Below are 55925 nucleotides of genomic sequence, written 5' to 3' on the forward strand. Positions count from 1 at the left end.
CGCCCACGCGGGAACCGAGCGGACCGGCGGGCGGGGCCGACGCGGGCACCGTCGAGCTCATCCCGTTCATCAGATCTTGCAGGCGCGCCTTCGCGGCGTTGACGATGTCGGCGGCTTCCTTCGCGTACTTCGCCGACATCCCGGCGATCACCGCCCGCGCCTGCAACTCGGCACCGGGATCGCGGCTGTTCGCGGCGGCGTCGACGAGCGTGCGGGCGTCGGCGTCGAACTCCGTCACCAGCGCCTGGCACCGCTGCTGGGCGTCCTTGACCAGGCTCGTCGCGTCCCCGATGGTCTGCGCTGTGTGCGAAGCCCAGGTCGCCGCGTCGTCGAGGGCCTGCGTGTGCTCTTTTGCTTTGACACCGAACAGATCGCCGCGGTCACCGACCCAGTTTCCCTGCAGGCTGGTGGCTTCCGCCCGGTGCCGGGTGCCGTATTCGGTGAGCTGCTGGGACAACGCGGCCAGGTCCGTCTGTGCCTTGTCCGCCGCGCCGGTGTCCCCTTCGAGCTTGTCCGCGGCCTCCTTGATCGGCGCCTCGTAAGGCGCGAGGTCGATCGCCACCCGCGCCCCCTCAGCCCAGTATCCGGCGGAAGGTGTCGCCGAACACCTGCTCGTCGTGTTCGTAGTCGCCCTTCGCGGTGTGCACGGACTGGCCGAGATCGTGCACGCCGCCCGCAACCGAGTGCACGTGAGTGTGCATGCGGTCGAGGTGATCGGTGAGGGAGTCCTGCAGGCCGCTCTCGTGCCCGAGATCCCCGAACAGGTTGCCAGGCAAGGAAAGGTTGCCCGCGAGATGCTTCTTGGCGGCGCCGACGATGTCACCCGAGAGCGTGCCGGCGTGCGAGTGGTATCGCGCCAGGTCGGCGCCGTCGACCGAGATCCCATCAGCCATGCGGATCATCGTGCCTCATCGGGAAGCCTCGCGTGGGTGAAACCGGCTATTCGACGACCGCGGCGGCGCGGTACCGCCAGAACGCGGGCAGCAACGCGATGGCGATGACGATCAGCACGATCACCAGTACCCCACCGCCGGCGGACGCGGCGGCCGTGCCGACCCCGGCGCCCGCCCAGCCGTGCGTGACGTCCGCGATGCGCGGCCCGCCCGCGACCACGACGGTGAAGGCGCCCTGCATCCGGCCACGCATCTCGTCGGTGGCGGCGGCCTGCAGGATCGACTGCCGGTAGATCGCGCTGACCATGTCGGCCGCGCCGCCGATCACGAGGAAGACGACCGCGAGCCACAGCGCGTGCGCCAGCCCGAACCCGATGATCGCCGCGCCCCAGGCGCAGATCGCGATCACCACCGCGACACCCTGCCTGCGGACCCGGCCGAGCCAGCCGGACAACAGCCCGATCACCACGGAACCGATCGGGATCGCCGCGAACAGCCAGCCCAGCGCGAGACCGCCGCCGGGTGGGTCACCGAAGGTCCGCTCGGCCATCTCCGGGAACAACGCCCGCGGCATGCCGGCGACCATCGCGATGATGTCCACGACGAAGCTCGCGAGCAGCACCTTCTGGGTGCCCATGTAGCGGAAACCGTCGATCACGTCCCGCAGGCCGGCACGCCGCACCTGGCCGGACAACGGCGGAAGCGCAGGCAGGCGCCACACCGTGAACAGCGTGAGCAGCAGGGCGATCGTGTCGATCAGGTACAACGTCGGCAGGCCGAGCACCGGCATCAGCGCACCGGCCGCCATCGGGCCGAAGATCGTGCCGAACATGTTCATGGTGCTGGACAGGGCGGTCGCGGCGGGCAGGAGTTCGGGTGCGACCAGGCGAGCGACGACCGCGCTGCGCGTCGGCATGTTGATCGCGAAGAACGCCTGGTTGACCGCGAGCAGGGCGAGCACAAGCCACACCGAGCCGACGTGGAGCCAGGCCTGCAACCACAGCAGTGCGGAGACGACGGCGATCCCGGCGTTGCCGACGAGCAACAGCTTCCGGCGGTCCACGGCGTCGGCGATCGCCCCACCCCACAGGCCGAAGACCAGCAACGGCACGAGTGCGACGGCACCGGTGAGGCCGACCCAGCCGGACGACCCGGTGAGGTCGAAAACCTGCTTCGGCACGGCGACGGTGGTCAGCTGGCTGCCGATGGCGGTGACCGCGGTGCCGATCCAGAGCCGCCGGAACGCCGGTACCCGCAGCGGCTGAACATCGATGACGATATTGCCGAAGCGCTTGCGCCTACTCCCCGTCCCAGCGTTGACACTCACAACGAAGCAGCTTAGCGGAGCTAACTAGTTGAATAGGTGTCTCGCTGACCGATCAGAAGAAAGTCACAATGGGAATTTTCCAGGCGCGGCAGGACAGCTTCGAACTACCCGCGCCGCAACTCTTCCCGCGCAACGCGGCGGGCAGCGCATGACTGATGCGCAGATGCAGCGATACGTCCAGGGTCGCTGCATCTGCGGCTTCGGCTTCGGCGGCCTCGGTCTCCTCGTCGGCGACCTCAGCACGAATCGCAGCATGCCGGGCCCGGCGAGCGGCCCGGACTTCCTCGGCCGAATCGGTCATGATCGAGCCTCCTCACCATCGAGGTAGTCGCGAAGATCGGCTCCACGCGTCTTCCACGCGGTCACCCCGGATTGATCTTCGGGGTCGACGATCACCGTCAGCACTGAGCCCGCGCCGGGCGAATACCCAATGAGTCGGGTATAGGCAGCCCAGCTCTTGGGATCCGGGCTCGCACCACCCGATGTGGGTCGGCAGCGGCCTCGAGTGTCCACGCCGGCTCAAGGTCGGTTGCACCGGGATAACGGTCCGAGCGATGACGGATGTGCGAGGCGCCTTCGTCGTCCCACCACAACTCATCCACCATGTAGCACATCGCAGAACACGGTAGAACAGCCGGAGGCAGTGAAGTGCGCTACGGAGCTACCCGCTGCACGTGCCAGCCGTCGTGGGTGTGGACGTAGCGGAGGCGGTCGTGGAGGCGGTTGCGCTGCCCCTGCCAGAACTCCACCGTGTCCGGCTTGACCCGCCAGCCGCCCCAGTGTGGCGGGAGCGGGATCTCTTCGACATTCGCGAAGCGCCGCTCGATGGAGCTCAGCGCGTTGTCCAGCTCACGCCGGCTGCGCACCACCTGCGACTGCGGCGAAGCCCACGCGCCCAGTTGCGAACCCCGCGGCCGTGACGCCCAGTATTCCGCCGTCTCGCGGACGTTCACCTTCTCGACCTCGCCCCGCACGGTGACCTGCCGGTGCAGTGAGTACCACGGGAACGTCACCGACGCGTACCGCGCGACGGTCAGATCGTGACTCTTCGCGGACGTGTAGTTGGTGTAGAACACCACCCCACGCGTGTCCAGTCCCTTGCAGAGCACGGATCGTGAGGACGGCCGGCCCTCGGCGTCAGCGGTGGCGAGCACCATCGCGTTCGGTTCCGCGACGCCCGCGGAGATGGCTTGGTTGAGCCATTCCTGCAGCTGCTCGGTCCAGGTATCGGCAAGATCCGCTTCGTTGAGGGCGTCCCCCTCGTAGGCCACCCGCATACCGGGCAGTTGTACCGCTACGTCGTCGATGTTGCCGACTTCCGGCATGAGCAACCTCCGCGCCCGCGCACGCATGAGACAAGTGGATGAAAGTTGACGTTAGGGCCTGCGACGCCTGCGCGAAACCCGCCGAGTGGTGACTCCTGCCACGACGTCGTCACCGAAGGCTCCAGGGCACAGAATTTCCGCACGAAGAGGCGCCTTGACTGAATCGTTCTCGGAATCGTGACCGAAACCACCACATCTTTCGATTGCCACCCCCGCCGAGCGGGTGCATCGTTTTCACATCCGTGCGACGAGGCGCGTGACCCCGCGAATCGCGCGCCACGAGTGAACTTCAAGCAACTGTCGGGGAACGCGCATCGAAAGGCTCCCACCGTGACCAGCTCAGCGCCTGTTGCGAACAACCACACCTCCGAGCCAGACGACGGATTCAAACCAGGGCTGGAAGGCGTGATCGCCTTCCGCACCGAGATCGCCGAGCCCGACCGGGACGGCGGCGCCCTCCGCTATCGCGGTGTCGACATCGAAGACCTGGCAGGCAAGGTCAGCTTCGGTGACGTCTGGGGCCTGCTGGTCGACGGCCGGTTCGGCAACCCGCTCCCGCCTGCCGAGCCGTTCCCGTTGCCCGTACACACCGGTGACGTGCGGGTCGATGTGCAGGCCGCGCTCGCGATGGTCGCCCCGATCTGGGGTTTCGGGCCGTTGCTGGACATCACCGACGAAGCGGCCCGCGAGAACCTGGCCCGCGCGTCGGTGACCGCGTTGTCCTATGTGGCGCAGTCCGCGCGCGGTGTCGGCCTCCCGGCGGTGCCGGAGTCCCGGGTGGACGAAGCGAAGACGATCACCGAGCGGTTCATGGTCCGCTGGCGCGGTGAGCCGGATCCCGCGCACGTCAAGGCTTTGGACGCCTACTGGGTGTCCGCCGCCGAGCACGGCCTCAACGCGTCCACCTTCACCGCGCGGGTGATCGCCTCCACCGGTGCCGACGTCGCGGCCGCGATGTCCGGTGCGATCGGCGCGATGTCCGGTCCACTGCACGGTGGTGCTCCCGCACGGGTGCTGCCGATGATCGAAGAGGTCGAGCGCATCGGGGACGCGCGCAAGCTGGTCAAGGGCATCCTCGATCGCAAGGAACGGCTGATGGGTTTCGGGCACCGCGTGTACCGCGCGGAGGACCCGCGTGCCCGCGTGCTGCGCCGCACCTGCAAGGAGCTCGGCGCCGAGCGGTACGAGGTCGCCGAGGCGCTGGAGCAGGCCGCGCTGGCGGAGCTGCGCGAGCGGCGCCCCGACCGTCCTATTGAGACGAACGTGGAGTTCTGGGCCGCGGTGATCCTGGACTTCGCGAAGGTGCCGCCCGCCATGATGCCCGCGATGTTCACCTCCGCCCGTACCGCGGGCTGGGCCGCGCACATCCTCGAGCAGAAACGCACCGGCCGGCTCGTGCGCCCCTCGGCCAGCTACGTCGGGCCCGGCCCCCGCCAGCCGCGCGACGTCGAAGGCTGGGAGCAGGTCGCCGGGAGCTGACCCTGGCGGCCGGGCAGAATATCGCCATGCTGCCCAGCACCGAGTTTGCCCTGCTTCGCCGCCTGGCCACTGAACAGTCCGCCGCGCGCGTGCCCTCGATCGTGGCCGCCGTGGTGCGCAACGGCGACCTGCTGTGGTCCGGCGCGCGGGGGTTCGTCGACGGCGAAGCACCCGATGACGACACCCAGTACCGCCTGGGTTCGATCAGCAAGACGCTGGTCGCCGTCCTCGTCATGCGGTTGCGTGACGAGGGCAGGCTGGAGCTGAACGACCCGCTCGACAAGCACGTGCCCGGCACCAGCTTCGGCTCCTCGACCATCGCGCAGCTGCTGTCGCACACCGGTGGGCTGACGTCGGAGTCGCCGGGCTCGTGGTGGGAACGCAGTGTCGGCGGGGACTGGGCGGCGCTTCAGGCGAGCCTGGCTCAGGACGCGCTGAAAAACCGGCCCGGCAGCAGCTTCCACTACTCCAACGTCGGCTACGGGGTGCTCGGCGAGCTGGTCGCGCGCCATCGCGGCACGAGCTGGCTCGACGCGCTGCGAGCGGAAATCCTTGCGCCGCTTGGCATGTCGCGCACGACGCCGCATCCGGAAGGCCGGCGCGCGAACGGGTACGCGGTGCATCCGTTCGCGGATCTGGTGCTGCCCGAGCCCAGCCCCGACGCGGGCGCGATGGCACCGGCCGGCCAGCTGTGGTCGACGATCACCGACCTCGCCAGGTGGACGGCGTTCATCGGCGGTGACACCGGGGACGTGCTGCGGCCCGACACGATGGCGGAGATGCGCGCCGTGGCCACCGTCGACGACGGCAACGCCTGGACCTCCGGTTATGGGCTCGGCCTGCAACTGGTGCGGCACCAGGGCCGCCGCCTCGCCGGGCACACCGGGTCGATGCCGGGATTCCTGGCCGCCACGATGATCGATCCGGACACCGGCACCGGTGGGCTCGCGCTGGCGAACACCACGTCGGGCCCGGCGATCCTGTCGCTGGTGGTCGACCTGATCACGACGGCGGACGAGCGGGAGCCGAAGCTGCCCGCCGAATGGCGCCCGTCCGAGGTGGACCGCTCGCTGCTGGCGCTGACCGGGCTGTGGCACTGGGGCCCGACGCCCTACCTGCTGCGGCTCATCCCGGGCGGGATGTTCGATCTCAGCCCGGTGGCCAACGGCCGCGCGTCCCGGTTCCGCCCGGCCGGCCCCGACGAGTGGCTCGGTCTCGACGGCTACTACTCGGGGGAAACGCTGCGCGTCGGCCGCGCATCCGACGGCACACCGACCCATTTGGACCTGGCCACGTTCATCTTCACCCGCACCCCGTACGACCCGTCCGCACCGATCCCCGGCGGGGTCGACGAATCGGGTTGGCACGCATGACAGACTGGGCGCATGACGGAGTTGACGATCCCCGCTGAACTCAAGCCCAGTGACGGGCGCTTCGGCTGTGGGCCTTCCAAGGTCCGGGCGGAGCAGCTCGCCGCACTCGCCTCCGAAGGGGCGAAGTACCTGGGCACCTCCCACCGGCAGAAGCCGGTGAAGTCCCTGGTCGGGCGGGTGCGCGCGGGATTGTCCGAGCTGTTCTCGCTGCCGGACGGCTACGAGGTCGTGCTCGGCAACGGCGGCACCACGGCGTTCTGGGACGCTGCCGCGTTCGGCCTCGTGCGGGAGCGCGCGCAGCACTTCACCTACGGCGAGTTCTCCTCGAAGTTCGCCTCGGTAACCAAGGGTGCGCCCTTCCTCGCCGACTCGATCGTGGTGAAGTCCGAGCCGGGCAGCGCGCCCGAGGTCGCCTACGAGTCCGGCGCGGACCTGGTCGGCTGGGCGCACAACGAAACCTCGACGGGTGTCGCGGTGCCGGTGCGCCGTCCCGCGGGCAGCGACGGCGCGCTCGTCGCGATCGACGCGACGTCCGGCGCCGGTGGCCTGCCGGTGAAGGCCGAGGACTTCGACGTCTACTACTTCGCGCCGCAGAAGTCGTTCGCCTCCGACGGTGGGCTGTGGCTGGCCCTGATGTCGCCGGCCGCGATCGAGCGGGTCGGCGAGCTCGGCGCGAGCGACCGCTGGATTCCCGAATTCCTGTCGCTGACCACGGCGCTGGACAACTCGCGCAAGGACCAGACGTACAACACCCCGGCCGTGGCCACGTTGTTCCTGCTGGCCGACCAGATCGAGTGGATGCTGGGCAACGGCGGGCTCGACTGGACCGTGGCGCGTACCAAGGATTCCTCCGACCGGCTCTACGAATGGGCCGAAAAGACCAGTTACACGGTGCCGTTCGTGAAAGACCCGGCACTGCGTTCGCAGGTTGTCGGCACGGTGGACTTCGTCGATGACGTGGACGCGGCCGAGGTCGCGAAGGTGTTGCGCGCCAACGGAATCGTCGATGTCGAGCCGTACCGGAAGCTGGGCCGCAACCAGCTGCGGATCGGTATGTTCCCCGCCATCGAGCCGGGCGACATCACGGCGTTGATCAGCTGCATCGAATTCGTGGTCGAGCGCCTTCCCGAAAAATAAGAACGCGATCCCGGCGCACGCATCGGCGCGCCTGCCGCGTCAAGGCGACGCGCCGTCCTAACGTGTGGTGGACAGGTGACGTCTGCGAGGAGGCGGCTGATGCGTGCGCTGAGGGTTGTCGGGATACACGAGGACGGTAAGTCCATCGTGCTCGAAGACCCGGCGCGCCACGAACGTTTTCTCCTGCCGGCCGACGAACGACTGCGGGCGGCCGCACGGGGGGACCTCACCCGGCTCGGTCAGATCGAAATCGAGTTGGAGAGTCAGATGCGACCACGCGAAATCCAGGCCCGCATCCGGGCGGGTGAGTCCGTGCAGCAGGTGGCCACCGCGGCGGGCGTGCCCGAACAACGGGTCGAAAGGTTCGCGTATCCGGTGTTGCTGGAACGCTCGCGGATCGCGGAACTGGCGCAGGGCGCACATCCGGTGCGCGAGGACGGGCCCGATGTGCGGACGCTCGGCGAGGTGGTGGCGTACGCGTTCGGCGTGCGCGGCCAGGACTACGGCTCCGCCGAATGGGACGCCTGGAAGGGCGACGACGGGAAGTGGGTCGTCGCGTTGCGCTGGCAGACCGGGCGTTCGGACATGAGCGCACACTGGTCGTTCGCGCCGGGCGCGCACGGCGGCACCGTCACCGTGCTCGACGAGCAGGCCGAGGATCTGCTCGACCCGCAACGCACCCCGCGCGCGCTGCGGGCGGTCGAGCCCGAGCCGCTGCCGGTCGCGGAGCCGGAACAGCCCGTGCTGGCCGCCGAAGAGCCCGCGGAACCCGAGGCCGCCGCGCCCGAGGTACCCGCGGAGCCGGAGCCGAAGCCCGCGCTGCCGGTGAAGCCCGGCCCGCCGCCGAAGTCGAAGTCGAAGAAGAACCACCCGGCGGTCCCGGCGTGGGAGGACGTCCTGCTCGGCGTCCGCTCGCAGCGGGGCTGACCGGGTCAGAAAGCGACGGCGAGCACCCCGAACCAGGCGAGCACGCAGCCTGCCGCGGCGCCGAGCGCGATCCAGCGCAGGATCGGCAGACGCCGGGCCAGCCACAGTGAAGGCGCGAGGCCGGCCGTGACCACGGCCGAGGCGAGCAGCACGACCCAGCCCGCGGTCTCCTCGGCCAGCGCGACGGCGAGCGCGAGCATCGCGGTGATCACCACGGCCGCGACGAACCCGGCCACCACCAGACCGGTGCCCCATGGCGTCGGCTCCTTCCCGATCTCCACCGGTCCGAACAGCCGCTGTATGAGGGTCGGTTCGGTGTGTGTGACGGGCACGGGCGGGATCACGATCTCCTCGTCGGTCACCGGGTCGATGTAGTGCACGGGGGTGCCCATCAGGGTCGCCACGCGCGCCGCGAGTTGACGTCCGCGATGCGAGACCACCGGAGCCACGTCCCCCGGCTCACCCGCGTCAGCGGAACGCCGGACCGCGGCGGCGACGCGGGCCCACTCGTGCAGCGCGTCGGCGAGCTCGGGGCCAAGCGGGAGGGTGTGCGGATCGATTTCGCGCGTGTACGCCTCGCCGTGCGCCTTCAACACGGCACGCTCGCCACGGACCCGCAACTCCACCCGTGTGCCTCCCCGTCCAATGCTGGTAACCGTCAGCAACTTACCGCCCGGCGAGTTCGTAGAAGGCGACCGCGGCCGCTGTGGCCACATTCAGCGAATCGACCCCGTCGGTCATCGGGATCCGCACCGCGATGTCGGCCGCGGCGAGTGCTTCCGCGGTGAGCCCCGGCCCCTCCGAACCGAACAGCAGCGCGACCTTGCCCTCGCCTGCCGCGAGTTCGCGCAACGACACCGAATCCACCCGCGGCGTCAGTGCCGCGATGCGGAAACCGTTGTCCTTCAACAAAGTCAGCCCGTCCGGCCACGGTTGTAGCGCGGCGAACGGAACCCGCAGGACATTGCCCATCGACACCCGGACACTGCGCCGGTACAGCGGATCGGAGCAGCCGGGTCCGAGCAGCACGCCGCCGACACCGAGCGCGGCGGCGTTGCGGAACAACGCACCCAGGTTCTCGTGATCACCGACTCCTTCCAGCACTGCGAGAACCTCGGATGTCCGCAGGATGTCCGCGACCGCGGGTTGTGGCGCCCGGTCGGCGACCGCGAGCACGCCGCGGTTGAGGTGAAAACCCACGATTTCGGCCATCGCGTCGGCGGACGTGACGTAGGCCGGCACGTCGATCCCGGCCAGCTCCGGCTCCAGCTCGTCGATTCGCCGCGCCACACCCAAAAGCGACCGCACGGGGTAGCGTGACGTCAGTAATCGCCGGACCACCACAGTGCCCTCCGCGATCACGTACCCACGGCCACCGGGACGGTCCGGTCGGCGGTCCGCCGTTGACAGCTGGCGGAAGTCGTCGACACGCGGATCGTCCGTCTGCCGGACAGCGATGCGTTGCGCCATGAGGATGAGTCTGACGGCGAGGTGGTTGAGCCGAGCGAAGTGGGTACCGCTACGACGAACGGATGATGTCAAGGCACGAAGACGTCACAGCACCAGTTTGGCCGATAGCCCATGGAGCGTTGTTGTGAAACCGTGGTCCGCCGGGCAGCAGTGCCAGAACTCCGCGCTGAACCCGGACGAACAAGACAGGGAAGGCATGGGCCAGGATCTTTCGGCTGACGGCTTCAACCCACGCGACCGGGCCAGGTACCGCCGCAAAGTCCAGCGCTGCCTCGACACCCTCGGCCGGATGCTTGCCGACGGCGGATTCTCTTTTCCCCGAAGACATATCGGCCTCGAACTGGAGCTGAACCTCGTCGACGAGGAGATGCGCCCGTCGATGAACAACCAGGAAGTCCTGGAGGCACTGGACAATCCGTCCTTCACGACCGAACTTTCGCAGCACAACATCGAGCTCAACGTGCCGCCGAGGCCTCTGGCGGGCAACTCGGCGATCGCACTGGAACGGGATCTGCACGAGTACCTGTCCACAGCGGACCACAAAGCCGGCCGCGCCGGCGCACGGCTGGGCATGATCGGGATCCTGCCGACGCTCACCCACGAGCATTTCGATCAGAAGTGGCTCACCAACGCCGCGCGCTACGTCATGCTCAACGACCAGATCTTCGCCGCGCGTGGCGAGCACATCCGGCTGTCGATGGACGGCGTGGAACTGCCCGGCCACCCACCGGAACGGCTGCGCACGCACGCTGAGTCGATCTTGCCCGAGGCCGCCTGCACGTCGCTGCAGTTGCACGTCCAGGTCGCTCCCGAGGAGTTCGCCGCGCACTGGAACGCGGCACAGTGCCTGGCGGGCGTGCAGGTCGCGATCGGCGCGAATTCGCCGTTCCTGCTGGGAAAGGCGCTGTGGCACGAGACGCGCATCCCGCTGTTCCTGCAGGCCACCGACACGCGCCCGGAGGAACTGAAGAACCAGGGTGTGCGGCCGCGGGTGTGGTTCGGCGAGCGCTGGATCACCTCGATCTTCGACCTGTTCGAGGAGAACGTCCGCTATTTTCCCGGCCTGCTCCCGGAAACCGACGAAGAGGACCCGGTCGACGCGCTCGACTCGGGCCAGGCGCCGAAGCTTTCGGAGCTGCGGCTGCACAACGGGACGGTGTGGCGGTGGAACCGGCCGGTTTATGACGTGGTGGACGGAAAACCGCATCTGCGCGTGGAAAACCGGGTCCTGCCCGCCGGGCCGACGGTGCTGGACATGATGGCGAACGCCGCGTTCTTTTACGGTGCCCAGCGCGCACTCGCCGAAGCCGAACGTCCTATGTGGACACAAATGTCGTTCCAGGCGGCCGAGGACAACCTGTATGCCGGTGCGCGAAACGGGTTCGACGCGCAGCTGTACTGGCCGGGGATCGGCTGGGTGCCGCCGGACGAACTGATGTTGCGCGTGCTGCTGCCGCTCGCGCATGAGGGACTGCGCACCGCCGACGTGGCGGAGGCCTCGATCGAGCGATATCTCGGTGTCATCGAGCAACGCTGCCTCGCCCGCCGCAACGGCGCGTCGTGGCAGCGGCAGATGGTGGAACTCGCGCAGCGGCACGGTGCGGACCGGGAAACCGCGCTTTCCCAGATGCTCGGCCGGTATCTGACGCTGTCCACGACCGAGGAGCCGGTCCACACCTGGCCGACCACTCTGTAAGATTTAGGCTAGCCTAAGTTCGCTGGGCCCCTTAGGCTCGGGATCATGGCGGCTCCTGTGACGGTTGACCACACCCCGTTTTCGGCCACGCTGCGCGAGTCCACCAGAGGAGTGCACGAGCGCGCCCACCAGTCCGCGTTCATGGACGCCCTCTTCGGCAGCAGGCTGCCGTTACCGGCCTATGCCCGGCTCGCGGCCCAGTACCACTTCATCTACCAGGCGCTCGAAGAAGCGTCCGACGCGCTGACCGACCACCCGGTCGGCGGCGCGTTCGTGTTCGACGAGCTGCGGCGCGGGCCCGCACTCGCCGGGGACCTGGCGTTCCTCGTCGGGGACGACTGGGCCACCCGGATCGAACCGCTCCCGGCGACGCAGGACTACGTCCGTCGCATCCGGACAGTCGCCTTCGACTGGCCCGGCGGTTACGTCGCCCACCACTACACCCGTTATCTCGGCGACCTGGCCGGCGGGCAGGCCGTGCGGAAACTGCTCGAGCAGACGTACGGGATCACCGGTCCCGGCGCGCTTTTCTACCACTTCGAGCTCGACAACGTGCCGGCGTTCCGCAAGCGCTACCGCGCCCTGCTCGACGAAGCGCCGTGGGATTCCACCGAACGGCAGCGCATCCTGACCGAGACGCTGGTCGCGTTCGAGTTCAACATCGCGATGCTCGCCGACCTCGCCCGCGAGGTCGGTGCGTGATCACGCACACAACGGGTTGACCTCCAGCTAGCTGGAGATTGCAGGGTGAGAGCGGGCATGTTCCCGGGGAGTGGATCGCCGCGTCCCCGGTTAGCCACCCCATACGGTTGCTACTAGGTTTATAACGCAGGGATTTTGCGTCACAGAAGAAGGAGGGCTGATGGCCCGGTACGAGCTTCCGGATCTGGACTACGACTACGGTGCCCTGGCTCCGCACATCTCCGCCCAGATCAACGAGCTGCATCACAGCAAGCACCACGCCACCTACGTCAAGGGCGCGAACGACACCCTGGACAAGCTCGCCGAGGCGCGCGACAAGGGTGACTTCGGTTCGATCGTCGGACTGGAGACCACGCTCGCGTTCAACCTGGCCGGGCACGCGAACCACGTCGTGTGGTGGAAGATCCTTTCCCCCGAAGGCGGCGACAAGCCGACCGGCGAACTCGCCCAGGCGATCGACGACGCGTTCGGTTCGTGGGACAAGTTCCAGGCACAGTTCACCGCCGTTGCCACCACGATTCAGGGCAACGGCTGGGCTTCGCTGTCCTGGGACCCGATCGGCAAGACGCTGATCACCCAGCAGCTGCGCGACCACCACAACAACCTGATCCTGCCCACGGTTCCGATCCTCCTGGTGGACGTGTGGGAGCACGCGTTCTACCTGGACTACAAGAACGTCAAGGCGGACTACGTCAAGGCGCTCTGGAACATCTACAACTGGGGCGAGATCAGCAAGCGGTTCGACAACGCCGTGTCCGGCGGAAACGGGCTGCTGCTCTAGATCGTCTGTCCACTGTGCGGGGTCCTTCTCTGTCGGGAGGGGCCCCGTTTCGTTTTCCGGTTGACCTCGACCACGGTCGAGATGCGACCGTGGGGCATGGATGTCGACGCCTACCTCGCCCGTATCGGCGCCGCCAAGCCGGTCGCGCCGACCGCAGCCGCCTTGGCGGAACTGCACGAACGGCATGTCATGACGGTGCCGTTCGAGAACCTCAGCGTGCAGCTGCGGGAGCCGATCGTGCTCGACGAGGAGGCGTTGTTCGACAAGATCGTCCTGCGGCGGCGCGGTGGATTCTGCTATGAGCTGAATGGGGCGTTTGCGGGTTTGCTGCGCGCGCTGGGTTTCCGCGTCTCGCTGCTGTCGGCGCGCGTGTTCGGCGGCGGCAGATACGGGGCGCCGTTCGATCACCTGGCGTTGCGGGTAGAGCTCGACGAACCGTGGCTGGCGGATGTCGGCTTCGGCCGGTTCGCCCGCCGTCCGTTGCGGTTGACCGCGTGTGAGGTCCAGGCCGACGCCGAGGGCGAGTTCCTGTTGCTCGACGCACCGCACGGCGATATCGAGGTCCGCCACAACGGCGAGCCGGCGTACAAGGTGGAAGAGCGCCCGCGCGACCTGGCGGACTTCGTGCCGACCTGCTGGTGGCAGGCCACGTCACCGGACTCGCATTTCACCAAGAATCTGGTGTGCACGCTGCCGACGCCGACGGGCCGGGTCACGCTCGCGGGTGACCAGCTGATCGAGACGACCGAGGGCAAGCGCAGCGAGCGGCCGTTGAGCGCCGACGAGCTTGTCGAGACCTACCGGAGTTTGTTCGGTATCGAGCTGGCCGAGGCGCCGAGTACCTTTGCCCGAACCTGAACGGGGCCCCGCCACCGGGATCTCTCCCGGCGACGGGGCCCCGCCCGTTCCCGAACTGACTGCCGCTCCCACCACGAAGCGGACAAGCTGAGGTTAGCCTAACCTCAGCTACCGACGCAAGGTTGTGCTCAGGACTTCGGCACGATGAAGCTGCGCTTGCCGTGATAGGTCTCGATCAACCCGCGCTTGCGAAGCTCCTTGATCGCGTTGCGCATGGTCCCGAGAGAGACCCGGTACTCCTCGGTCAGATCTCGCTCACCTGGCAGTTGTCCCTTGAGTTCACCGGCTTCGATCCGCTCGGCGATGTGATCGGCCACGTGGACGTAGAGGTACCCAGCGGCGGACGGGTCCGGTTCGAACCTCGATATCATTCGCCGTACAGTAGAGATGGGTCCAGCTACCCGAAATCACCGCCAGCTGTGTTGATATGCATAGAGCTCCATACTTATACGAAGCGGGAACGCCCTGCGAGCACGGAACCGACTCCTCGGTAGCCTCCGGGGCGTGAAGACGTCCACCGTGCTGGGAATCGTGTTGGCGGTGTTGTTCTCGTTCGCTGGTGCCGCGACCGCGGCCGGCTACCTGTGGGCCAGAGCCGACGACGATCGCCACGCGATGACCAGAGCGTTGCCGGCCACCTGGCCGTCCAAGGACGGAACTGCGCTGCGGCCGGTGCCGATGCCGGCGGGCGAGCTGATCGCGGCGCTGCCACCGGACACGGCTGGACAGGTGCTTTGCCAGTCACTGAGCCAAGAACGCTGGGAAGCGCTGCTCGGCGGGAAGGCGCTTCGCGAGGTCCGCGACGCCGGCTGTCATGTCGTCACCTCGACCACCGATCTCACGCTCAAGCTCGCCGACGCCCCGGCGAACCTGCAGGCGCCCCGCGAAACCGAGGTCGCCGGACGCCCGGCGCGGCTCGAGTTCCTGCCGCCCAACGTCAACAACCGGCTGGATGTGCGGTTGGTGGACAAGCCCGGATCGGCGCTCGTGAAACCATTCCTGCACGCCGAGTTGAGCGGCAGCGGCCCGGCGCTGGACAGGCTCACCGAGTCCGTCGCCGCGGAAGTCGTTGCGGCGACGACAAAAGCCGGGCCGCCGCTGCCTGCTACCGGGAAGGACGGGTCAATCCCGCTCGAGCATCCTGCGCCGGCCGCGATCGCGGATCTGCCGTGGCCGGTGATCTCGTGGCAGCTGTGCGCGGCGCTGACGCGAGAACTCGGTGGGCCGGGACGCCCCTACGCCGACGGTCGCTGCACGGTCCGCGGCATCCAGGCGGCGTACACGGACGCGGTGTCCCCGCGCGCCTTTTCGGACCGGCTCGCCGGGCGCCCCGCGCTCGTGACGGACAACGTCGTGGCGGTCAAACTCACCGACGACACCGCCCAGGAACTCACCTTCACCGGCGGCGGCCGTTCACTGAAAGCGCTTGCCGAAGCGCTCCTGCCCCACCTGCTGGCCGGCTGACGGGTCAGGCCACATGGCGCGAGGTGGTGGTCGCGTGGCCGCTCGAGAACAGCACCCGCAAACCCGCCAAGCGCGACCCGGTCGCCACACCGCCCCGCCGCGCCAGCACCACCGCGCACACGACCGCCGCCACCGCGGAGATCGTGCCGCCGATGTAGAACGGTGAGCGACCGCCGAAGGTCTCCGCCATCCAGCCGACCATCGGGCCACCGACCGGGTTGCCGCCGATCATCACGAGCACGTACAGGCCCATCACGCGCCCACGCATCTCCGGGCTCACTGCGGTCTGGACCAATGCGTTCGCCGTGTTGAGGAACGTAATCGTCGCGAAGCCGAGTGGGATCAGCGCGATCCCGAACGTCACGTACGTCGGCATCAGCGCGGTGACGAACTCGACCGCGCCGAGACCCAGCGCCGCCATCAGCAGCAACCGCACCCGGGGACTGCTCTTCACCCCGCGCCGGGCCGCCATCAACGCACCGGTGAACGTGCCGACCGCGAGCAAAGTGGACAACAGCCCGTATCCGTCGGCCTGGGTGCCGAACACGTTGCCCGCTACGATCGCCAGCGACGTGAAGAACGTGATCCCGAACGTGCTGACGAAGAACACCAGCGCCATCACCGCGACCAGGTCCGGCCGCCCGCGCACGTAGGCGAGCCCCTCGCGCATCTGCCCCTTCGCCCTGACCACCGCGGGACCACGGAAAAGCTTGTCGGGGTTCATCAGCAGCAACCCCGTGATCACCGCGAGCGTGCTGACCGCGTTGGCCACGAACATCCAGCCGGTGCCGACCCAGGTGATCGCGAACCCCGCGATCGCGGGCCCGACGATGCGGGCCAGGTTGAACACCGAGGAGTTCAGCGCGACGGCGTTGGCGATCTGCTTACGCCCCACCATTTCCGCGACGAACGCCTGCCGCGCGGGCACGTCGAGGGCGCTGAAAATGCCGAGCACGAAGCACAGCAGGTACACCTGCCACAGCAGGACGACACCGCTCACGTCGAGCAGCCCGAGCACCAGCGCCTGTACCCCGATCCCGGTCTGCACGAGGATGCACAGCTTGCGCTTGTCGACCCGGTCGGCAAGTACGCCCGCCCACAGGGAAAGCAGCACGGTCGGCGTGAACTGCAACGCGACGGCGACACCGAGCGCGATCGGGTTGTTGCCGGAAAGCTGGAACACCAGCCAGTCCTGCGCGATGCGCTGCATCCATGTGCCGATGTTGGAGACCACCTGGCCGGAGAAGAACAACCGGTAGTTACGCACCCGCAAGGAGGCGAACATGCTCGGCTTCTTCGCCGGGGAGGCGTCGGTGGGTGGCGGTGGTGCTTGCCCCCGGGTAGCTGTCATCTTCGGATGGGACTTCGCCTGGCTACCCGTGTCTGGCCGCACCGTTACTCGTTCCCCGCCATTCTGTCGATGATTTCGGCGGCATGAGCGAGAACTTCTCGTTCTTGGCCGCTCAGTTCCGCCAACTTCCGGTCCAACCACGCCTCGCGTGCCGAGATCGTCGCCTCGATGAACGACTGCCCGCGTTCGGTGAGTGCGACGATCGACTGCCGCCCATCCGTGGGGTGCGGGCTGCGCTCGACATAACCCATGTCTTCGAGCGCGGCGATCACCCGCGTCATGGACGGCGGCTGTACGCCTTCCTTCGCCGCCAGCCTGCCGGGCGTCAGCGCCCCGCATTTGTGCAAAGTGGACAGTGCGGCGAGCTGGGTCAGCGAGATGTGCTCCGTGGCCCGCTGTGCCCGGAGTTTGCGGTTGAGCCGCACAACGGCCAGCCGCAACCGGCTGGCCAGCGTTGGCTCGCGCTTATCGGACACTTAGTTAGCGTACCTTACGATTGGCGAAAGTGGCCGGTGTCGCCTGTCACCGCAGCGCGGCCTGGATCGGGCCGACCGCGAAGTACGCGACGAACGCCACCGCGATCACCCACATCAGCGGATGCACCCGGCGTACCTTGCCGGTGACCGACTGGATCACGACGTAGCTGATGAACCCGGCGCCGATGCCGTTTGCGATCGAGTACGTGAACGGCATGACCACGATGGTGAGGAACGCCGGGAGCGCGATGGAGAAATCGGTGAAGTCGATGTCACGGACCTGGGCGATCATCAGCGCACCGACCACGACGAGCGCGGGCGCGGCCGCTTCGACGGGCACCGATTCATACAGCGGCGTCAGGAACATCGCGGCGAGGAACAGCACCCCGGTGACGATGTTGGCGAGCCCCGTCCGCGCGCCCTCGGCGATACCGGAGGCGGACTCGACGAACACGGTGTTGGAGCTGGCCGAGCCGAACCCGCCGGCCGCCCCGGCGAGCCCCTCGACGAACAGGGCGCGACCGACGCGCGGCAGCTGACCGTCCGGGCCGAGCTGCCCGGCTTCCTTGGCCAGCCCGGTCATCGTGCCCATGGCGTCGAAGAAGTCGGCGAGCACGAGGGTGAACACGAAGAGGATCACGGTGATGATCGGCAGCCGCGTCCAGGCACCGAACGACACGTCACCGACCAGCGAAAGGTCCGGCAGACCGGCCACCTTGCCCGGCAGCGCCGGGTAGCCGAGGTTCCAGCCCGTGGGGTTCGTGCCGCCCGACGGGCCCGCGTGCACGATGGACTCGACGATGATCGCCAGCACGGTCGTGCCGAGCACGCCGATCAGGATGGCACCGCGGATCCGCTTCGCGACGAGCGTGCCGGTGAGCAGCAGGCCGACGACGAACACCAAGGTCGGCCACGACGCGATGGAACCGCTGATGCCGAGCCCGACGGGGACGGTCGTGTTGGCCGCGTCCGGCAGCCGTCGCACGAACCCGGCGTCGACCAGGCCGATGAAGCAGATGAACAGGCCGATCCCGACGGCGATGGCCGATTTCAGCGCGGCGGGCACGGCGCTGAACACCGCAGTGCGGAAGCCGGTCAGCACGAGGACGACGATGATCAGGCCTTCGATGACCACCAGCCCCATCGCTTCGGGCCAGGTCACCTGGGGTGCGATCGTGACCGCGACGAGGCTGTTGATACCGAGCCCGGTGGCGATGGCGAACGGGTACTGCGCGACGAGGCCCATCACGATGGTCATCACGCCGGCGACGAGCGCCGTGACCGCGGCGACCTGCGGGACAGGCAAGATGTTGCCGAGCACGTCCTTGTGCGCGCCGGGCTCCGATGGCGAAAAACTGCCGATGATCAGCGGGTTCAGCACAACGATGTAGGCCATCGTCACGAACGTCACCAGACCGCCGCGGATCTCCCTGCCCGTGGTGGAACCACGTTCGCTGATCTTGAAGAAGCGGTCGATCGTGCTCTGGTCGGTCATGCCGTGGGCCGCCTTCGTGGTGCTCGTGAGGAATTCGCCGGTAGCCTTCCTCACGTGAGCGACCCGATCAAGCCTGGCGAGGTTAAACATTCACTACGCCCGGTGCCGGAACTGCCTTCACGGCTGACCGCGCTGTTCCCGATGGTCGTCGTCGGCACCGCGGCCTGGCTGGCCGGCTTCGCCGTGTTCGCGATCCGCGATTTCGGCGGCGGCCGCACCCCCAGCATCTGGCTGTGGACCTGCCTTGCCGGAGTCGTGATCAGCCTCATCGGCATGGGCATCATGACCTGGCAGCGAACCGCTGCGCGCCGCGGTTCGCGCTCAGCCCAGACGGGGATTTGAGGCTGGGGTTACGGGGTTTCGTCTCGGTCGATCAACTGGTTGAGCAGGTCCACGATCCGCTGCTGCCCAGCGGCCTGTGCATCGAACTTGCCGCGCATCTCCATGAAGCCGCGGTCGACCTCCCCGAAGCGACGGTCGACGTCCTGGCGGAAACTGGTCATTTCCGTTCGGAATTCCGTTCGGAGATCGGTGAGGTCCTCGCGCATCGCATTGAAGCTGGTCGTGGTGGCCTGCCGGAGGTCCCGGATCTCCGTGCGCATCTCGGTGACGTCGTGGTGGGCGCCGCGAGCGAGCGTCCGCGCGTCCGCAGCATCCTGCTGGGCGCGACTCACCCGCGAGTCGAGATCGGCGGCTTGGGTCTCCAGCCGCGCCACGCGGGGCTCCAGGTTTTCGGTGTAAGTCATGGGCAGGACTTTACCGGCGCCGAAAACCGGCCGAACCGCGTCTTTGCACGTCACTGCACGTCAGGCCAGCAATGTGAGTGGATCCGGGTCGTCCAGCAGGGACGTGATGAGGTGCCGGTCGGCCCAGTGACCCGAGGCCCACGCGAACGCCCGCGCCAGGCCGGCGGGGCTGTCCTCCGCGTGATGTTCCCCGTGAAACTCCGCACTTTTCACCCACCACGGCGTGGCGCGCTTGACCCCGTCGAACTCGACGGTCAACTCCTCGTGCACGATCACCCCGCCCTCGGGGAACGGGATGTCGAGCAGCTCCGCCGCGAGCCGGATCGCCGTCAGCTCCGACCACTCCAGGTACTCGCCCTCCGGCAGGCGAGCCGAAATCAGCTCGCTCAGCAACGGCAGGTCCAGCAGTTCCGCGAGCTGTTCCGCGCCAGATGGAACCGCGATCAGCTGTCCCACCGGCCAGACCGCCGCGAGCCACGGCCGATCCAGCACCGCCGCCTGCTCGGCATCGACGACCGAACCGTCGACGGCACGCACCCGCTCCGGCGCGTCGAGCTGTGACCAGTCCAGGTCCGCCGCCACGAGCGCCGTGTAGACCCGCGAGACCAGCCCGGGCCCGATCGTCCGCGCCGGGTCGCCGAGGCGGTGCAGCACGTCGGCTGCGTCGTCGAGATCGGTGACGGCCAGTTCCGCGCGAACTCCGGCCAGCGCAAGCACTTCCGGTTTCACACCCACGTCCGGCACCGGGTCGTACAACCCGGCGAGGCCGTCGGCTTCGGGCAGCCGCCACTCCTCCGGTGCCCGCCCGGCCAGCAGCGCGTTCCGGGCGATCCACTCGCCGGTCGAGCCGGACAGCGCGTGCCAGGTTTCCCTTTCCCCCGCCAGCAATCGCAGCGCTTCCGGCCACGCGTCGTCCGCGACCAGATCCAGGTCTCGGATCCCGTCTTCGGTCACCACGAACCCGTCGAGCACGCCGAGCGTGGTGAGCTCCTCGACTGGCCAGTCCTCGGCGAAGTCGTTGTCCAGCACGGAAAGCGCGCCGTCTTCGCCCACAGCCTCCTGGTCGAAGATTCCCAAGAGCGGCGACCCGGGCAATACCAGCTCGTCGGCGCGTCGCCAGCCGTCCACGGACGGCAGTGCGAGCGCGCCGAGGCCGGCCACCGGACTGTCGGATATCAGGCGCAGCACGGCATCCGCGAGCGGGCGAACGTCCAAACCGGACCGTGCATCCTCGACACTGCGCTCCACCGCGTCACGCAACGCGGGCGACTCCAGCAGATCCGCCGAGTCCGCGTGCTTCGCGCCCAGCCGTTCCAGCAGGGGATGCGCGGCGTCGGGATGCACCAGCCGCAACCCGACCACGTCGGCGTCGTCGATCAACTCCAGCACGTCGGCGGACGCACCGAACAAGAACGTCCCGCGCGGGCCGGGCAGGACCCGCCCGTCCGCCAGCGGGACCGGCAGGGCGCCGAGTTCGTCAGCGGACACGGAATGCGCCTCCAGCAACGGAAGCAGCGTGTCGTACAGCGAACGCCACCATGCCGGCGGCCGTTCGAGCCCGGTCAGCAGTTCGACGAGTTCGGCGACTTCGAGCGGATCGGCGTCCACGGTCGCCAGCACTCGCGCGAGCTCCGGCCCGGACAGCGAAACAAGCCGCGGCACGATCCCGCCGACCAGCTCGACCAGTTCCGGCGATTCGACGGTCAGCACCCGCGCCCCGGAGGCAGGCAGCTCTTCCCCGCCCGGCAGCCATGGTTGTACCGCCAGCTGACGCTGCACGGCCTCGCGAAGCTGACCGTCCACTTCGGACAATGGGAAGGCCGGTTCCGGCACCATGCGCGGCCGGTGTTCCGGTGCGAGTTTCCTGACCAGCGCGGGATAAGCGCGGGCAAGCCCGGTCAGGTCGGTGCCGGGGAGCACGCGCCGCCGCGACGGTTCCATCGGGATCGAGGCGATCAGCCTTGCCGGCAACGAAAGACGCTCATCGGTGGGCGTCGGCGCATGCAGGACTTCGTTCGCCAGCGGCACCGGGCCGTCGTCGACAGGCACCGCCCACAGCCCGGCCTCAGCCTCCTCGGTCAGCCAACGACGGACCGTGCCGTCCGGCGCTGCGATCTCCACCACGCTGTCCACAGTGGACCGTTCCCAGCCTGCGCCGTCGATCTCGATCCGGGCCAGCCACGGCAAGGACAGCAGCAGGTCTTCGGCCTCTGCGGACACCCGCGCCAGCAGCTCAGCGGGATCGACGCCGTCGCGCAGCGGGAGCCGGACCTCCGTGTCGAATCCTTCGGGCACGTCCTCGTCGACCGCCCACGGCAACCGCAGCACCGGAACTTCGTCCTGGGCAACAAGTTCACGCGTGCGCGCTTCGGAGAACGCCACACCGCCGCCACGCGAGATCACCCGTGGCTCGGAACTGACCGCGAGGACGGCGGCGAACCCGACACCGAACTCGCCGACCATGCCTTCCTTCGCGGACGCGCGCAACGACGACAGGGACGCCACCCCACGGGCATCCAGCGGCGCTCCCGTGTTGGCGACCCGCAGCTCACCGTCCACAACGGACACTCGAACCGTGCCGGGCTCCCCGGCGATCTTGGCCGCGTCCGCCGCGTTCTGGGCGAGCTCGACGAACAACCGGTCACGGTAGGCGCCGACGCGCAGATCGCGCTCGGCGTTGGTGTCCTCGATCAGGCGCGTCGGCGAGTCGCCCCACGCCCGGCGGACCGAGGCCCGCAGTGCCTCCGTGCCGAACGGATCAGTCACTCCGGCGGTTCCATGTCCAGCAGGGAGTCGTCATACACGAGCTCGGCGACCGGCACCGACGAGGACTGTTCGACCTCGACTTCGGAATGCGCGCCGCAGCCGTACTCGGCGTTCACCACATGCCCGTCCGCGGGCGCGAACTCGTTGCCACACACGCCGAACGCGGCCCGCAGCGACCCCGCAACCGGCAGGTAGAACCCGCAGGTGCCGCACGTCGCCGGCGCGCTGCGCGCCATGTCCGACCGCGGCCCGAACTCACCGGCACGCCACCGCGACGCGGCCTCCAGCCGCCCCTCACGCGACATCACGTGCACGCGGCCGAGCCCGAGCTCGTGTGCGACATCCTCGACCGCCGGGTCGTCCGACCGCAGATAACCCGGCGCCAGGCGCGGGTCGTCGGGCGCGGTCGGGAACAGGTCGCCGACGCCCAGATCGCCGGGGCGGATCCGGCGCTCCCACGGCACCCAGTTCGGCGCGACGAGCGCATCCGGCCCCGGAACCAGCGCGACCTCGCTGACGGTGACAGGCGCGTCCGGCCCGGCCATCGCGATGGTTACCGCCCAGTGCCAGCCGCGGTACCCCGGCAGGTTCGCTTCGAAGAGATGACTGGCCGACACGGCGTCCTCACGGACGACACCGGCGTGCGGGCCGACCTGCTCCGCACCGACGTCGGCCACCGCCGTTTCGCGGGCGAGCTCAACGGCCTCGCCGAGAGCCCGCTGGACCGAACCGTCGTCCAAGGTGAGCAGCAGGGTCATGTGTTCATTGTGCAGCGGCGTATTTACCCGCGTCATGTCAGGGTAAGACCGTGCGCCTCCTGGTCTCCTTCGTGCTCGCACTGGTCACGGCACTGACGGCATGCGCGGCGAGCGCTCCGCAAGCGCCCGGCTCCGTTCCGCGACTGCGAGTGCAGGTCGTGGCGACGTTGCCGCACGACACCTCTGCCTTCACCGAGGGCCTCGAGCTGGCCGACGGGCTGCTCTACGAAGGCACCGGGCTCTCCGGCCGCTCCGAGGTACGGGCCGGTCCCCCCGGCGCGACACCGACGGTCCGCGCCGCGCTGCCGGCACCGTTCTTCGGCGAGGGCATCACCGTCGTCGGCACGAAGCTGTGGCAGCTGACCTGGCAGGACGGCATCGCGATCGAACGGGACGCGCGCACACTCGCCGAGCTGCGGCGGGTCGGTTACCAGGGCGAGGGCTGGGGACTGTGCCACCAGCAGGACCGGCTCGTGATGAGCAACGGCTCGGACAAGCTGACCTTCCGCGACCCGGTGAGCTTCGCGCCGCTGGGCACCGTCACGGTGCACGCGGGTAACCAGACGTTCGACCAGCTCAACGAGCTGGAATGCGTCGGTGACACCGTCTACGCCAACGTGTGGCAGACGGACACGATCCTCCGGATCGATCCGGCGACCGGCACGGTCACCGGCCGGATCGACGCTTCGGGCCTGCTCACCGACGCCCAGCGGCGGCAGGCGGACGTGCTCAACGGCATCGCCGCCGTCCCCGGCACAGACGAATTCCTGGTCACGGGGAAGCTGTGGCCGGTCTTGTTCCGGGTGAAATTCGTGCCAAGCGACTGATCGCCCAGCACACCGACCTGGGCATGAGGCAAGATTGAGGCGTGGGGCGCAAACGCAAGTGGACGCCGGAGCCGGGCTCCGGGCAGAGCTGGCGCCCGTCCGCGTACACCCGAGCGACGTCGACGGCTGACGACGCACCGACCGGCGCCGTGCATTCACCGCCGCCGGCCACCCCACCCCGTGGCTCGGTCCCACCGCACAGTTCGGTGCCGCCGCGGGGCGCGCGGCCGTACCCGCCACGGCCGGGCGAGCCGCCACCGCGCCGCACCGAGCCCCTGTACGAGCACTACAACACCGACGGCTACCCACCCCCGGGGCCGCGTGCGCAGGAGCCACCGCACGAGCACCGCACCGAGGCCACCGCGGGCGCGATGCCGCGGATACCGAAGAAGATCACCGTCACCCGGGTCGCCGCGATGCGCAGCCGTGAGCTCGGCGGCAAGGCGGTCGGCGCGTTCCAGCGCGCCGCGAAAGCCGATGGCGCCGACAAATCCGGCCTGACGTCGCTGATGTACGCGGTGATGCTCAACTACGCGAGCGACGCGGCCATGGCCGTCGCGCTGGCGAACACCCTGTTCTTCGCGGCGACCAGCGGGGAAAGCCGCGGCCGGGTCGCGCTGTACCTGCTCATCACCATCGCGCCGTTCGCGCTCGTCGCACCCGTGATCGGCCCGGCACTGGACCGGATCCAGCGCGGCAGGCGGCTCGCGATGTGCGTGTCGTCGGTCGGGCAGGGCCTGATGGCCGCGCTGATGGCGCTGCACTTCAACGACTGGGGGCTGTACCCGGCGGCGCTGGGCATGATGGTGCTGTCCAAGTCGTTCACCGTGCTCAAGTCGGCCGTCACGCCGCGCGTGGTGCCGCACGGGGTGACGCTGTCGAAGACCAACGCACGGCTGACCGTATTCGGGCTCGCCGCCGCCGGGGTCTTCGGTGGAGTCGCGAGCGGGGTCAACTCCGTGTTCGGCTCGGCGGGCGCGCTGTGGTTCACCGCGTTGATCTGTGTGGCGGCGGCGGTGCAGTCGATGCGAATCCCGTCGTGGGTGGAGGCGACCGAGGGCGAGGTGCCCGCCTCGTTGAAGGCGCGGCCCGGTAAGCCCAAACGCCAGCCGCTCAGCCGGGACGTCATGGTTTCCTTGTGGGGCAACGGTTCTGTCCGGGTGCTCACCGGGTTTTTGATGATGTTCGCCGCGTTCGCGGTGAAGGCGCACGCCGAGCAGAACGGGCAGAGCCCGTTCACGCAGTTGCTGCTGCTCGGTGTCATCGGCGCGGCGGCCGGGATCGGCGGGTTCGTCGGCAACGGGCTCGGCTCGCGGATGCAGTTCGGCCATCCGACGCAGGTGGTGCTGGGCAGTCTGGCGGCCACGCTGGCCTCGACGGTGCTCGCGGCGGTGTTCGCGGGGATCGCGACGGCCGCGATCGTCGGCCTCGTCGGCTCGACGGCGAGCGCGCTCGCGAAGATCAGCCTCGACGCGGTGATCCAGTCGGATCTGCCGGAGGAGTCGCGGGCCTCCGCGTTCGGCCGCTCGGAAACGGTGCTGCAGCTGGCGTGGTGTTTCGGCGGCGCGATCGGGCTTCTGCTGCCGCCGACGTACTGGATCGGCTTCGTCGTGGTGTCGGTGTTACTGAGCCTCGGGCTGACCCAGTCGTTTCTGGTGCAGCGCGGCGGTTCCCTTGTGCCCTTCCTCCGGAAGCGGCCCCAGCACCCGGCGGGAACGGTCGCCTAGTTACCAACCCGGCCAACCGGTGGCCGGGCCGGGCTACGTTTGGCCGATAGCCGTGACTGCGTTCGGGTTGGTAACCATGGACACAGTACGGTTCTCTTCATGCGGCGTAGTCGATTGTTCGGGCTGTTGGCGGCCGGTGCGCTGGTACTGACCGGATGTTCCACGGTGGGCCCGCCCGAGGTCACCTTCTACGGCGACGGGCACACCGTGAACACCGGCCCCGCCGAGTACTGCGATGCGCTGCTGCGTGACTGCGCCAAGCATCCCGACCACATCGTGACCCTGAACGTGCGCAAGGGCATGCCGGTGCAGATTTCGGTGCCCTCGGACATCAGCAAGACGCCGTGGCTCGTCAACGTCCAATACGCCGACGCCGGCGGGCAACTGCGGCTCAAACAGCAGTACTTCTCCCCGGGCAGCCAGCTCGCCTACACCGCGGAACCGGGCGCGGGCAACCAACTCGTCGTGGTCGAAGTGCAACAGATCGGCGCCGCCTACGCAGCCGATCAGAACGGCAACCCGATCCTCGACGAGAACGGCAACCCCCAACTGGTCGCCCGCGCTTTCTGGTCCCTGCAGGTGCAACCTTAGGGATCAAGGTCACGCGCGACCGCGCGCATGACCTCCGCGATCCGCTTGGTGTTCTTGCGATCGGGGTAGCGGCCGCGACGCAGATCGGGCTGCACCTTCGTCTCCAGGAGCTTGATCATGTCCTCGATGAGGCCGTGCAGCTCCTCCGCGGGGCGCCGTCGCGCTTCCGCGACCGAGGGCAGGGAGTCGATCAACCGGACGGACAGCGCCTGCGGCCCGCGCCGCCCGTCAGCAACCCCGAACTCAAGCCGCTGACCTGCTTTGAGTGCCTCTACCCCCTGGGGTAGCGCGGTCTTGCGGATGTAGACGTCCTCGCCACCGTCCTGCGTGACGAAACCGAATCCCTTCTCCGCGTCGTACCACTTGACCTTGCCGGTCGGCACTTCCCTCACCCATTCCTTCACTCTGTTCGCCCGCGCCTTGCACGACGAACGCGCCCCGGGGCGTACCCAGGACGCGTACCGATCAGCCTATCCCGCAAGCCGCCCCGGGGAGAAGTAGCTATCCCTACTACTCTTTACCCATGAACGAAGTTGCGAACGCAGGGCAGCGGGCACCCTGGCTCATGCGAGTGGGGATCGGGGTCTTCGCTGTCGGTGTGCTCGCCGTGCTGGCGGTGTTCATCCTGTTCGCCGCCGGCCTGCAGGACCTGCCGGTATGGCTGAGTCTCGTGGCAGGTGTCGCAACCCCGCTCGGAGTCGTGCTCGGGTTCATCGCACTGGTTCGGGAGCACCGAAAGAGCTGAACCAGGCGGGAAATTCGGTCAGGCTGTCGAAAATTACCTCCGCGCCGGCGGCGGCGAGTTCCTCGCGGCTACATGGCCCAGTGGTGACGGCGATGGACGTCACTCCCGCGGCGATGGCGCCACGCACGTCGCCGAGATGGTCTCCGGCATAGGCTTTCGCGCCGTGCTCGCGCAGTGCAACCGCCTTGCCCGCGGCCCACAGCTCGCCCACCAGTACATCGACTCCGAGATCGAGCGCCTCGATGTGCTTGGCCGCGTTGGGCCCATACTTTCCTGTCACCACAATGGTTCGGCCGCCCGCGCGGCGCACGGCGTCGAGCGCCTCGTGCGCGCCGGGCAACGCCACGGTGGCCGGGATGACGATGTCCGGGTACAGCTCGCGGAACCGGGCGACCAGCTCGGGTATCCGCGCTTCGGGCGCGCCGACGTCGCGCAAGGTCAGATCGAGCGGCGGGCCCATGTTGTTCGCGAAGTATTCGCCGTCGAGCGGTATGCCCGCTTCCTCGCCGAGCGCGTCGATCACCTCAACCACCCCGGGCCTCGGGTCGATCAGCGTCATGTCCAGGTCGAAGCCGACAGTCATCCGCACGACGGTTACCGTAGCGCGGTTTACGCACGGTTCATTGACGTCAAGGCCATTGACATTCTCCGGGACTGTGTCAAGCTCATGGCGTGTCCGAGATCACCTCGTCGTTCGTCGAACGCACCAAGGCCTCGCTGCGAGAGACCCTTCTCGACGCCGCGACCGGGCTCCTTGCCGAACACGGCTATGCCCGGCTCCGGATGGCCGATGTCGCCGCGGCCGCGGGCGTGAGCAGGCAGACGGTCTACAACGAATTCGGCAACAAGACAGCCCTCGTCGAGGCGGTCGCGTTGCGGACGACGGCGGAGTTCCTCGAAGGCATCCGGGTCCGGTTCGAAGCCGCGCCCGACCTGGTCTCCGGAATCCACCGCGCGGTGGTGTACACGATCGAGCACGCGCGCGAGAACAAGCTGGTCGCCGCCGCGCTGGGCACCCGGGAAGGCGAGGACCTGTTGCCTCTGCTCACCACGAAGGGTGCGCCGGTACTCGCTGCCGCGTCGGAAGTCGCCGCCACGCATTACCGGCAGTTCGCGCCCGCATTCGACGAACCGACTGCGAACCTGCTCGCCGAGACCGTGACCCGGCTCGGGCTGAGCCACCTGGTTTTGCCCACGCATTCCGCAACGGAAGCCGCCGACATGGTGTGCGCCGCCGTCGCCCCGTTGATCAACCAACATTTGTCCACAATGGAGTGAAAGAGAGGTCCGACCCCATGACCCGCACCGGTTTCACCTCATTACGACGCGGTGGGCTCAACTGGGACGCGTTCCCGCTGCGCCTGTTCGTCAAGGGCAACAAGAAGTTCTGGAATCCGGCCGACATCGATTTCGGCAAGGACCGGGCGGACTGGGAGGCGCTCACGGACGACGAGCGCCGCTCGGCGACCTACCTGTGTGCGCAGTTCATCGCGGGCGAAGAGGCGGTGACCGAGGACATCCAGCCGTTCATGAAGGCGATGGCGACCGAAGGCCGCTTCGGCGACGAGATGTACCTGACCCAGTTCTGTTTCGAGGAAGCGAAACACACCGAGGTTTTTCGCCGCTGGATGGACGCGGTCGGGCTGACCGAGGACCTCACTTCGTTCGTGTCCGAGAATCCGCACTATCGCAAGCTTTTTTACGAGGAGCTGCCGGAATCGCTGGGGCTGCTCGCCGACGATCCCAGCCCCCGCAACCAGGTTCGCGCCAGCGTCACCTACAACCATGTGATCGAAGGCAGCCTCGCGCTCACCGGGTACTACGCGTGGCAACGAGTCTGTACCGGGCGCGGAATCCTGCCCGGCATGCAGGACCTGGTCAAACACATCGGTGACGACGAGCGCCGGCACATGGCATGGGGCACGTTCACCTGCCGGCGGCATATCGCCGCCGACGACTCGCTGTGGGACGTCGTGCAGGAGCGGATGGGCGAACTCTTGCCGCATGCGCTCGGCATGATCCAGTGGGTCAACGACCAGTTCGAGATTCAGCCATTCGACAACGACCCGCAGGAGTTCATCGAGTACGCGGCCGACCGGGCGCAGCGGCGGCTGGGTGCGATCGAATCCGCACGCGGTGTCCCGGTGGACAAGATCGACCTCGACTACTCCCCTGAGCAGCTCGAAGAAACGTTCGGCGAGGAGGACGCCAAGGCGTTCGCGGAAATCGTCGCGTAGGGGCCGCTCAGCCCTGCGGCTGGGCGATGTCCACCAGCCACGTCACGCCGAACCGGTCGACGCACATGCCGAACTCGTCGCCCCACATCTGCTTCTCCAGCGGCGTGGCGACGTTGCCGCCCTCGGACAGCTTCGCCCAGTAGCCGCGCAGTTCGTCGGCGTCGTCGCCGCTGAGGCTCACCGAGATCGTGTTGCCCGGCTGGTACGGCATGTCCGGCGCGAGGTCCGAGCCCATCAGGACGAACCCGCGGTCGGTCTCCAGCTGACTGTGCATCACCTTGTCCGCCAACGACTCGTCCGGCGCACCGAAGTCGCCGAACGTGTTCACGTTCAGACTGCCGCCGAACACGCCGTGGTAGAACTCCATCGCCTCCCGAGCGTCGCCGTCGAAGGTGAGGTACGGGTTGAGCCGGCTTGCCATGGGAACCTCCTTGGATTGATGTTGCTAGGCGTGCCGCGTAGCCGCGACGCTTTCCAGGCCCAGCAGGCTGACGGCCTGTTCGCGCATCTCGACCTTGCGGATCTTTCCGGTGACCGTCATCGGGAACTCGCCGACGATGTGCACGTACCGCGGGATCTTGTAGTGGGCGAGCTTGCCCGCGCAGAACTCGCGCACCGACTCGGCGGTCAGCGGGGTGGTGCCTTCACGCATCCGGATCCACGCCATCAGCTCCTCGCCGTAGCGCTCGTCCGGCACCCCGATGACTTGTGCGTCAAGGATGTCAGGGTGGGTGTAGAGGAATTCCTCGATCTCGCGCGGATACACGTTCTCTCCGCCGCGGATGACCATGTCCTTGATGCGGCCGGTGATGTTGAGGTACCCCTCGTCATCCATCACCGCGAGGTCGCCGGTGTGCATCCAGCGGGCCCGGTCGATCGCTTCGGCGGTTTTGTCGGGCTGCTCCCAGTAGCCGAGCATCACCGAGTACCCACGCGTGCACAGCTCGCCCGGCTCACCGCGCGGCACGGTCAGCCCGGTTTCGGGGTCCACCACCTTGACTTCGAGGTGCGGGCCGACGCGCCCGACCGTGGACACTCTGCGCTCGATCGAGTCGTCGGCGCGGGTCTGCGTGGACACCGGCGATGTTTCGGTCATGCCGTAGCAGATCGACACTTCCGCCATGCCCATCCGCTCGATGACCTGTTTCATCACCTCGACCGGGCACGGTGAGCCCGCCATGATGCCGGTGCGCAGACTGGACAGGTCGTAGCTGTCGAAGTCCGGCTGTGCCAGCTCGGCGATGAACATCGTCGGCACCCCGTAGAGCGACGTGCACCGCTCGGCTTGCACCGCTTCGAGGGTGGCTTTCGGGTCGAACGCGGGGGCCGGGATGACCATGCAAGCGCCATGGCTGGTGGCCGCGAGATTGCCCATGACCATGCCGAAGCAGTGGTAAAAGGGCACCGGGATGCAGATGCGGTCGGCCTCGGTGTAGTTGCACAGCTCGCCGACGAAGAAGCCGTTGTTGAGGATGTTGTGGTGGGAAAGCGTTGCGCCCTTGGGGAATCCGGTCGTGCCCGAGGTGTACTGGATGTTGATCGGATCGTCCGCCGAAAGCCGGATGTCCGCCAGCGCCGCGGGATCGGCTTGCTTCCCATTGTCCACTAAGGACTTCCACAGCCCGCCGCCGATGAACGCGATGTGCTCGAGGCGCCGACAGTTCGGCCGGACCTCGTCGATCATGCCGGCGTAGTCGGAGGTTTTGAACTTGTCGGCGGAGACCAGTAGCCGGATTCCGGCCTGGTTGAGCACATATTCGAGTTCGTGTGCGCGGTAGGCGGGGTTGATGTTGACCAGGATCGCGCCGATCTTCGCGGTCGCGTACTGCGTGATCGTCCACTCGGCACAGTTGGGCGACCAGATGCCGACCCGGTCTCCCTTGCCGATGCCCAGTTCGAGCAGCCCCAGCGCGAGCGCGTCGATGTCGGCGGCGAGTTCGGCGTATGTCCAGCGGCGACCGGCGTCGACCAGCGCGTCGCGGTCACCGAATGCCTGCACTGTGCGGTCGAAATTGTCACCGATGGTGTCGCCCAGCATGGGCAGGTCAGAGGTGCCCGAGGAATAGCTCGGCACGGCAGGCATGATGCCTCCTCGTTCGCGTCGGCGCTGGCGCTTCGAGTTTAGGGTGGGCACATGCGCCTGTACATCGTTGACGCCTTCACCAATGCGGCTTTCGCGGGCAACCCGGCGGGTGTGGTTCTGCTGGACGGACCGGCCGATCCTCGCTGGATGCAGTCGGTTGCGGCGGAACTGAAACATGCGGAAACGGCGTTCGTGGAGGTCCACGATGCGGGTCCGAAATCGTTGCGATGGTTCACTCCGAAGGTCGAAGTCGACCTGTGCGGGCATGCGACACTGGCGGCTGCCCACGTCCTCGGCGGTTCGCAGGTATTCACGACGCGCAGCGGTGAACTTCGTACGACGGCGGACAATGGCTGGGTCCAGATGGACTTCCCGGCCGACCCACCCAGCGCGGCGGTTGACGCTTTACGGCTGGGAGGGGTGACCGTTAAGGAAATCCTGCGGGGAAAATGGGACCTCCTGATCCGCACCGATGACGCCGCCGAGGTGCGCGCGCTGGTGCCCGACTTCGGAACGATCGCCACCTGGGATGCTCGGTGCGTGGTGGTGACCGCGCCCGGGGACAGGCCGGGGATCGATTTCGTGAGCCGGGTGTTCGGCCCGGCGGTGGGGGTACCGGAAGACCCGGTGACCGGTTCGGCACACTGCATGCTGTCGCCGTACTGGTCGGCGCAGCTGGGCCGGGACGAACTGGTCGGCGAGCAGGCCTCCCCACGGGGCGGCGTGGTCCGGGTATCTTTGCGGGAAAGTCGGGTCACGCTCGCCGGTCAGGCCGTGACGACCGTGCGAGGGGAGCTATTGGTCTGATGCGCTTGGTATTGAACGTCATCTGGTTGCTACTGTGCGGTTTCTGGATGGCAGTGGGATACGTTGTGGCGGGGATCGTCTGCTGCATCCTGATTGTCACGATTCCGTTCGGCATCGCTTCGTTCCGGATCGCAAACTACGCCCTCTGGCCCTTCGGCCGCACCGTGGTGGACCGCCGCGACGCCGGTGCAGGATCGGTGCTGGGAAACATAATCTGGATCATTTTCGCCGGCTGGTGGCTGGCATTGGGGCACATTGTCACGGGTGCACTGTTATGCGTGACAATTATCGGCATACCCTTCGGCGTGGCAAACTTCAAACTGATACCCATCTCCTTGCTACCACTAGGCCGAGAAATCATCGCAACGCCCTAGGTGAAAGCCCCCAAAACGACCACCCACTCAAGGTGACGTCCCGTTGGGTGCGGAATTGACCGGACGGTGGGTCCGTTGGTCGCTTTTCGTTGCACGGCATCGGTTTCGTGTCTGGGGCGGGGGCTGCCTAGTCCTCCGGCTCCCAGGGGAGGGGCACCACCAGGCAGGGGCCACCGACGAACAAGCCGCCATCGATGCCCAGGACTTTTCCTTCCGCATAAAGGAAAGGTGCTTCCACCTGCGACGGATGGATGCCCAGTTGGTCGGCGATGACGCTGTGCCCGTGCACGATCTGCTCACCGCCGAGCTGCGCCAAGAGTTCCGCCGCCACCTCGGCACCCCGTGGGCCACGGAACGCATACCTTGTCGTCATGCGGCGCCAGACGTCCCACCAGCTGGCCAGATCGTCACCCGCCAGGATTTCCTGTGCGGTTTCGTTGATTTCCTCGTCGGTGTCACCCCAGTCCAGGTATTCCAGGGTGTCCGAATGCATCAGCAGATGTTCACCAGCATGGGCGATCAGCGGCCGGGTCGAGAGCCACTCGATGTGATCATCGGTGAGCGCGTCCTGGTCCTCCGGCTGCCCGCCGTTGATCTCCCAGCTCCGCGCGAAGCTGCGTGGTCCGAAGTCCGACGGTACGACCGTGTCCCCGAAGTGGTACATGCCCAGCAGCAGGATTTCGTGGTTCCCCAACAATGCTTGCACCGACCCGCCGACCTCGGCGGCCTGCTCCTGCAGCCGGATCACCAGGTCGATCGCACCGATGCCATCCGGCCCGCGATCGACGAAGTCGCCGAGAAACCACAGGCACGCATCGGCACCGCACCAGTTGTCATTGTCGTCGATCAACTTGCTCTCGCGCAGGGCGTCGGCCAGCTTGTCCCGATACCCGTGCACGTCACCTACAACATAGGTCGGGACATCCACCCCCCGACCATAAGCCCTGCTCAGTCCCGCTGCCCCGGCAGCCCGGCGGCGAACGGGTCCTGGGTGCGCCCGACCAGGTCGGCGATCGATTCGACCACCAGAGTCGGCCGGTACGGGAAGCGGTCGGCGGTGTCCTTCGTCGAGATACCGGTGAGCACCAGAACGGTCTGCAACCCGGCCTCGATCCCGGAGTGCACGTCGGTGTCCATCCGGTCGCCGATCATGATCGTGCTCTCCGAGTGTGCCCCCAGCCGCCGCAACGCCGAGCGCATCATCAACGGGTTCGGCTTCCCCACGTAGTACGGCGAACGCCCGGTGGCCTTCTCGATCAGCGCTGCGATCGAACCCGTCGCGGGCACGCTGCCTTCGAGGCTCGGACCGGTCGCATCCGGATTGGTGGCGATGAACCTGGCGCCCGCTTCGATCAGCCGGATCGCCCTGGTGATCGCGCTGAAACTGTACGTCCGGGTCTCCCCGAGCACGACGTAATCGGGCTCGCGATCGGTCAGCACATATCCCGCTTCGTGCAACGCCGTGGTCAGGCCCGCTTCGCCGATGACGAAAGCCGAGCCGTTCGGGCGCTGGCTGTCCAGGAACTTCGCGGTGGCCAGGGCCGAAGTCCAGATGCGGTCTTCCGGCACGTCCAACCCGGTTCGCTGCAGCCTCGCCCGCAGGTCACGCGGGGTGTAGATCGAGTTGTTCGTGAGCACCAGGAACGGCGTGCCATGCGCGCGCAGCTCGCCGAGGAACTCGTCGGCGCCGGGGATCAGATGCTCCTCGTGCACCAACACCCCGTCCATATCGGTCAGATACGTCCACTGGCTCATGCCTGGGAATTATCCGTGACGCGACGCGTCTCCGTTGAGGGTGGTGGTGGGCGAGGGGCTGGCGGCAGCGGGGTAGACGGTTACCGTCGTGGCCTTGATATCCAGCCGGACCGCGATCCCCGGCTCGAGCCGCAGGTCGGCGACGGCGGCCGGAGTGAGGTCCGCCGCGAGCCCCGCATCGGTACGCAACCGAATCACCGGACCGTGTGGTTCGAGCGCCGCCACCGAGGTGGCGATGATGTTGCGCGGGCTCCCCGGGCGACCATCCTCGACGGGATACACCGCAACCGAACTCGGCGCGAACACCGCGACAGCCGGTTCGCCGAGCGTCGCGTCAGCGGTGCGCAGCCCCGCGATCAACCGTCCGTCTTCGGTCCGCAACCCGTCCTCCACCGCGGTGCCGGCGATCAGATTCAGGCCGGCGATCCGGGCTGTGAACGCCGTCCGGGGGGCGGCGAGCACCTCCCGTGTCGGGCCGCGTTCGACGACCTGCCCACCGGACAGGACCAGCACGTGATCGGCCAGCGCGAGCGCATCGAGCGGATCATGGGTGACCAGTACCGTGGCACGGTCCTTGTTCGCCCCGAGCACCCGTCGCAGCAGCCCGCGGATCGCCGGCGCGGCGTCGACATCGAGTGCGGCCATCGGCTCGTCGAGCAACAGCAGATCGGGCTCACCGGCCAATGCCCGAGCCACCGCGACCCGTTGCGCCTGCCCACCGGAAAGCTGCGCGGGCTTACGGTCGGCGAACTCCATCGCGTCCACTTCGGCCAGCCAGCGCCGCGCGACTTCTCGCGACCCTGCCCGTCCAGCACCCTTCGAGCGCGGCGCGAACGCAACATTGTCCACAACGGACAGATGAGGGAACAGCAGCGGATCCTGCGACAGCAAGCCGATCGACCGGGCATGCGGCGGCAGATCGTGCAGTTCCTTGTCACCAAAGAAAATTCTCGCCCGTCGCGGACGCAGCAGGCCCGAGAGGCTCCCGAGCAGACTGGACTTGCCGGACCCGTTCGGCCCGAGGATCGCGAGCACCGTTCCCGCGGGCACCTCGAAGTCCACGGTGAGCTCGAAGGCGCCGCGAGTCAGCTCGATCTCCGCCCGCAACATCACGCCCGGCCTTCCAGCGCCCTCGGCCGGGCCACCACGATCACCATGAGCGCGACCACCACCAGCAGCAACGCCACCGCGACCGCACTGTCCACATCGGACTCAGCCTGTGTGTAGACCTCGAGCGGCAGCGTCCTGGTCACCCCCTCCAGGCTGCCCGCGAACGTGATGGTCGCACCGAACTCGCCCAGCGAACGCGCGAAACTCAGCACCGCGCCCGAGCCGAGCGCGGGTAGCAACATCGGCACGGTGACCCGGCGGAACACCGTCCACGGCTTCGCGCCGAGCGTCGCACCCACCTGTTCATAGGAGTCACCGGCGTTCCGCAGCGCCCCTTCGAGGCTCACCACGAGGAACGGCATGGCGACGAACGTCTGCGCGATCACCACCGCGGCCGTGGTGAACGGCACCGTCACACCTGCCGTCACGTCCAGGAGATAACCGAGAAAACCCTTGCGCCCCAACAGGTACAGCAAGGCAAGTCCACCGACGACGGGCGGCAATACGAGCGGCAGCAAGACAATCGCGCGCAGCAGCCGGATACCCGGCACGGCCGACCGCGCCAGCACGACGGCCAGCGGCACCCCCAGCAGGACACAGGCCGCCGTCGAGATGGCCGCCGTCTCCATCGACAACCGCAGTGCCGCGAGCGCGGAGTCGGAAACGATCAGTGCCGGCAACCGCCGCAGGTCCGAGCGGACAAGCAGACCGACGACCGGCAACACGACGAGTGCGAGCGCGAGTCCCGCGGGTACCCACAGCACCCACGGGACCTTCGCGCGCGGAACACGACTACCCGCCCGAAGCGACAAAACCTCAGCCTTCCCGGACAGGCCCGTCCTTATTGCCCTGGCGTGCCAAAACCGACCTTGGTCAGCTCGGCCTTGCCCTGCGCACCGAGTAAGAACTGCTCGAACTGCTGGGCGAGATCGGCCTGCGGAGCGTCCTTGAGCACGGCGATCGGATAGTTGTTGATGGCCTGCGCCGACTCGGGGAAGTCGACCTGCGCGACCTTGCCACCGGCGGTACTCGCGTCGGTCACGTAGACCAGGCCCGCGTCGGCGTCCCCGGATTCGACCTTCGTCAGCACCTGCTTGACGTCCTGCTCCTCACTGACCGGCTTGATCGTCACGCCGGTGTTCTTCTCGACCTTCTGCGCCGCCGAGCCGCACGGCACCTGCGCGGCGCACACGACGACCTTGAGCCCGGCACCCGCGAGATCGCCGAAAGCCTTGAGCCCCTTCGGATTTCCCGGGGGGACCGCGATCGTGAGCTTGTTGGTCGCGAACACCGTCGGCGCGCCGTTGACGACACCGCCCTGCACGGCCTTGTCCATGTTCGCCTGATCCGCCGACGCGAACACGTCCGCCTTCGCCCCGTTGGTCAGCTGCTGCACCAGTGTCGACGAACCGCCGAAGTTGTACTTGACGGTGACACCGGGGTGCGCCGCCTCGAACTGGGTCTTCAGCGCGTTGAACGACTCGGTGAGCGACGCGGCGGCATACACCGTGAGCGTCTTCGGCTCGGAGGCAGTGCCGGCGCTGCTGGACGCGCCCGAACCACAGCCGGCGACGAGCAACGCGACACCGGCCAAGGTGACCAATACCTTCTTCAACGCTCTCCTCCAGGAGTCTCGACGACGACCGTCGTCGCCTTCACCACCGCCACCGCGAGCACGCCGGGCCGCAGCCCGAGCTCACGCACGGCCTCGGTGCTCATCAGCGACACCACCCGGTGCGGACCGGACTGCAGCTCGACCTGAGCCATCACCTTGTCGACGACGACCTCGGTGACGAGCCCGACGAACCGGTTCCGTGCGGACCGGCCGACAGCGGACGGGTCGTCCGGCTGGGCCGCCTGCGCGCGGGCGAACGCGGCGAGTTCGGCGCCGTCGATGACCTTGCGGCCCGCGGCGTCCACACTGGAACCAAGCTGCCCGGCCCGAACCCAGCGACGCACCGTGTCGTCACTGACCCCGAGCAGGCCGGCGGCTTCCGAGAACCGAAATTGCGGCATGGTCGCGACATTATCTCCGCGTCTACGGAAAAACCAGGCGTCTACGTGCTCACCACGAATTTCGTTACACAGCAGCGGTTCCCAGTGGACTCCAGCCTCGGTGTTCGTGGCCGTCGCGGCGCGGCCGAGTGGGGTTAGGCTGGTGTCAATGAGTGCGGTAAATCTCGGTCTGCCCCGGCTCCGGGTCGAACCTGCCACGTCCGAACCGAGGCCGGATAACCCTGCCCTTATCGACACGTTCGGACGAGTGGCCACCGATCTGCGGGTCTCGCTCACCGACCGGTGCAACCTCCGCTGTACCTACTGCATGCCGGCGGATGGCCTGCCGTGGTTGCCCGGCAAGGACGTCCTCACTGACGAAGAACTGTTGCGGCTGTTGCGGATCGCGGTCGAACGGCTCGGCATCACCGACATCCGGTTGACCGGCGGCGAGCCGATGCTGCGGCCGGGTCTCGAAGACCTCATCGGACAGATCGCCGCCTTGCGGCCGCGGCCCCGGCTTTCCATGACCACCAACGGAATCGGCCTCGCCAAGCGGGCAGCCAGGATTGCCGCGGCCGGGCTGGACCGGATCAATGTGTCCCTTGACACGGTCGATCGGGAAACGTTCCGGACGATCAGCCGCCGGGACCGACTGTCGCATGTGCTCGATGGCCTCGCCGCGGCGCGCGCGGCCGGACTCGACCCGGTCAAGATCAACGCGGTGCTGCTGCGCGGCGTCAACGAGCACGAAGCGGCGAGCCTGCTGCGGTTCAGCCTCGATCACGGCTACCACCTGCGGTTCATCGAGCAGATGCCGCTGGACGCCCAGCACGGCTGGAACCGGCGAGACATGGTGACCGCTTCGGAAATACTCGACCTGCTGCGGGCCGAGTTCGACCTGACGCCGAGCCCGGGCGAGCGTGGCGGTGCCCCCGCCGAGCGCTGGCTGGTCGACGGCGGTCCCGGCGACGTCGGGGTGATCGCGTCGGTTACCAGGCCGTTCTGTGCCGCGTGCGAGCGCACCCGGCTGACCGCTGACGGTGCCGTGCGCTCCTGCCTGTTCAGCAACGCGGAGACCGACCTTCGCGGGCTGCTGCGCGCCGGTCACGACGACGAAGCGGTGGCCGATGCATGGCGGATGACCATGTGGGGCAAGCTTGCCGGGCACGAGATCAACGAAGCCGGATTCGCCCAGCCGCTCCGGCCGATGAGCGCGATCGGGGGCTGAGTGCGTGACGATGGTGTTGGTGCGGTATTTCGCATCCGCGCGGGCCGCCTCAGGAGTGACAGAAGAGAAGATAGAACTGCCCTTAGGTGCATCCGTGCGCGAAGCACTCGGAGTACTGCGGGAACGCCATCCGGAGAAACTGCCTCGCGTACTCCAAGCCGCCAGTTTCCTTCTTGACGGAGTGGCGGTTCGCGACCATTCCCGGACGGTTCCGGACGGCTCGGAACTTGATGTGCTGCCCCCGTTCGCCGGCGGTTGACCGAATTTTTTGGTCGCGTTCATTGCCTTCACGAACGGCCCAGTGGTAGCCAGAAGGACGTGACACAGACCTCACGAACAGTGAAATATCTCGGCCAGGAAACGGGCGCATAACGGCCCATCTACCAGGGAAAACACCCAAATCGTCATAGGTTGTGCCCCGTTACTGTGATGTAGGTCACGTGCCGAATAATTTCCGATCACGGTCTCGATTACGTACCGTCGCTTTTCGGCTGGCCCCGAACCGGCCACGGCAAGACCGGGATTCCGATGCGCCAAACCCTGTCCGGCGGAATCCCGGACACAAAACCCCGAGCGAAAGAAGCTTCCGGACAGGGACGGAGGGAACCCGGACCGCGCCGCGTGCGTGGACTGGGTCGGCAACCCGGATCCCGCCGGGAAGCCACGGGCCCTTGTGGTCCGCCCCGTAAGCCCCGGCCCATGGCCTGGCTCGACGGCGCGGAGGCCGAGTAGATCGAATGTCTTACCGAGGCAAGCACCGCAAGATGTCCCCCGCCGCCCGTCAGATCGCCCGCGTCGCTGTCGCGGGTCTCGCGGTCGGCACCCCGCTGGCAATCGCTGCGACCCCCGCGCAGGCAGCCAGCGTGAACTGGGACGCCATCGCGCAGTGCGAGAGCGGTGGCAACTGGAACACCAACACCGGTAACGGCTACTACGGTGGTCTGCAGTTCACGCAGAGCACGTGGAAGGCCTACGGCGGTACTGGCAGCCCGCAGGGTGCCTCCCGTGACCAGCAGATCGCGGTCGCGGAGCGGGTCCTGCAGGGCCAGGGCATCGGCGCCTGGCCCGTCTGCGGCAAGAAGAGTGGCTCCGCGTCCGGCAGCTCGAAGAGCACGGCGAAGAAGACCACCCCGCAGAAGAAGGCTGCTGCTCCGGCCCCCAAGAAGGCCGCTGCGCCCGCGCCGAAGGTTGCGACCCAGGCCGCGACCGCAGTGCCGTCGTCGAACCCGAACGGTGACTACACCGTCGTGGCCGGTGACACGCTGTCGAAGATCGCGCAGAAGTTCGGTGTCGACGGCGGCTACCAGAAGCTGCAGCAGCTGAACTCGAACTACATCCAGAACCCCAACCTGATCCTGGTGGGCCAGAAGATCGCCACCAAGTGACCTGCTGAAGGTCGCTCACGGCGCGATCAGCCCATCGGATCGATCACGGCAAGCCCGTGACTCCTCGATGAGCAACCGAGGGCCCCACCGCCTCCCCCGTGCGGTGGGGCCCTCGGCGCCTCCAACTCAATACCCAGGCCGCTTGATCCTCATGCGGTCACAACCCGGGCAAGTTCAGCGTCGGCCGCTACGGCGAGTTGACCCACTCGTCGGACCCGTCGGCGAAGTGCTGATGTTTCCAGACGGGGAGCTGGGCCTTCACCTCGTCGACGAGCTCCGCGCAGGTGGCGAAGGCCTCCGCCCGGTGGTCGGCCGCGACGGCGACGGCCAATGCGACGTCGCCAATGGCGAGTGCCCCCAGCCGGTGGCTGACGGCCACGGCCCGCACACCCCCGCCCCGGCGGCGGGTGACCTCCGCGACCACCCTCGCCAGCACATCGCCCGCGCTGGGATGGCCCTCGTAGAACAAGGTCTCGACCGACTTCCCGCCGTCGTGGTTCCGCACCACACCGCCGAACGTCACCACAGCGCCGGCCGCCTGGTCATCGACGAGCTCAGCGTGAGCCTCCACCGAAAGCGGCTGCTCGGTCACCTGAGCCAACGCCACCCTCGGCGGCGCCACCTCATGCGCGGAAACCCCATCCGCTCCCGCGGGCCGCGGATGTTCGGCGCTGGCGGCCCGGTCGGCCACCTGACCATGCTGCGGCGGCTGCGCCTCATACCCCGTTTGCTGCTCAGCCACTTGTCCCTCACGGACTGCGGCCCCACCCGGCGCTGCAAAGGCGGCGCTTGAGTCGGCGGGACGTGGGTGGTCGGCGCCGGAGAGTTGGTCGATCGCGTGTTCCAGCACGCCGTCGAGGACACCGAGGCCGTCCTTCACTCCGCCGCGTGAGCCCGGCAGGTTCACCACCAGCGTCCGCCCCGCGACACCGGCCAGGCCGCGCGAAAGCACCGCCGTCGGCACCTTGGGCAGGCCTGCGCCGCGGATCGCTTCCGCCAAACCCGCCAGCTGATGGTCGAGCACCGCCGCTGTCTCGTCCGGGGTGCGGTCGGTGGGCGAAATACCGGTACCGCCCGTCGTGATGATGACATCGGGCCCCTCGTCGAGGCAGTTCCGCAGCGCCCGGCCCACCGGCTCACCGTCCGGCACCACGATCGGGGGCGGCACCTCGAACGAGCGCGCCGCCAGCCACCCGACGATCACCGGGCCCGTCTTGTCCTCATAAACACCGGACGCCGCGCGGTTGGACGCGACGATCACCCGTGCCGTGCGCCTCATGGTCACTCCTGTGTCCTGCGGGACGTTCGCTCCCAGGTACCGGTCTTGCCGCCGTCCTTACGTTCGAGCCGGACCTCGTCCAGCGTCGCCTCGGGGTCCACCGCCTTGATCATGTCGTGCACGGTGAGCCCGGCGACCGCGACCGCCGTCAGCGCTTCCATCTCGACACCCGTCCGGTCCGTGGTCTTGGCCGTCGCCTCGATGCCGATTTCGGCTTCACCAAGGGAAAATTCGACCTTCACCCCGGACAGCGCGATCTGGTGGCACAACGGAATGAGATCGGGCACCTTCTTGGCCCCCATGATCCCGGCGATCCGCGCCGTCGCAAGCGCGTCGCCCTTCGGCAAGCCGTTCGACGACAACAACCCGATCACCTCGGCGGTCGTGCGCACCACCCCGGTCGCGATCGCCGTACGGACCGTGGCCTGTTTGCGGGAGACGTCGACCATCCGGGCGGCGCCCGTCTGGTCGACGTGACTCAGTTCGCTCACAGCCCCCAGGCTAGCCCGCGGCGGCCGTCCTTTTCGCCGCCGCCCGCACCGCTTCGGCCACAGCCGGCGCCACCGCCGAGTCGAACACGCTCGGCACGATGTACGACGCGTTCAACCGGTCGTCCACCACATCCGCGATGGCGTTCGCCGCGGCGATCAGCATCTCGTCGTCGATGTCACGGGCCTGCGCATCGAGCAGACCACGGAACACGCCGGGGAACGCCAGCACATTGTTGATCTGGTTCGGATAGTCGCTGCGCCCTGTCGCGACCACCGCGGCGTGCTGCTGCGCCTCCAGCGGGTCGATCTCCGGATCCGGGTTGGCCAGCGCGAACACGATCGGGTTCGGCGCCATCGTCGCGACCTGCGCGGCCCCGAACAGGTTCGGCGCGGACACCCCGATGAACACGTCGGCACCCACGAGCGCGTCGTGCAGGCTGCCGGACACGTTGTCCTTGTTGGTCGTTTCCGCCAGGTGCCGCAGGTTGTCGTCGAGAATCGACCGTCCATTGTGGACGATTCCGTCGATGTCGGCGGCAATGATGTCCGCCGGCTTCTTGTGCTGCAACAGCCGGATGATCGCCGAACCCGCCGCTCCCGCACCGCTGACCACGATCTTGCAGTCCGTGATGTCCTTGCCCACCACCCGCAACGCGTTCCGCAGCGCGGCCAGCACCACGATCGCCGTACCGTGCTGGTCGTCATGGAACACGGGGATGTCGAGCTGGTCCCGCAGCCGCTTCTCGATCTCGAAGCAGCGCGGCGCGGCGATGTCCTCCAGGTTGATCCCCGCATACACCGGCGCGAGCGCCTTCACGATCTTGATGATCTCCTCGGTGTCCTGGGTGTCCAGGCACACCGGCCACGCGTCGACGTCCGCGAACTTCTTGAACAGCGCGGCCTTTCCCTCCATCACCGGCAGCGCCGCCTCCGGCCCGATGTTGCCGAGGCCGAGCACGGCCGAGCCGTCGGTGACGACGGCGACCGTGTTGCGCTTGATGGTCAGGCGGCGGGCGTCGGCCGGGTTGGCCGCGATCGCCTTGCACACGCGGGCGACGCCCGGCGTGTACGCGCGGGACAGATCGTCACGGTTGCGCAGCTGGACCTTGGGGCTCACCGACAACTTGCCGCCGAGATGCATCAGGAAGGTGCGGTCCGAGACCTTCCGCACCCGCACGCCGTCCAGCGAGTCGAGTTCCTTGGTGACGTCCTCGACATGGTCGGCGTTGGTGACGTTCGCCGTGATGTCGACGACGATCGCATCGGAACGCGACTCGACGACGTCGAACGCGGTGAGCACGCCGCCCACCCGGCCGACGGCGGTGGTGAGATCGCCCGCTGCACTCGCCGACGGCGGGGCCTCGACGCGGACGGTGATCGAATAACCGGGGCCGGGAACCGGCACAGTCGTTACCCCTTACTTGTTGATCTCGGTCTGCGGGTGCACGTAGGGCACGGTGTCCAGCGGAAACGTGACGTCGCCATATGGCGACAGCGCGCCCTGCCGGTCCGCCGCCAACTCGCTCACCGGGTGCTCACCGTCGGGCACCTTCGGCCAGCTCGGGTCGATCCGGCCGGCCTTCTTGCCGCTGTCTCCTTTGGCCACGACATCCTCCCGTTCGGCTGTGAGGCTTTCAGTTTGCCTCAACACAAGCGGTCCGCGGAGGCCAGGGCGGTATCCTGCACTGTGATGCCCGCGACCTCTCTGGCGGAATGGCTGCGCTCCGCATCCGACGACGAGCTGGCCGCGCTCCTGCAGACCAGGCGCGACCTGGCCACCCCGCCTCCCTCCGACAGCACTGTGCTCGCCACGCGCGCGGGCACGGCCGGTTCCACCGCGCGGGCGCTGGAGGATCTGGACACCTTCACGCTCGCCGTGCTCGACGCGTTGCTGGTCGCGAACGCCGACACCGAGCCGGTGCCGGCCACGAAGATCGCCGAGCTCGTCGGCGCCGCTCCGGGCAAGGCACTGGACCGGCTGCGCGGGCGAGCGGTCGCGTGGGGTGACGACGACGCGGTGCGGGTGGTGCCGGTCGTGCGGGAGATCGTCGGCCCGTTCCCGGCGGGGCTCGGGGCCTCGGTGCCCGAGCTGGCGGGCGCCGATCTTTCCGAGCTGGGCGAGGACGAGCACGCGGTGCTGAGCGCGCTCGCCGCCGGCCCGCCGATCGGGCGCAGCAAGGACGCGCTCACCCAGGTTCCCCTCGATGAAGCGAAAACGCCGGTTCAGCGGTTGCTCGCCCGGGGTCTGCTCCTGCGCCGCGACGCGGATACCGTTGAGCTACCCCGCGAGATCGCATTGATCCTGCGTGACGGGCATTCCTCCTCACCGGCCGCGCGTCACGAACCGGAGCTGCCCACCAACCCGCACCAGCAGTCCACAGTGGACGAAGCGGCCGCGGGTGAGGCGGCGGAGTTCCTGCGGCAGATGGAATCTCTGCTCACCCAGTGGTCCGGACAACCACCGCCGGTACTCAAGGCGGGTGGGCTCGGTGTGCGGGAACTTCGCAAACTCGCGAAGGAACTCGAAGTCGACGACACGCACGCGACGCTGCTCGCCGAGCTCGCTGTCGGCGCCGGCCTGGTCGCCGACAGCGGAAACACCACGCCCGAGTGGGTGCCGACAACGTTGACCGACACGTGGCTCGCGTCGGCGCCGGCACAACGGTGGCTCACCCTCGCGCAGGCCTGGCTCGACCTGCCCCGGTTGCCAGGGCTGGCCGGGCAGCGCGACGCCAAAGACAAGGCGATGGCGCCACTTTCCGACGACTTGCGGCGCCCGCTCGCGCCGATCAACCGGCGTCGTGTGCTCGAAGCGCTCGCCGAACTGCCGGCCGGCAGTGGGGTGAAGAGCGTCGACGAGCTCGTCGCCGTGCTCGCCTGGCGCGCGCCACGCCGTGGCGGACGGCTGCGGGACGAGACCGTGCGCTGGACCATGGCCGAGGCCTCGACGCTGGGTGTGATCGCACTCGGCGCGCTCACCAGGGCCGCGGGCGCCCTGCTCGCCGACGATCGCCAAGGCGCGCTGTCGGCGATGGTCGACGCGCTGCCCTCGCCCATCGACCATGTACTCGTCCAGGCCGACCTGACCGTGGTCGCGCCAGGACCGCTCGAACCGGAGCTGGCGGCGGAGATCAAGGCCGTCGCGGACGTCGAGTCGGCGGGGCATGCGACGGTCTACCGGATCACCGAGCAGACCGTGCGCCGTGCGCTCGACGCCGGGAAGACCGCGGACGAGCTGCACGAGTTGTTCCGCGCACGTTCGGCGACGCCGGTGCCGCAGTCGCTGACGTACCTGATCGACGACGTCGCGCGGCGGCACGGCCGGTTACGCGGTGGTGCGGCCGCGTCATTCCTGCGCTGCGACGACGAAGTACTGCTCGCCGAGGTCCTCGGCAACCCGGTCGCGCAGGAGTACCAGCTGCGCAAGATCGCGCCGACGGTGCTGGTGAGCCCGGTGCCACTCGCCGAAGTACTGGACGGGTTGCGCGCGGCTGGGTTCGCCCCGGCCGCCGAGGGCCCGGACGGGCGGGTGCTCGACCTGCGACCGAACGGCCGCCGGATTCCGGCTCGTACCAGGAATGTGCGGCGTGCGCTGCCTGAACCGCAGGGTGCGAGCGCCGAGCAGATCGCACAGGTGATCGCGCATCTGCGGGCCGGGGACAGGGCTTCGAGCCGGCGCCGTGGCACCGAGGTGCGGCTGCCCGGCGGCGGTGGCGGCTCGGACACCGCCGCGACGATGGCGTTGCTGGCACGCGCGAGCCGCGAGCGTCGCGAGGTGTGGATCGGCTTCGTGGACTCGCACGGCACGGCGAGTCAGCGGATCGTCACCCCGGCGCACGTCGGCGGCGGCATGCTGTTGAGCACCGAAGACGAGCGATACCCCTTGCACCGCATCACTTCCGCGGCCCTCGTCGAGGATTGACGCCGACGCACAACTCGCGCGACCGGAACGCACAACTCGCGCGGCGCGAACGCGCAACTCGCGCGGTGGGAACGCGCAACTCGCGGGTTATAGGGAGCGGAGGCCGGCTAGGACGCGGGCCATGAACTCGCGTGAGGATCGGTCGCCGAAGGACAGGCCCGGTTGGTGCAGCACCACCAGCTCCAGGTTGTCCATGTCGCTGACCAGAACCTTCACCACGTTCAGGGGCAGGCAAAGATAGGCGGCGATCTCCGCGATCGACCGGGCGTCCGCGCACAGATCGCAGATCCGCTTGTGCTGCACCGAAGTGGCGCCGAGGTAGCGGCGACCACGGTCGCTTGTGGACACCAGAGTTTCCAGCGCCAGCTCGTAATCCGGCCGCGTCCGGCCGCGGGTGTGCGCGTACGGCCGCATCCTGGTGCGCTGCCTGACCGCGACCGGGTCCGGCGTTGGCGCGGGCGGCAGCTCGCGCACATCGAGTTCGCCGTAGTGCGCGCTCGGTTCGATGTACTGCGTCGGCGGATCGACCTGACGGCGCTGCATGCCGTGCACGGAACGGACGCGCATCAGCACCGCTGAGCGATCCAGCGTGAAACGAGCCGGCGAGTCGACCTCTTCACGGTCAGCGCCCTGATGCAGCGCCGCCCAGGCGTCGGACACGGCGTCCTCGGGGCCCTTCGGGAACTCACTCATCGCTACCCGTGCACACCGCCCTGGAGCTGGACGCGCATCTCGGGCGTCATCTGCTGCCCGACGCGCTCCACCAGCAGTGTCATCTCATACGCCACGGTGCCGATATCGCAGTTCGGCGCGGCCAGCACGGCAAGGCTCGACCCGTCGCTGATCGACATCAGGAACAAATACCCGCGCTCCATCTCGACCACGGTCTGGTTGACCAGTCCGGCCTCGAAAGCGCGTGCCGCACCGAAAGTCAGGCTGACAAGCCCGGACGCGACCGCGGAGAGCTGGTCCGCGCGATCCTTCGGCAGGCCCTCGGAGCCGGCGAGCAACAACCCGTCCGCCGACACGACGACAGCATGCGCGGCGCCGGGAACTCGTCGCACGAAATCCGTGATGAGCCAGCCGAAGCTGCCCGTGTGATAGGCAGATGCGCTCACGCCAACCTCCTCGCCGTCGTATCGTCGCGATGATTCGTAGTCAGGGTATTCGCCGCAGGAGGGTTGTCGACCGGTGAAGACGGGTGACTCGCATCTTCACCCCAACGGCCGCACCCGGACGGGGAGCGCCCGGCCTCAGCCCGGCTGCAGCGCCGTGTCGCGGGCTATCGCGTGCTCGACCACCGAGATCAGCACCTGCTTCGCGGACTCGCGTTCCCTTGCGTCACAAGCGATTATCGGCACGTGGTCACCGATCGTCAGCGCATGCCGGACGTCTTCGATCTGGTGGTGCAACAGCCGGTCGAAGCAGTTGATCGCCACGATGTAGGGCAGGTTCCGGTTCTCGAAGAAGTCGATCGACGGGAACGCGTCCGCCAGGCGCCGGGTGTCCACCAGCACGACCGCGCCGATCGCACCGAGCGCCAGGTCGTCCCACATGAACCAGAACCGGTGCTGGCCCGGCGTGCCGAAAACGTAGAGCACCAGATCGGAATCCAGGGACAACCGGCCGAAGTCCATCGCCACCGTGGTGGTGGACTTGTCGGGAGTCGCCGAGATGTCGTCGATCGAGAGGCTCGCCTCCGTCATCTGGGCTTCCGTGGTGAGCGGGTCGATCTCGGACACCGCGCCGACCAGGGTGGTCTTGCCCGCGCCGAAACCGCCGGCCACCACGATCTTCGCCGACTGTGTCGGTCCGTTGGCCGCCGACGTGTTCGCGTCGGAGTCAAATTCTCCGAAGGCCACTGAGCACCCTCTCCATGAATTCGATACTGGGACGATCGCCCACGGCTGCGGTCGCGGTGTGCACCAGGACGAGGCCGAGTCCGGCGACGTCACCGATCAGCACCCGGACCACACCGAGCGGCAATCGTAGGTAGGCGGCCACTTCGGCCACCGAGCGGGTGTCCAGGCACAGCCCGCAGATGGATCGATGCTCAGGCACCTTGACCCGCTCGAGCACGCGGCCGCGCTCGCTGGTGGAGACGAGGGCTTCGATGGCCAGGTCATAGCTGGGTTTGGTGCGCCCGCCGGTGCGGAAGTACGGCCGCACCAGCCCGGAGGTCTCGGCCGCGCTCGGCGGCGGTGTTCCCGTGTGCACGGCCGGTATCGACGGCAGGCTCGGGTGACCGCTGTACCCGGACGGCCCCGGTCCCGGCGCCACCGCGTGATACCCGCTGTACTCCCCGGGTCTGGCAAACCCTTCGTCCGGCGGGTCGCCGTCCTCGGCTCGCCCACCGAACAGTTCCGAACCCGGCCCCGACAGCAGCCGGTCACCGAAATCGGTCACCCGGTACTCATTTCCACCGTGTCCCGGCTCGGGCGACTGCGCGGCGCGACGTTGCCGCCACTCGCGATCCACCCGCTCCCGGAACTTCGTCCAGTCGTCATCGCCGGCCAGTGCGTTCTGCGGTTCTTCCGGATCCGAGCCAGGATTCGCGGCGTTCCTGCCCATCCGGTCCCCGTCCAACTCCATCGCCCGACCCGCGTCCACTAGAGCTACCTTCATGGCCCCCGCGCGTCACGCGCGTGCGGCCCCTTGCAACTGGGCCCGCATCTCCGGGGTCAGCTGCTGGCCGACCCGGTCAACCAGCAGGGTCATCTCGTACACCACAAGCCCGATGTCGCTGTCCGGTGAGCCCAGCACCGCCAGGCACGAACCGTCCGACACCGACATCAGGAACAGGAAGCCGTTGGCCATCTCGACGACGGTCTGCGCGACTGGACCGCCCTCGAAGACCTTCGCTGCACCGCGGGCGAGGCTGGTCAGCCCGGAGGCCACCGCCGCCAGCTGGTCGGCCCGGTCCTTGGGCAGGCCACGTGACGCGGCCAGCATCAGCCCGTCCGCGGACACGACGACCGCGTGCGCGGCTCCGGGAACCCGGTGCACGAAGTCCGTGATGAGCCAGGCGAACCCGTTCTGCACACCCTGGGGTTTGGCGCCACCCGGTTGCAGCGATCCCGCGCGTGTCACTCCGTCACTCCTCACTGCCGTACTCGGGCGAGGTGAGCTCCCCGCCAGAGACCGAAACGCTCTCACCAGACCGCTCCCGCAGGGCGTGCCGGCCAGAACGATAGCCCTGCTGGAAACTCACCATACGGTCCCGCGCGGCGGTCGCCGACCGGGCGATGGCGCTGTGCCCAGGCTTGCTGGACGTGGTGTCGGCGAAGGACGTGCCGTTCGACGAACCCGACGACACCGAGCCCGGCATCAGGTATGCGTTGGGCACCCGTTTGGGCAGGCCCACTTCGGTGACTTCGTCGCTCTTGGGCTCGAGCAGGGCCTGCGCCTTCTGCCACCCTTCGTCGGCGGCGCTGCGCCAGACGTCGTCGAGCATCGGCGTGGATTCGACCGGTTCGGGTTGCTCGTGCCGTGCCGCCGGTTCTTCGAGATTTCCCGTCATCGGGCGCTCGGACGCCTCCTCCCCACCGGTGTCCTGGTGCTCGGTGCTGCCTTCGCCTTCCTCGCTGAACCATCGTGACACCACCGACTGGTAGATCGGCAGCCGCTTGGTCGGCGCGTCGTCCTCGAGCACACCACGCTCGCCGGTCGGCCCCGGGTCCGCGGGCTCGGGCGGTTCCGGCTCGGTGATCGGAACGTACTGAGGTTCGCGCTTCGGCAGTTCGAGCGGGGTGAACCGGCTGGTCCCGTTGCGGGGCGTCGACGGCGCGGGTCCGGAGTCACTGCCGCGGCTCAGGTAGGCCGCGTTCGACGAGCCGGCGACGAGATCGTCGAGACTGATCGGCTCGGCGAGTGCGGTGAGCCCGGCCGAGGTCTGCTCCGCGGCGACCGACGCCGGGCGCGGGCGCTGGGTCGGTACCGACGGGATGTCCGGCAGCGAGGTTTCCGGGGGCGTCGGCGGGGCCTCGACGATGATCGGGCCGAGCAGCTCGGCCGGGACCACGACCCTGGCGATCACGCCGCCTTCGATGTCCTCGTTCTCACGGATCCTGACCTCGATACCGTGCCGCTGCGCCAGCCGGGCGACCACGTACAGACCCATCCGCCGGGTCACCGACACGTCGAGGTCCGGCGGGTCGGCGAGCCGCAGGTTCGCTTCGGCGATCTGCTCCTCCGACATGCCGACGCCGCGGTCGGTGATCTGGATGGCCAGTGCCTTGCGCCGGGTCACCACGGCACGGACGCTGACCTTCGTCTCCGGCTCGGAGAAGTAGGTCGCGTTGTCGAGCAGTTCCGCGAGCAGGTGCACGAGGTCGTGCACGGTCAGCCCGCGCACCGCCACGTCCGGGATCACGCCGACCTCGACGCGGGCGTACTGCTCGATCTCCGACACCGCGGCGCCGATGACGTCGGCCGCGGAAACCGGCTTCGGCACGGACTTCGCGAGACCGGCACCGGACAGCACCAGCAGGCTTTCCCCGTTGCGGCGCAACCGGGTCGCGAGGTGGTCGAGCTCGAACAGGCTGGCGAGATGGTCCGGGTCCTGCTCGTCGGCCTCGAGCCGGTCGATCACGCCGAGCTGGCGTTCCACCAGCCGCTGCGACCGGCGGGAGAGGTTGACGAAGATGCCGTTGACGTTCTCCCGCAACAGCGCCTGCTCGGCCGCCATCTTCACGGCCTGCTCGTGTACCTCGTCGAACGAGCGCGCGACTTCGCCGATCTCCTCGCGAGTGGTGATCGGCACCGGCTCGACCGACTGGGCAGCCGCCACCATCGGTTCGGGGTCGTCGAGGATCTTCGTGACCGTCGCGGGCAGCCGGCTGTAGGCGATCTCCAGCGCACTGGACCGCAGCACGCGCAGCGGCTTGAGCATGACCCGCGCGATGAGGAACGTCAGCAGCAGCGCGGCGACCAAAGCGGCGAGCACGATCGCGATATCGCGCCACGCCGAAACGTTCGCGGCGTCGGCGAGCGATGCGGACTGCCCACGGAATTCACTGAGCAAGTCACTTTCGACGGCACGCAGTTTCGTGAGCGAGGCCGTGCTTTCGGTGGCAAGCGCCCGCGGGTCGACACCGAGCGATGGCGCGTCGGCGCGAGCGAGCGCGGTGGCGGCGAACCGCGCCCGGTTGTCGATCTCCGCACCACTCGCCGTGTCGTTGTAGTGCTGGAGCTGATTGGGCGTCGCGTTGTTCTGGAACAACAGCAGGGAAGCCTGCGCGCTGGCTTGCGCGGCACGGGCCTGGTCGAGCAGCACACCGGAGAACCGGTCACGGGTCGCGGCGATCTCCAGCGCCGCGTCCTCGCGGGCGGTGAATTCCTTGACCTCGCTCATCGCCTGGATCGTCGTGCCGAGCCGCAGCAGATCCCGATCCGAAGCGGAAGCGGTGGTCTCGCGACCCAACTGGACGAGCGAGTCGAGCACCGAAGAATAGGTGAAGAACGCAGCCTGCTCGCTGTACGGCGGAGTGTTCACCGAAGTACGGAGCGGAGCGAGCGCATCGAGACGTTCGAGGCCCCGGTTGTAACGTTGCCGGCTTGCCTGATCACTGACCTCGAGTCCGGCCGCGGAATTGCGTAACGCGGAAACGGCGAGATCCGTCTGGAAAATCTGCTTGTTGAGTGCACTCTGCAGATCGACATTGCTCGGGTTGGCGATCTTCGCGACCGCAAGCATCCGCTCGCCCTGCAACTGCTGAATGACATCGGTGACCTGAATGGCGAGATCAACCTGCGAGGTGGTCTGGCGAAGCTGATCGGCCTGGTTGAGCTCATCGACGGCGCGAAGCCCGCCCAGAACCAGCGCGGTCACGGTCGGGATGGCGAGGACCAACGCGAGTTTCGAGCGCAGCTTCCAGTTACGCAGGCGCAAACGCGAGCCTGGCGACTTCTGTTTCGCAGGAATTCCCGCTAAGTCCGGGGTGTCTTCTCTCGGCACCGCTGTACCACCGTCATTCCCGCGAGCATTGGGTTCTTCCTCGATGTGCAGGTGCAGAGGGTAGCGAAGAGGCCGTGAAGATGTAACCCTTCCTGAGTAACAGGCGACGAAGCCGGTCTTTCTGGGCAGCTGAGCTGAGACAACTTCCCCCTTGTTGCCAAGGCATCGGCACGCTCAGTAGACCATTACTTACCCACCACCGGAACGAGTGATCTGTACCACTTGCTCCGAACGGGTTCCCCGGAGACGTGAGGAGACGGACGACGTGGCGACGATGCTCGAGGTCAGCGGGCTCAACCACCGCTTCGGCGGCGGGGAAAGCGGGCATCTTGCAATCCGCGAGCTGTCCTTCACGGTCGAATCCGGTCAGCTGGCGTGCATCGTCGGGCCGTCGGGCTGTGGGAAATCAACATTGCTGCGCTGTATCGCGGGTCTGCTCAAGCCGAGCGAAGGCACCGCCAACTTGCATGGCGATCAGGTTTCCGGCGTGCCGGAGGATCTGGCTGTCGTGTTCCAGGACTACAGCCGCTCACTGTTTCCATGGCTGACTGTCGCGGGCAACGTCGAATTCCCCTTGCGGTCACGACGTTTGCCGCGGGACGAGCGGCGAGACCGGGTGCGGCAGGCGCTCGAATGGGTCGGGCTCGCCGACGCCCAGCGCAAATTTCCCTGGCAACTGTCCGGCGGAATGCAGCAGCGCGTTTCCATCGCACGGGCGCTCGCAAGCCGCCCCGCGTTACTGCTGATGGACGAGCCGTTCGCTTCCGTAGACGCGCAGACACGGTTCGAGCTGGAGGATCTGCTGCGCCGCGTGCAACGTGAGCAGGGCAGCACGGTTCTGCTGGTGACACATGACATCGACGAAAGCGTCTATCTCGCGGACCGGGTGCTCGTGCTGTCTTCGTCCCCCGCCTCGATCGTCGCCGACCTGCCGGTCGACCTGCCCGAGCAGCGGGACCAGATCACCACCCGCGAGTCGGCGGAGTTCGTTGCGCTGCGCGGAGAAGTCGCGCGGCTGCTGCAGAAACGCGCTGTTGTGACGGAGGCGGGCTGAATGTCTCAAACTGTCCGCGACGCCGTCCGCACCCTGATGCGGACCTGGGAGCTGACCACGGTTTTCGGCAATCCCGGCAGTACCGAACTCGGTTTCCTCGCCGACTGGCCCGACGATTTCCGATATGTGCTCGGGCTGCAGGAATCCAGCGTGGTCGCGATGGCGGACGCATTCGCGCAGCTGAGCGGAAATGCCGCCGTCGTCAGCGTGCATTCCGCCGGTGGGCTCGGGCATGGGCTGGGCAACCTGGTCACCGCATTCCACAACCGGGCACCGCTGGTCGTCATCGCCGGTCAGCAGTCGCGCTCGCTGCTGCCCGGTGATCCGTTCCTCGGCGCGCTCGATCCGACGGAATTCCCCAAGCCATACGTGAAATGGAGTTACCAGCCGGCGCGGGCCGAGGACGTCCCGGCCGCGTTCGCGCGCGCCTACCTGCTGGCCACCCAGGCTCCGCGCGGCCCGGTGTTCCTGTCGGTGCCCGCGGACGACTGGGACCAGCCGGCCCAGGTGGTCCAGACCAGACCGCGAATCGCGGACCCCGCCCCCGATGGCAACGCGCTCGCCGTGGTCGCCGCCGCGCTCGACGCGAGTGAGCGGCCCGCGCTGGTGGTGGGAGCGGCGGTGGACGGCGACGACGCGGTCGGTGTCGCGGTCGCACTCGCAGAGAAAACGCGGGCCGCGGTGTGGGCCGCGCCGTTTTCGGCCCGCAGCTCGTTTCCCGAGGATCACGCGTTGTTTTCCGGTTTCCTGCGGCCGAATCGCGCGGGCGTCGCCGCTGCGCTGGCCGGGTACGACTGCGTGGTTGTGCTGGGCGCACCGGCGTTCACGTATCACGTCGTCACCGGCGAAGGCCCACAACTGCCTCCGGTGTACGTGCTCAGTGACGACCCGCAACTGCTGGCGCGGGCCGCGGGCGTCGGCGTGCTTTCCCCGCAGCGGACCGGAATCGCACGGCTCACCGAACTCGTGCACGACACCGAGCGGACCGCGCCCGCGCCGCGACGACGACCGGAACGGCTTCCCGACCCCGCTCCCGGAGAGCCGCTGTCGGGTGCGTTCGTCTACCAGACCATCGCGGATCTGTTGCCTCCCAACGCACTTGTCGTCGAGGAGGCCCCGACGAACCGGCAGGACATGCAGGAACACCTGCCGATCACCGCGCCGGGCCGTGGTTTCCTCACGATGTCCAGCGGTGTGCTCGGCTACGGGCTGCCCGCGGCGGTCGGCGCCGCGCTCGCCGAACCCGGGCGCCCGGTGCTCGCGGTGCTCGGCGACGGCGGCAGCATGTACGGCATCCAGGCATTGTGGACGGCCGCGCAGCAGCAAACCTCTGTCGTGTTCGTCATACTCGACAACGGCGAGTACGCGGCGGTCCGCAAGCATGCGGTGCGCAGCGGCGCGGAAAAGGTGCCAGGCATCGAACTCGGCGGGCTGGACTTCGCGGAGCTGGCCCGTGGCATGGGTTGTGCCGCACACCGGATCTCGACCGCGGCGGAACTGCGCGCGGGACTGACCGGCGCGCTCGCCTCGGCCGCGCCGACCGTGCTGCACGTGCGGCTCTGACGAGGCCCGGGAAGAATGGTGCGATGGATACCGACTCGCGGACCAGGGCCGCGATCGAGGAGCACTGGCTGGCCTCGGAACGCGGGGACACCGAAGCCGAGCACGCCATCTACGCCACGGACGCGATTCTCGACTACCCGCAGTCCGGTGAGCGGTTCCGGGGCCGCGCAACCATTTCCGCGCAACGCGGTGGGCATCCGGCCGACCGGCACTTCACCGTCAAGCGGATCATCGGACACGCGAATCTGTGGGTCAGCGAGTGCGTCATCACCTACGACGGCATGCCTTCCCACACGGTGAGCATCATGGAATTCGCCGACCACCACGTGGTGCACGAGACGCAGTATTTCGCCGACCCCTTCGCGGCGCCGGCCTCCCGGGCCTCGCTCGCGGAGCCGATGCCGGGCCGAGCCAGCACGGGCGATTGATCCCCGGCCCGGTTCAGCCGGCGTCCAGCTTGTCCGGCCGGAAACCGGGATGCCAGGCCAAAGCCCGGCGTTCCACCGCTGTCAGCAGCAAGTTCGACAGGTAACCGAGCACGCTCACCAGCACGATCCACACCCACATCTCGGTCAGCTGGGACCCGCCTTGCGCGGTGATCATCCGGAAGCCGATCCCGCTGTCGGCGCCGGTCAGCTCCGAGACGATCATCAGAATGACGGCGATGGACAGCGCCAGCCGCATCCCCGCGAAGACTTTCGGCAGCGCGGCGGGCAGCACGACCCCGAAAACCCAGTGCGGGCGCGAAATCCGGAACGCTCTCGAGGTGTCGAGTTTGACGTCGTCCACCGAGCGCGCGCCGTCGATCGTGTTGAGCAGGATGGGCCACACCGTGCCCCACAGGATCGTCACGATCTCCATCCGCGGCCCGATCCCGAACATCACCAGGAACACCGGCACCAGGAGCGTCGCCGGCACCGAGCGGGCGAAGAAGAACATTGTGGACACATAGTCGGTCACCAGCGGCGAGCGGCCGAGCGCGAGCCCGATGGGCACGCCGACCGCCACGGCGATCAGCCAGCCCAGCGCGAGCCTGCCAAGGCTTGGCAGCACATCACCGGTCACCGCGTCGGTCACGAACAAATGGCTTGCCGGGCCGGTGAACCACACCTGCCCCGCCGTCTTGGCGATTTCCAGTGGTGGCGGGAAATACGGGTTTCCGGCCCGGACCGTCGCCAGCTGCCACAACACCAGGAACGCAATGAACACCAGCCATCGCCGCACAAACGGGCCCCACCGTTTCACACCGCACCACCGGCCGCCGACCAGCCGAGCCAACGCCGCTGCACACCCAGCAAACCGATGTTGACCAGATACCCGACCAGACCGACGAAAACGGTGCCGGCGAGCACGATGTCCATGCGCAACGCGGAACTACCCCAGAAATAAACGTACTGCCCGACGCCGACGCTGTTGCCGGTGAGGAATTCGGTACTCACCAACACGATCAGCCCCACCGCGGCGGACAACCGCAGCCCGGTCATCACGAACGGCGCCACACTCGGCAGAATCACCGCATACGCCGTGCGCAGCCGGGACGTGCGAAAAGCGCGTGCGGTGTCGAGCACCTGGCGGTCGATCTCGCCGAACGCGTACATCGTGTTGAACAGGATCGGCCACGCCGAGGCGAATGTCGCGAGTGCGATCTTCGTCTGCGCACCGCTTCCGAGTACGAGAATCGCCAGCGGGATCAGCGCCACGGTCGGCAGCGGCCGGAGAAACTCGATCAACGGGCCGGTGATCAGCCGCAGCGGTTTGACGCCACCGAG

General features: G+C 68.1%; 61 protein-coding genes (1 of these 61 running past the window's edge). 25 read left to right on the forward strand and 36 right to left on the reverse strand.

All coding sequences use genetic code 11. The annotated features are described in order from the left end of the window. From GKO32_RS22030 to pdxH, 5 genes are all read right to left on the reverse strand, one after another. The coding region (locus tag GKO32_RS22030; RefSeq protein WP_154758785.1) for a hypothetical protein at window positions 1-562 on the reverse strand (562 nt) is incomplete at its 3' end. A 10-nt stretch (window positions 563-572) separates the two neighbouring features. Continuing rightward, complete coding sequence (locus GKO32_RS22035) at window positions 573-893, reverse strand: hypothetical protein (RefSeq protein WP_154758786.1); 321 nt, start codon at window positions 891-893, stop codon at window positions 573-575. Window positions 894-939: 46 nt separating this feature from the next. Next, entirely contained in the window at window positions 940-2220 is a 1281-nt protein-coding gene (locus GKO32_RS22040; RefSeq protein WP_312868296.1) for an MFS transporter, read from the reverse strand. Between the two features lie 52 nt (window positions 2221-2272). Next, on the reverse strand, window positions 2273-2521 hold the full coding sequence (locus GKO32_RS22045) for a hypothetical protein (RefSeq protein ID WP_154758787.1): 249 nt from the start codon (window positions 2519-2521) through the stop codon (window positions 2273-2275). A 352-nt stretch (window positions 2522-2873) separates the two neighbouring features. Then, window positions 2874-3545 carry a pyridoxamine 5'-phosphate oxidase gene (pdxH, locus tag GKO32_RS22050; RefSeq protein WP_166459692.1) on the reverse strand — a complete coding sequence of 224 codons (672 nt, stop codon included), beginning with the start codon at window positions 3543-3545 and terminating at the stop codon, window positions 2874-2876. A gap of 330 nt (window positions 3546-3875) precedes the next feature. Here pdxH and GKO32_RS22055 point away from each other — a divergent pair, with 330 nt between their 5' ends. The 4 genes from GKO32_RS22055 to sepH all read left to right on the forward strand — a co-directional run bounded on the left by GKO32_RS22055 (window position 3876) and on the right by sepH (window position 8461). Continuing rightward, window positions 3876-5024 (forward strand): citrate synthase 2, encoded by a 1149-nt coding sequence (locus GKO32_RS22055; RefSeq protein WP_312868298.1) that lies wholly within the window; start codon window positions 3876-3878, stop codon window positions 5022-5024. 26 nt (window positions 5025-5050) lie between these two features. Next, window positions 5051-6397, forward strand: a complete 1347-nt coding sequence (locus tag GKO32_RS22060) for a serine hydrolase domain-containing protein (RefSeq protein ID WP_154758789.1) — start codon at window positions 5051-5053, stop codon at window positions 6395-6397. Window positions 6398-6409: 12 nt separating this feature from the next. Beyond that, a complete protein-coding gene (gene serC / locus GKO32_RS22065; protein ID WP_154758790.1) occupies window positions 6410-7534 on the forward strand; it encodes a phosphoserine transaminase in 1125 nt (374 codons plus the stop codon). 99 nt (window positions 7535-7633) lie between these two features. Next, entirely contained in the window at window positions 7634-8461 is an 828-nt protein-coding gene (sepH, locus tag GKO32_RS22070) for a septation protein SepH (RefSeq protein ID WP_154758791.1), read from the forward strand. A 5-nt stretch (window positions 8462-8466) separates the two neighbouring features. Here sepH and GKO32_RS22075 read toward each other — a convergent pair whose 3' ends face one another. Together GKO32_RS22075 and GKO32_RS22080 are read right to left on the reverse strand one after the other, a co-directional pair. Next, window positions 8467-9087 carry a DUF2537 domain-containing protein gene (locus GKO32_RS22075; protein WP_312868299.1) on the reverse strand — a complete coding sequence of 207 codons (621 nt, stop codon included), beginning with the start codon at window positions 9085-9087 and terminating at the stop codon, window positions 8467-8469. A gap of 40 nt (window positions 9088-9127) precedes the next feature. Continuing rightward, the gene (locus tag GKO32_RS22080; RefSeq protein WP_154758793.1) at window positions 9128-9931 is read right to left on the reverse strand and encodes a TrmH family RNA methyltransferase; all 804 of its coding nucleotides are present in this window, start codon (window positions 9929-9931) and stop codon (window positions 9128-9130) included. Between the two features lie 196 nt (window positions 9932-10127). Between GKO32_RS22080 and GKO32_RS22085 the strand changes: the two genes are divergently transcribed. The 4 genes from GKO32_RS22085 (at window position 10128) to GKO32_RS22100 (ending at window position 13968) form a co-directional block, all read left to right on the forward strand. After that, entirely contained in the window at window positions 10128-11627 is a 1500-nt protein-coding gene (locus GKO32_RS22085; protein ID WP_154758839.1) for a glutamate-cysteine ligase family protein, read from the forward strand. A 45-nt stretch (window positions 11628-11672) separates the two neighbouring features. After that, complete coding sequence (locus tag GKO32_RS22090) at window positions 11673-12329, forward strand: biliverdin-producing heme oxygenase (protein ID WP_154758794.1); 657 nt, start codon at window positions 11673-11675, stop codon at window positions 12327-12329. A 160-nt stretch (window positions 12330-12489) separates the two neighbouring features. Next, window positions 12490-13110, forward strand: a complete 621-nt coding sequence (locus tag GKO32_RS22095) for a superoxide dismutase (RefSeq protein WP_154758795.1) — start codon at window positions 12490-12492, stop codon at window positions 13108-13110. Window positions 13111-13206: 96 nt separating this feature from the next. Further along, a complete protein-coding gene (locus GKO32_RS22100; protein WP_154758840.1) occupies window positions 13207-13968 on the forward strand; it encodes an arylamine N-acetyltransferase family protein in 762 nt (253 codons plus the stop codon). A 128-nt stretch (window positions 13969-14096) separates the two neighbouring features. Here GKO32_RS22100 and GKO32_RS22105 read toward each other — a convergent pair whose 3' ends face one another. Continuing rightward, window positions 14097-14339 carry a winged helix-turn-helix domain-containing protein gene (locus tag GKO32_RS22105; RefSeq protein ID WP_154758796.1) on the reverse strand — a complete coding sequence of 81 codons (243 nt, stop codon included), beginning with the start codon at window positions 14337-14339 and terminating at the stop codon, window positions 14097-14099. A gap of 133 nt (window positions 14340-14472) precedes the next feature. Between GKO32_RS22105 and GKO32_RS22110 the strand changes: the two genes are divergently transcribed. Further along, window positions 14473-15432 carry a hypothetical protein gene (locus GKO32_RS22110; protein WP_312868300.1) on the forward strand — a complete coding sequence of 320 codons (960 nt, stop codon included), beginning with the start codon at window positions 14473-14475 and terminating at the stop codon, window positions 15430-15432. Between the two features lie 4 nt (window positions 15433-15436). Here GKO32_RS22110 and GKO32_RS22115 read toward each other — a convergent pair whose 3' ends face one another. The 3 genes from GKO32_RS22115 to GKO32_RS22125 all read right to left on the reverse strand — a co-directional run bounded on the left by GKO32_RS22115 (window position 15437) and on the right by GKO32_RS22125 (window position 18754). After that, window positions 15437-16717: an MFS transporter gene (locus tag GKO32_RS22115; RefSeq protein WP_154758842.1), complete on the reverse strand. Its 1281-nt coding sequence runs from the start codon at window positions 16715-16717 to the stop codon at window positions 15437-15439. A gap of 110 nt (window positions 16718-16827) precedes the next feature. Then, entirely contained in the window at window positions 16828-17259 is a 432-nt protein-coding gene (locus GKO32_RS22120) for a MarR family winged helix-turn-helix transcriptional regulator (RefSeq protein ID WP_312868301.1), read from the reverse strand. Between the two features lie 46 nt (window positions 17260-17305). Next, a complete protein-coding gene (locus GKO32_RS22125) occupies window positions 17306-18754 on the reverse strand; it encodes an NCS2 family permease (RefSeq protein WP_154758843.1) in 1449 nt (482 codons plus the stop codon). A 54-nt stretch (window positions 18755-18808) separates the two neighbouring features. Here GKO32_RS22125 and GKO32_RS22130 point away from each other — a divergent pair, with 54 nt between their 5' ends. Then, a complete protein-coding gene (locus GKO32_RS22130; protein ID WP_312868302.1) occupies window positions 18809-19096 on the forward strand; it encodes a DUF2530 domain-containing protein in 288 nt (95 codons plus the stop codon). 8 nt (window positions 19097-19104) lie between these two features. Here the strand turns inward: GKO32_RS22130 and GKO32_RS22135 are convergent, their stop codons facing one another. The 3 genes from GKO32_RS22135 to GKO32_RS22145 are packed head-to-tail and all read right to left on the reverse strand — an operon-like array spanning window position 19105 to window position 23024. Then, window positions 19105-19500 carry a hypothetical protein gene (locus GKO32_RS22135; RefSeq protein ID WP_154758798.1) on the reverse strand — a complete coding sequence of 132 codons (396 nt, stop codon included), beginning with the start codon at window positions 19498-19500 and terminating at the stop codon, window positions 19105-19107. Between the two features lie 60 nt (window positions 19501-19560). Continuing rightward, window positions 19561-22266: a sacsin N-terminal ATP-binding-like domain-containing protein gene (locus GKO32_RS22140; protein ID WP_312868303.1), complete on the reverse strand. Its 2706-nt coding sequence runs from the start codon at window positions 22264-22266 to the stop codon at window positions 19561-19563. Further along, entirely contained in the window at window positions 22263-23024 is a 762-nt protein-coding gene (locus GKO32_RS22145) for a DUF3027 domain-containing protein (RefSeq protein ID WP_154758799.1), read from the reverse strand. Before GKO32_RS22145 ends, GKO32_RS22140 begins: the two co-directional genes overlap by 4 nt. 50 nt (window positions 23025-23074) lie before the next feature. Between GKO32_RS22145 and GKO32_RS22150 the strand changes: the two genes are divergently transcribed. The 3 genes from GKO32_RS22150 to GKO32_RS22160 all read left to right on the forward strand — a co-directional run bounded on the left by GKO32_RS22150 (window position 23075) and on the right by GKO32_RS22160 (window position 26169). After that, window positions 23075-23851, forward strand: coding sequence for a glutaminyl-peptide cyclotransferase (locus tag GKO32_RS22150; protein ID WP_312868304.1), 777 nt, complete (start codon window positions 23075-23077; stop codon window positions 23849-23851). Window positions 23852-23892: 41 nt separating this feature from the next. Further along, window positions 23893-25578, forward strand: coding sequence for an MFS transporter (locus GKO32_RS22155; RefSeq protein WP_312868305.1), 1686 nt, complete (start codon window positions 23893-23895; stop codon window positions 25576-25578). Window positions 25579-25677: 99 nt separating this feature from the next. Continuing rightward, window positions 25678-26169: a DUF2771 family protein gene (locus GKO32_RS22160; RefSeq protein ID WP_154758800.1), complete on the forward strand. Its 492-nt coding sequence runs from the start codon at window positions 25678-25680 to the stop codon at window positions 26167-26169. On the opposite strand, the gene GKO32_RS22165 is transcribed toward GKO32_RS22160, so the two are convergent. After that, the gene (locus GKO32_RS22165) at window positions 26166-26552 is read right to left on the reverse strand and encodes a cold-shock protein (RefSeq protein ID WP_312868326.1); all 387 of its coding nucleotides are present in this window, start codon (window positions 26550-26552) and stop codon (window positions 26166-26168) included. The genes GKO32_RS22160 and GKO32_RS22165 overlap by 4 nt on opposite strands. 140 nt (window positions 26553-26692) lie before the next feature. Between GKO32_RS22165 and GKO32_RS22170 the strand changes: the two genes are divergently transcribed. Further along, the gene (locus GKO32_RS22170) at window positions 26693-26914 is read left to right on the forward strand and encodes a hypothetical protein (RefSeq protein WP_154758801.1); all 222 of its coding nucleotides are present in this window, start codon (window positions 26693-26695) and stop codon (window positions 26912-26914) included. On the opposite strand, the gene GKO32_RS22175 is transcribed toward GKO32_RS22170, so the two are convergent. Continuing rightward, window positions 26880-27503 (reverse strand): HAD family hydrolase, encoded by a 624-nt coding sequence (locus GKO32_RS22175; RefSeq protein ID WP_312868306.1) that lies wholly within the window; start codon window positions 27501-27503, stop codon window positions 26880-26882. The two genes, GKO32_RS22170 and GKO32_RS22175, sit on opposite strands and share 35 nt — an antisense overlap. A gap of 83 nt (window positions 27504-27586) precedes the next feature. Between GKO32_RS22175 and GKO32_RS22180 the strand changes: the two genes are divergently transcribed. Together GKO32_RS22180 and GKO32_RS22185 are read left to right on the forward strand one after the other, a co-directional pair. Then, window positions 27587-28192 carry a TetR/AcrR family transcriptional regulator gene (locus GKO32_RS22180; RefSeq protein WP_312868307.1) on the forward strand — a complete coding sequence of 202 codons (606 nt, stop codon included), beginning with the start codon at window positions 27587-27589 and terminating at the stop codon, window positions 28190-28192. Window positions 28193-28209: 17 nt separating this feature from the next. Further along, window positions 28210-29151, forward strand: coding sequence for a R2-like ligand-binding oxidase (locus GKO32_RS22185; protein ID WP_154758803.1), 942 nt, complete (start codon window positions 28210-28212; stop codon window positions 29149-29151). A 7-nt stretch (window positions 29152-29158) separates the two neighbouring features. Here GKO32_RS22185 and GKO32_RS22190 read toward each other — a convergent pair whose 3' ends face one another. Further along, window positions 29159-29572: a VOC family protein gene (locus GKO32_RS22190; protein WP_154758804.1), complete on the reverse strand. Its 414-nt coding sequence runs from the start codon at window positions 29570-29572 to the stop codon at window positions 29159-29161. A 24-nt stretch (window positions 29573-29596) separates the two neighbouring features. Continuing rightward, window positions 29597-31234 (reverse strand): AMP-binding protein, encoded by a 1638-nt coding sequence (locus tag GKO32_RS22195; RefSeq protein WP_154758805.1) that lies wholly within the window; start codon window positions 31232-31234, stop codon window positions 29597-29599. A gap of 51 nt (window positions 31235-31285) precedes the next feature. Here GKO32_RS22195 and GKO32_RS22200 point away from each other — a divergent pair, with 51 nt between their 5' ends. Next, complete coding sequence (locus tag GKO32_RS22200; RefSeq protein ID WP_154758806.1) at window positions 31286-32041, forward strand: PhzF family protein; 756 nt, start codon at window positions 31286-31288, stop codon at window positions 32039-32041. Further along, window positions 32041-32415 carry a YccF domain-containing protein gene (locus GKO32_RS22205; protein ID WP_154758807.1) on the forward strand — a complete coding sequence of 125 codons (375 nt, stop codon included), beginning with the start codon at window positions 32041-32043 and terminating at the stop codon, window positions 32413-32415. The genes GKO32_RS22200 and GKO32_RS22205 overlap by 1 nt, the downstream gene beginning before the upstream one ends. 127 nt (window positions 32416-32542) lie before the next feature. Here GKO32_RS22205 and GKO32_RS22210 read toward each other — a convergent pair whose 3' ends face one another. The 6 genes from GKO32_RS22210 to GKO32_RS22235 all read right to left on the reverse strand — a co-directional run bounded on the left by GKO32_RS22210 (window position 32543) and on the right by GKO32_RS22235 (window position 37296). After that, entirely contained in the window at window positions 32543-33343 is an 801-nt protein-coding gene (locus GKO32_RS22210; RefSeq protein ID WP_312868308.1) for a metallophosphoesterase, read from the reverse strand. A gap of 20 nt (window positions 33344-33363) precedes the next feature. Further along, window positions 33364-34170, reverse strand: a complete 807-nt coding sequence (locus tag GKO32_RS22215; RefSeq protein ID WP_154758809.1) for an HAD-IIA family hydrolase — start codon at window positions 34168-34170, stop codon at window positions 33364-33366. 9 nt (window positions 34171-34179) lie between these two features. Continuing rightward, window positions 34180-35283 carry a sulfate/molybdate ABC transporter ATP-binding protein gene (locus tag GKO32_RS22220; protein WP_312868309.1) on the reverse strand — a complete coding sequence of 368 codons (1104 nt, stop codon included), beginning with the start codon at window positions 35281-35283 and terminating at the stop codon, window positions 34180-34182. Next, on the reverse strand, window positions 35280-36044 hold the full coding sequence (locus tag GKO32_RS22225) for an ABC transporter permease (RefSeq protein WP_312868310.1): 765 nt from the start codon (window positions 36042-36044) through the stop codon (window positions 35280-35282). The genes GKO32_RS22220 and GKO32_RS22225 overlap by 4 nt, the downstream gene beginning before the upstream one ends. Before the next feature lie 77 nt (window positions 36045-36121). Further along, window positions 36122-36895, reverse strand: coding sequence for a molybdate ABC transporter substrate-binding protein (modA, locus tag GKO32_RS22230; RefSeq protein WP_154758811.1), 774 nt, complete (start codon window positions 36893-36895; stop codon window positions 36122-36124). Continuing rightward, a complete protein-coding gene (locus tag GKO32_RS22235) occupies window positions 36892-37296 on the reverse strand; it encodes a TOBE domain-containing protein (protein ID WP_154758812.1) in 405 nt (134 codons plus the stop codon). The genes modA and GKO32_RS22235 overlap by 4 nt, the downstream gene beginning before the upstream one ends. A gap of 148 nt (window positions 37297-37444) precedes the next feature. Here GKO32_RS22235 and moaA point away from each other — a divergent pair, with 148 nt between their 5' ends. From moaA to GKO32_RS22250, 3 genes are all read left to right on the forward strand, one after another. Next, on the forward strand, window positions 37445-38506 hold the full coding sequence (gene moaA / locus GKO32_RS22240) for a GTP 3',8-cyclase MoaA (RefSeq protein ID WP_154758813.1): 1062 nt from the start codon (window positions 37445-37447) through the stop codon (window positions 38504-38506). Between the two features lie 10 nt (window positions 38507-38516). Then, complete coding sequence (locus GKO32_RS22245) at window positions 38517-38765, forward strand: MoaD/ThiS family protein (RefSeq protein WP_154758849.1); 249 nt, start codon at window positions 38517-38519, stop codon at window positions 38763-38765. A gap of 478 nt (window positions 38766-39243) precedes the next feature. After that, window positions 39244-39891: a LysM peptidoglycan-binding domain-containing protein gene (locus tag GKO32_RS22250; RefSeq protein WP_154758814.1), complete on the forward strand. Its 648-nt coding sequence runs from the start codon at window positions 39244-39246 to the stop codon at window positions 39889-39891. Between the two features lie 187 nt (window positions 39892-40078). Here the strand turns inward: GKO32_RS22250 and GKO32_RS22255 are convergent, their stop codons facing one another. The 4 genes from GKO32_RS22255 to GKO32_RS22270 are packed head-to-tail and all read right to left on the reverse strand — an operon-like array spanning window position 40079 to window position 43267. Further along, a complete protein-coding gene (locus tag GKO32_RS22255) occupies window positions 40079-41170 on the reverse strand; it encodes a molybdenum cofactor biosynthesis protein MoaE (protein WP_154758815.1) in 1092 nt (363 codons plus the stop codon). Window positions 41171-41172: 2 nt separating this feature from the next. Continuing rightward, window positions 41173-41661, reverse strand: a complete 489-nt coding sequence (gene moaC, locus GKO32_RS22260; RefSeq protein WP_312868311.1) for a cyclic pyranopterin monophosphate synthase MoaC — start codon at window positions 41659-41661, stop codon at window positions 41173-41175. Window positions 41662-41671: 10 nt separating this feature from the next. Then, window positions 41672-43066 (reverse strand): NAD-dependent malic enzyme, encoded by a 1395-nt coding sequence (locus tag GKO32_RS22265; protein ID WP_312868312.1) that lies wholly within the window; start codon window positions 43064-43066, stop codon window positions 41672-41674. Window positions 43067-43078: 12 nt separating this feature from the next. After that, the gene (locus GKO32_RS22270; protein ID WP_312868313.1) at window positions 43079-43267 is read right to left on the reverse strand and encodes a hypothetical protein; all 189 of its coding nucleotides are present in this window, start codon (window positions 43265-43267) and stop codon (window positions 43079-43081) included. 84 nt (window positions 43268-43351) lie between these two features. Here GKO32_RS22270 and GKO32_RS22275 point away from each other — a divergent pair, with 84 nt between their 5' ends. Further along, complete coding sequence (locus tag GKO32_RS22275) at window positions 43352-45583, forward strand: helicase-associated domain-containing protein (RefSeq protein WP_154758817.1); 2232 nt, start codon at window positions 43352-43354, stop codon at window positions 45581-45583. 87 nt (window positions 45584-45670) lie between these two features. Here the strand turns inward: GKO32_RS22275 and GKO32_RS22280 are convergent, their stop codons facing one another. The 6 genes from GKO32_RS22280 to GKO32_RS22305 form a co-directional block, all read right to left on the reverse strand. Continuing rightward, entirely contained in the window at window positions 45671-46276 is a 606-nt protein-coding gene (locus tag GKO32_RS22280) for a DUF742 domain-containing protein (RefSeq protein ID WP_208024504.1), read from the reverse strand. A 2-nt stretch (window positions 46277-46278) separates the two neighbouring features. Next, window positions 46279-46701, reverse strand: coding sequence for a roadblock/LC7 domain-containing protein (locus GKO32_RS22285; protein ID WP_312868314.1), 423 nt, complete (start codon window positions 46699-46701; stop codon window positions 46279-46281). A 135-nt stretch (window positions 46702-46836) separates the two neighbouring features. Beyond that, entirely contained in the window at window positions 46837-47445 is a 609-nt protein-coding gene (locus tag GKO32_RS22290; RefSeq protein WP_312868315.1) for a GTP-binding protein, read from the reverse strand. Then, window positions 47426-48193, reverse strand: coding sequence for a DUF742 domain-containing protein (locus tag GKO32_RS22295; RefSeq protein ID WP_312868316.1), 768 nt, complete (start codon window positions 48191-48193; stop codon window positions 47426-47428). The genes GKO32_RS22290 and GKO32_RS22295 overlap by 20 nt, the downstream gene beginning before the upstream one ends. A gap of 27 nt (window positions 48194-48220) precedes the next feature. After that, window positions 48221-48673 carry a roadblock/LC7 domain-containing protein gene (locus GKO32_RS22300; RefSeq protein WP_312868317.1) on the reverse strand — a complete coding sequence of 151 codons (453 nt, stop codon included), beginning with the start codon at window positions 48671-48673 and terminating at the stop codon, window positions 48221-48223. Between the two features lie 4 nt (window positions 48674-48677). Then, window positions 48678-51539, reverse strand: coding sequence for a sensor histidine kinase (locus GKO32_RS22305; RefSeq protein ID WP_312868318.1), 2862 nt, complete (start codon window positions 51537-51539; stop codon window positions 48678-48680). Window positions 51540-51804: 265 nt separating this feature from the next. On the opposite strand from GKO32_RS22305, the gene GKO32_RS22310 reads away from it, so the two are divergent. Genes GKO32_RS22310 through GKO32_RS22320 form a run of 3 tightly spaced genes read left to right on the forward strand, consistent with a single transcriptional unit; the run spans window position 51805 to window position 54584 of the window. Next, a complete protein-coding gene (locus GKO32_RS22310) occupies window positions 51805-52593 on the forward strand; it encodes an ABC transporter ATP-binding protein (RefSeq protein WP_312868320.1) in 789 nt (262 codons plus the stop codon). Beyond that, window positions 52594-54156: a benzoylformate decarboxylase gene (gene mdlC / locus GKO32_RS22315; protein ID WP_154758819.1), complete on the forward strand. Its 1563-nt coding sequence runs from the start codon at window positions 52594-52596 to the stop codon at window positions 54154-54156. It begins immediately after the preceding gene. A gap of 23 nt (window positions 54157-54179) precedes the next feature. Beyond that, window positions 54180-54584, forward strand: a complete 405-nt coding sequence (locus tag GKO32_RS22320) for a nuclear transport factor 2 family protein (protein ID WP_154758820.1) — start codon at window positions 54180-54182, stop codon at window positions 54582-54584. A 13-nt stretch (window positions 54585-54597) separates the two neighbouring features. Here GKO32_RS22320 and GKO32_RS22325 read toward each other — a convergent pair whose 3' ends face one another. Next, window positions 54598-55380 carry an ABC transporter permease gene (locus GKO32_RS22325; protein ID WP_312868322.1) on the reverse strand — a complete coding sequence of 261 codons (783 nt, stop codon included), beginning with the start codon at window positions 55378-55380 and terminating at the stop codon, window positions 54598-54600. 17 nt (window positions 55381-55397) lie between these two features. Then, window positions 55398-55925, reverse strand: the 3' portion of a protein-coding gene (locus GKO32_RS22330) for an ABC transporter permease (protein WP_312868323.1). Its footprint extends 237 nt past the window's final position; the window shows 528 of its 765 coding nt (coding positions 238-765); its start codon lies beyond the right edge, outside the window; the stop codon is at window positions 55398-55400.

Source organism: Amycolatopsis pithecellobii, assembly GCF_009707865.1.
In the GTDB taxonomy this organism is placed as follows: domain Bacteria; phylum Actinomycetota; class Actinomycetes; order Mycobacteriales; family Pseudonocardiaceae; genus Amycolatopsis_E; species Amycolatopsis_E pithecellobii.

What these genes read in the sequence shown, in the direction of transcription:
- GKO32_RS22035 (WP_154758786.1), bottom strand. Translation starts at nt 893, where the DNA reads ATGGCTGATGGGATCTCGGTCGACGGCGCCGACCTGGCGCGATACCAC.
- GKO32_RS22045 (WP_154758787.1), bottom strand. Translation starts at nt 2,521, where the DNA reads ATGACCGATTCGGCCGAGGAAGTCCGGGCCGCTCGCCGGGCCCGGCAT.
- pdxH (WP_166459692.1), bottom strand. Translation starts at nt 3,545, where the DNA reads ATGCCGGAAGTCGGCAACATCGACGACGTAGCGGTACAACTGCCCGGT.
- GKO32_RS22060 (WP_154758789.1), top strand. Translation starts at nt 5,051, where the DNA reads ATGCTGCCCAGCACCGAGTTTGCCCTGCTTCGCCGCCTGGCCACTGAA.
- serC (WP_154758790.1), top strand. Translation starts at nt 6,410, where the DNA reads ATGACGGAGTTGACGATCCCCGCTGAACTCAAGCCCAGTGACGGGCGC.
- sepH (WP_154758791.1), top strand. Translation starts at nt 7,634, where the DNA reads ATGCGTGCGCTGAGGGTTGTCGGGATACACGAGGACGGTAAGTCCATC.
- GKO32_RS22080 (WP_154758793.1), bottom strand. Translation starts at nt 9,931, where the DNA reads ATGGCGCAACGCATCGCTGTCCGGCAGACGGACGATCCGCGTGTCGAC.
- GKO32_RS22085 (WP_154758839.1), top strand. Translation starts at nt 10,128, where the DNA reads ATGGGCCAGGATCTTTCGGCTGACGGCTTCAACCCACGCGACCGGGCC.
- GKO32_RS22090 (WP_154758794.1), top strand. Translation starts at nt 11,673, where the DNA reads ATGGCGGCTCCTGTGACGGTTGACCACACCCCGTTTTCGGCCACGCTG.
- GKO32_RS22095 (WP_154758795.1), top strand. Translation starts at nt 12,490, where the DNA reads ATGGCCCGGTACGAGCTTCCGGATCTGGACTACGACTACGGTGCCCTG.
- GKO32_RS22100 (WP_154758840.1), top strand. Translation starts at nt 13,207, where the DNA reads ATGGATGTCGACGCCTACCTCGCCCGTATCGGCGCCGCCAAGCCGGTC.
- GKO32_RS22105 (WP_154758796.1), bottom strand. Translation starts at nt 14,339, where the DNA reads ATGATATCGAGGTTCGAACCGGACCCGTCCGCCGCTGGGTACCTCTAC.
- GKO32_RS22115 (WP_154758842.1), bottom strand. Translation starts at nt 16,717, where the DNA reads ATGTTCGCCTCCTTGCGGGTGCGTAACTACCGGTTGTTCTTCTCCGGC.
- GKO32_RS22125 (WP_154758843.1), bottom strand. Translation starts at nt 18,754, where the DNA reads ATGACCGACCAGAGCACGATCGACCGCTTCTTCAAGATCAGCGAACGT.
- GKO32_RS22135 (WP_154758798.1), bottom strand. Translation starts at nt 19,500, where the DNA reads ATGACTTACACCGAAAACCTGGAGCCCCGCGTGGCGCGGCTGGAGACC.
- GKO32_RS22145 (WP_154758799.1), bottom strand. Translation starts at nt 23,024, where the DNA reads ATGACCCTGCTGCTCACCTTGGACGACGGTTCGGTCCAGCGGGCTCTC.
- GKO32_RS22160 (WP_154758800.1), top strand. Translation starts at nt 25,678, where the DNA reads ATGCGGCGTAGTCGATTGTTCGGGCTGTTGGCGGCCGGTGCGCTGGTA.
- GKO32_RS22170 (WP_154758801.1), top strand. Translation starts at nt 26,693, where the DNA reads ATGAACGAAGTTGCGAACGCAGGGCAGCGGGCACCCTGGCTCATGCGA.
- GKO32_RS22185 (WP_154758803.1), top strand. Translation starts at nt 28,210, where the DNA reads ATGACCCGCACCGGTTTCACCTCATTACGACGCGGTGGGCTCAACTGG.
- GKO32_RS22190 (WP_154758804.1), bottom strand. Translation starts at nt 29,572, where the DNA reads ATGGCAAGCCGGCTCAACCCGTACCTCACCTTCGACGGCGACGCTCGG.
- GKO32_RS22195 (WP_154758805.1), bottom strand. Translation starts at nt 31,234, where the DNA reads ATGCCTGCCGTGCCGAGCTATTCCTCGGGCACCTCTGACCTGCCCATG.
- GKO32_RS22200 (WP_154758806.1), top strand. Translation starts at nt 31,286, where the DNA reads ATGCGCCTGTACATCGTTGACGCCTTCACCAATGCGGCTTTCGCGGGC.
- GKO32_RS22205 (WP_154758807.1), top strand. Translation starts at nt 32,041, where the DNA reads ATGCGCTTGGTATTGAACGTCATCTGGTTGCTACTGTGCGGTTTCTGG.
- GKO32_RS22215 (WP_154758809.1), bottom strand. Translation starts at nt 34,170, where the DNA reads ATGAGCCAGTGGACGTATCTGACCGATATGGACGGGGTGTTGGTGCAC.
- GKO32_RS22235 (WP_154758812.1), bottom strand. Translation starts at nt 37,296, where the DNA reads ATGCCGCAATTTCGGTTCTCGGAAGCCGCCGGCCTGCTCGGGGTCAGT.
- moaA (WP_154758813.1), top strand. Translation starts at nt 37,445, where the DNA reads ATGAGTGCGGTAAATCTCGGTCTGCCCCGGCTCCGGGTCGAACCTGCC.
- GKO32_RS22245 (WP_154758849.1), top strand. Translation starts at nt 38,517, where the DNA reads ATGGTGTTGGTGCGGTATTTCGCATCCGCGCGGGCCGCCTCAGGAGTG.
- GKO32_RS22250 (WP_154758814.1), top strand. Translation starts at nt 39,244, where the DNA reads ATGTCTTACCGAGGCAAGCACCGCAAGATGTCCCCCGCCGCCCGTCAG.
- GKO32_RS22255 (WP_154758815.1), bottom strand. Translation starts at nt 41,170, where the DNA reads ATGAGGCGCACGGCACGGGTGATCGTCGCGTCCAACCGCGCGGCGTCC.
- GKO32_RS22275 (WP_154758817.1), top strand. Translation starts at nt 43,352, where the DNA reads ATGCCCGCGACCTCTCTGGCGGAATGGCTGCGCTCCGCATCCGACGAC.
- GKO32_RS22280 (WP_208024504.1), bottom strand. Translation starts at nt 46,276, where the DNA reads ATGAGTGAGTTCCCGAAGGGCCCCGAGGACGCCGTGTCCGACGCCTGG.
- mdlC (WP_154758819.1), top strand. Translation starts at nt 52,594, where the DNA reads ATGTCTCAAACTGTCCGCGACGCCGTCCGCACCCTGATGCGGACCTGG.
- GKO32_RS22320 (WP_154758820.1), top strand. Translation starts at nt 54,180, where the DNA reads ATGGATACCGACTCGCGGACCAGGGCCGCGATCGAGGAGCACTGGCTG.